The following is a 57,671-nucleotide window of genomic DNA, read 5'->3' on the forward strand; positions in this document are numbered from 1 at the left end:
ATATAGCGTAGGGCAACGCCCTACGTAAAAACGACAATCTGAATTTGCGCCCTGAAAGGGCATAATTGTATACGGTTCCGCCCTTTCAGGGCTTGTGGCTGGTGTGTTTTTTTCGTAGGGCGTTGCCCTACGCTATATAATTAAGCCCTTTCAGGGCACCCCAATAAATATATAATTGTAAGGCTTTCAGCCTAACTGCAAAATTCCCATTTAACCGCTAAATTCCCATTTAACTGCTAAATTCCCATTAATAAAACAACCAATCCATTGTCTCTTCATCCCCGGCAAGCCCGGCATTACGAACTTTCGTTTCCGCAGCCGTGAATCCTAACACTTGCAGATAACCTTTGGGTAACATCAACGTATGCTTTCCAGCCGGAAAACTATATGCATGTACATTTGCCAAAGGCATTCCGTTGATACGGACGGCATTCGTCAACACGGGTTCCGCCTGACCGTAGTCATTGGCTGACGCATCGATTTCCAGTTTCGGAGCTTTTGCATATTTTTTCTGGTCGTCTTTGAAATAAGCGACTAACAATTTCACCGGAGCATCCGTTTCGAAAGTGATGCTTGTGCCTTTCTCTCTCTGCTCATTTCCATTGAAGCGGAGCGCCTTCATTCCTTTCAATTCCGGAGCTACTGCTTCTATCTTACCTGGAACATCCACAAATAAAGAAGTCCCCTCATCCACTTTCACTGTCGGATAATTAGAGATCAGTTTCACATTTGCAGGAGTCCAGGCAGCAATCTCGACAGTTTCAGTCACTGCATTTCCATTCTGTTTTTCTTTCAACAAAGCGAGGTTGGCTTTGAAATTCTCCAATTCCTTCTCATAGTGTACCAGCAGTTCTTTCCAAGTCTTATTCTTTCCATCATCTCCACCGATAGGAATACGACGTTGGGCAGTCTGCATACTGTTGGCATATAAGTAATGTTCGTCCGTCAGTTCCACCAATTTGCGATAGTGCTCTAGGCTTTGTTCCATCAAAGGAATAGCTTCTTCAAGATTCTTAATCTCTTTTCCCCATTGATAATCCAATACCAGTTTGGCAGCTTTCACTTTCAGGTTGAACGCATACGCAAATTCACGATAACAATGCATATCATTCTGTAAACGTGCAAATTCATCCTTATTTGAAGAGACGGAACCTGCTGCTTTATCAATAGCCGCTACCGCTTTATCTCCATGTTCTATTACTTGAGCAACAATATCCAAAGGCATTTCACCTACATGAGGTTGCTTTTTCCATTCTTTCTCTACATACTCTATCAGCTTCTCTCCTTCCGGTCCGCAGCTTTCATAGAATCCCGGATAGATCGTATATTTGTATGGATTGACAAGCTGACTCATAAACATACCCAGTAATAACGTTTGGCGATTTCCCTCTGTGATACCGAAACGACGTAACAACTTCGGAGCGATCTCTCCGCTTTCTTCGTATGCTACACGGATATTACTTGCATTTTCGTCAGAGGTTCCGTAGAACTTGCCTAACTGATGGTCCCAGTAACCCATTTCATCTGTACGGTCGCGATGGCAGTTCCACGCATAGCGTCCCCAGGTCTGATACCAGATCCAATCACGATCCAATTGGAATTCACGTTCATTGTTCGGTAATTTGTCCGCCGTATAAGGCCAGTCCCAATATGAAGCCTGCGGATAAAGGTGCAAGGCATTGGCACCGTGTACATTGTGCATGGCAGTGACCGCCTTCTGAACGAAATCCGGAGAACCCCAGCGGAACGGTTCCAAATTTGCTAGGATATGTACGTTACTGATATGAATGGAACCCAACGAACTCAAATCCGTATGAATTTTCGACCAGGGACCACGAGGTTCGTAGGTAGTCAACGATTCACCATTATACTTATGCATCGTATAAAGATTCTTATAGAGCGGCAAGGCAGCGTCCATCACCAGTTTGCAGTCCGTGTCGTGCGCACGCAACAAAAGAGGCGGTTCATCCGTACGTCCCAATGCCTGTAATCCGTCTTTCACTCCCGGAATAATTGTTTTAGTAAACCATTCCACATCGTCCTCCACTGTACACATCGCTTCACCCAGACAAACAAGTAATCCTACATTGGGATATTTTTCAATGAAAGCGGCAATACTCTTGCGTGTATAATCGGCAATCAGAGGAGTAATAGGACGGTTACGATCCTGTGTTTTCAGTCCGTAATGTTCAGCAAAAGGTTTGGAAAGAATGATATTATAAAACATCTGTATGACAAAGATACCGCGTTTGTCCGCTTCTTCCGTGAGGAAAGAGAACATTTCTTCGCTCATTTTGAAGGTTTCTTCATCTACTTCCAGTGCAAACGGATAATCTTCTAGTTTCACCAATGACGCAAACGGATGGCCATTCCAAAGGTACAGCGAATTCATGCGGTTGGCAACCAGCATATCCAAGTATTTAATCCACTGTTCTTTATCATAAAACCAGGGGAAACTTTCCGGTGTATACGGATATTCGTACACACCATGCCCCGGCAGATAGGTCATCTTCTGTAATCCTACACATGCACCACGCAATACCATTTCAGGACCGTCTTTCAGTTCCTCCGGGAAGTTCAACTTACCATCCGAATCATTCACACGGTCAATCAGTTCACGGCATCCGTAAATGACACCACTCCCATCCCTGCCGGACACTTTGGTCAGATTGCCCGTCGTCGAAATATGAAAACCTTCTTTCTTGAGCGTCGTGTCATTTACTTCCGCCAAGAGAATCGTTTTGATTTCGGGATCGGAGAATGTCGTGTCTCCCTGTTGCATCATTACCTGATAACCGGCTTTATCCAAGGTAGTCTGTAACTGCTCCGCACCAAACAGAACACGATTTGACGCATCCGGCGGAGTCATAATCTTCACGGTTTGCCTGCCACACGCTGCTAAAAAAAGTGTGCATGCCGCAAACATGAATAATCTGGTATTTTTCATTCTTCTGATATATATTATAGATTATATAATTCATTTCTTCACTAAAAGAAAGACGAAATAATCCCCTGTTTGTACTCATTCGTCTCTTTTTCCACTTTTCAGCACCAAACTTCCACTTTCATCTTGCTGTAATATGCAAACGCCTCATTATTTAAAAGTTATGCTTATCTTTGCCGGCTAGTGTCTTATAATATAAAACAGAAAACAAGAGCAAACAATATGAAAGAACAAACAAATTATGACTATGAAAAATACGTTCAGATAGCACAGATGGCCAAAATGGGATGGTGGGAGTCAGATTTGAAGAATAAAGAATATATCTGCTCTGACTTTATTGTTGACTTACTCGGCCTTGAAAGTAACCGCATCAGTTTCACCAAATTCCACCAAAGAATACGTGAAGACCACCGACTGCGTCTTAAAAATGAATATATGTCTCTTTCTTATCTGGAGACATACGAACAAATGTTCCCAATCCGGGCAAAAGACGGGGAAATATGGGTGTACTCTAAGATTAATTTCCAAAAGCCCGATAAAGAGGGATATAGGAACATGACAGGCTTTCTGCAATATATTGACAGACCAATCGATACTACGAATGGAAACATTGATTTCTTTCAAGTGAGCAATTTGCTTTACCAACAAACTAATATTTCATATTCATTGCTTGCTTTTCTGCAATGTGATGATGTCGCTCAAGTGGTTAACAAGACATTAGGAGATCTTCTTCACCAATTTTTGGGCGATCGTATCTATATCTTCGAAATAAACAGAAAAGAACAACGCCAGGATTGCACTTATGAGGTTACCGCCGAAGGAATATCCAAGGAACAGGAGTTCTTGAGTAATATTCCCTGGGACCCTTCTACCTGGTGGAATCATCAGATAGCCGAAAGAAGGGCTATCATACTGAACACGCTGGACGACATGCCCGAAGAAGCTGCGGAATATCGTCAGACGTTGGAGATGCAGGATATCAAGTCGCTGATGGTAGTTCCGCTAATCTCTAAAGAAGAGGTATGGGGCTATATGGGAATTGATATGGTAAGAACGCAGCGTAGCTGGAGCAATGTGGATTATCAATGCTTTTCCTCTCTTGCTAATATTATCAGTATTTGCATCGAATTGCGAAAGTCGGAGTTACAAGCCAAAGAAGATCGTCTTGCTTTGGACAACAGCGAGAAGATATTAAGAAATATCTATAAGAATCTTCCGGCTGGTGTCGAACTTTACGACAAAGACGGTTATCTGGTAGATATTAATGATAAAGAGCTTGAAATATTCGGCTTGTCTGACAAGCATGAGGCACTGGGAGTTAATCTGTTCGACAATCCCAATATTCCTTTAGAGGTTAAAGAGAGATTGAGAGCGAAAGAAGATGTAAACTTCTCCATCAATTATGACTTCTCAAAAATAAATCAATATGTAGATAGTCGGAGAAATGGGATTATTAATCTTACCACTAAAGTTACCGCTCTCTATGATTCTCAAAACCGATTTATCAACTATCTGTTTATCAATATAGATACGACGGAAACGACCAATGCATACACCAAGATACAGGAGTTTGAGAATCTGTTTCTTCTAATCGGTGATTATGCCAAGGTAGGATTTGCTCATTTCAATGTATTGACAAGAGACGGGTATGCCCAAGATACATGGTACAGGAATTTGGGCGAAAAAGAAGGTACTCCCATGCCGCAAGTTATCGGAGTATATACACATGTGGTTCCTGAAGATCAGGCTGTTCTGAAAAACTTTGTACGTGAAGTGAAAGAAGGGAAAGCAACCAGTTTGCGTAAAGAAGTTCGTGTATGCAGGGAGAATGGTAAATATACATGGACCAGCATTAACGTTATGGTTAGAGATTATCGCCCACAGGACGGTATTATTGAGATGTTGTGTATCAATTATGACATCACGCCTTTGAAAGAGACTGAACAGAAATTGATTATTGCCCGTGATAAAGCGGAAGAACTGGATCGTCTGAAGTCGGCTTTCCTGGCTAACATGAGCCATGAGATCCGTACTCCTCTCAATGCTATTGTCGGCTTTTCCAGTCTTCTGGCAGAAACGGACAGCAGAAGCGAACGGCAGGAATATATCAAGATTGTGCAAGAGAATAATGAACTTCTCTTGCAACTGATATCGGACATTCTCGATCTTTCGAAAATTGAAGCGGGAACATTCAATTTTGTATATACCAATGTGGATGTAAATGAGACGTGTGCTGAAATCATCAAATCAATGAGTATGAAAGTGAGTAAAGGTGTTGAATTGATTTTTGAGGAACCATTGCCGGAATGTTATCTCTACACTGACAAAAACAGATTCACTCAAGTTATCAGTAACTTTATAAATAACGCATTAAAGTTCACCCAGCAAGGCTGTATCACCCTGGGATATAAACAAGTATCCCATCAGAAAATAAAATTCTATGTGCGCGACACCGGAATGGGAATACCGGAAGAAAAGCAAAAGAGTATATTCGAACGTTTTGTGAAGCTCAATACCTTTGTTCAGGGTACAGGACTCGGACTTTCTATCTGCAAAAGCATTGTTTCCCAAATGGGAGGAGAAATTGGCGTGGATTCAACCGAAGGAGTAGGTTCCTGCTTCTGGTTTACACACCCGTACCACGCTGCTGACTAGACTGACCATAAGTGAAGAGGGGATTCAATGAATAATAGTTAATACTTATAATAATGAATAACCTCCAACAAGGAAAAAAGAATTGTATCTTTGCATTCCATTATTATCATTATTATGCAAAAGTATATAGAAACACCCCGTCTGATTCTCCGCGACTGGAAAGAAGAAGACATCCCGTTTTTTGCCCGTATGAATGCCGATCCGAATGTGATGGAGTTTTTTCTTAATTCATTGTCATCGGAAGAATCATTTGCCTTTTATCAGCGTATTCAAAATGAGTTCCAAACCTGTGGCTTCGGTTTGTATGCTGTAGAACGAAAAGAAGATCATGCTTTTATGGGCTATACCGGACTACATCAGATTACATTTGATGTAGACTTTGCTCCGGGCATAGAAATAGGCTGGCGGTTAGCACACGAATATTGGGGACAGGGTTATGCTCCTGAAGCTGCAACAGCTTGTTTGGAATATACACGCAATAAAATGGATATAAAAGAACTCTTTTCTTTTACTTCCCTTCTCAACCAACGGTCAGAACGTGTAATGCAGAAAATAGGAATGGAACGAGTGAGGGAATTCGATCATCCGCTTGTCCCTGGTGAGCATCCGTTGTGCAGGCATGTGTTGTATCACATCAAATTTTAAAATGCTATTGACTTTGCCCTTTTTATTTTGTATATTTGCAGTAACCAATTAGCAGACAACAGATATGATATATACAAAAATAAAGACATAAAGAGAATTTACAGAAACATAAATATGTGTCTGAAAGAATAGAAATGGGGTGGAATCTACATAGATTTCACCCCATTTTGTTTAATATATTCGTGCCTACTTAGTGAATTATCCCGAATATCGTTTATTATAAATGTAAGACCCGTTTATAATAAACTGTTTCATTATTTATTAAAAATGCAAATTGAGTTTATTAGCATCCTGTATAATAAAAAGAAAACAGTTTAAGAGTAAGAATAGTACGAATGCAATATTCACAAATATATCTATACATTTGAGATAATAAATGAGCTTTACACTAATATTCTTTTCTTCTTATTACTCATAACAACCCAAACTATAACCATCATTGTATTACTCCATATTATCCGTTTTAGGTCTTAAAAAGTAGATTTGTAGTCCTAATGCAAGTGCAACGACAATACTAAGCATAGCAAATCCTTCGCCCAGACTTCCACCGTCCGTCCATTTTCCCAATAATTGAGTTACTGCAGCTCCTGCAAAAACTCCTGTCATGTTCATAATACCATATGCCGTCCCTCTATATTTAGCAGAAACGAACTGGCATAAAATAGGCATATTATTGGCATCGAAAATACCAAAGCCGATGCCGAATAACAATCCTGCACCTATTACGCTAATGAAACCGTGTCCGAAACCTAGCAATAACAGTGCGGGGATGGTCATCCCCAGTCCGATTGCCCCTGTGTAGACACGTCCGCGGATATTCTTCAGCACCCATCTATCCGACAAGAATCCTCCCAATATTACTCCGACAAATGAAGATAGAGCAATGGTAATCGTAGATATTGGTCCTGCCTGTGACATCGGAATATCCAGGTTCTCCGCAAATAGCGTCGGCAACCAGTTCTTTGTAGCCCACCCCGGTAAACTTGGAGCCGCAAAATAAAATAATATCACCCAAAAAGAAACATTTGAAAATAACAGTAACAGCCCTTTTCCAATTGAATTCCCCTTGCTAATGCCATTAGCAACAACCTTTTCTATTTTCATTCGGACAGGATTCTCATGTAGGAAAAAGATAAGAACCACAGAATAAGCAATACCTACAATGCCAAACCAGTGAAAAGTGCTCTGCCAGGAAAATGCAGCGGCTGCCGTAGCTCCAAACCCACCGATTGCCTGACCGACATACAGTCCGGTCATGTGAACTCCAATTGCCAATGAGCGTGATTTGTCCTGATGCCAATCCGCTATCAAGGACAGAGCGGAAGGAATATACAATGCTTCACTAATCCCCATCACTGCACGCAAACCATATAATTGCTCAAACGTCGTGGCATATCCCATCAGGAATGTTACAGCCGACCAAACAAACAAGCTTCCGACGATTAACCATTTACGACTAAGCCTGTCTGCAATAATTCCGGCAACCGGGCTCATAAAGCCGTAAATCCATAGAAAGACTGCCATCAATGCACCGAAAGCTTCTGCCTTCGTCAGCTCTACAATATCTATTTTCATTGCTTCCTGCATTGTAGAAAGCATTTGTCTATCCATGTAGTTGAGCAACGCTACTACCCAAAGCAACGCAACCACTACCCATGGATAAATATTTTTATTTTTCATGGTAGTTGTATTTAAAAGATTTTTGAGACTGTTTACTTAGACTTTTACTTTAGCTATCAGTTTGCGTATCCAGCCTTTACCGATAGCCGGAGCATGGGGGTCCTCCGGATATACAATGACGAATTGTCCGGGCAAGAGATTGATGAAAGTAGTAGGAACGTCACCATATAGGGCACAATCACTCTTTTTATCATAAGCTTGCCTTTCCACTTTTAATTCTTCCAAGGCTTTCCAGCCAATGGTTTCTTTGCCTTCAAGCAATATGTGCACATCAATATAATCGTGATGCAGTTCTAATAAACGCTTTCCTTCAGGAATACATTCGGGATAGATATTATTGACAATCAGATTATCACCATCCAGTCTGATAGTTCCCAGTTCCTCGTGCAACAGATCGTGCGATTTCACATAATCGAAAAGCTGTTTGAACAACGGGTGAAGTTTCTCCACCCGTTGGCTATTTTGTAAATTGGATACAATCATCTTATTTCTTTTTTTATTTCAGACATTATTTCCTCACAAAGCATATATCCTTTTGTCATCATGCGAGGGATATGAAAAGGTCCTTTAAATAAATTTCCTTTTGCCGGCTGGGCGACTGTTCCATCCCGATGGAGATAGCCATACCACTCTCCGTATTCTTTGTCCGGGAAATGTGTATATGTCCACTCGCTGATTTGTTGATGCATCTTCAGGTATTTCTCTTCTTTCGTCATCAGATAGGCATACAGGGTAGCGATAATTGCTTCTGTTTGCGGCCACCAGAATTTCATATCCTGCGCATAGTCCTGCGAAGGAAGATTCCTGCAATCTTTGAAATTGATAATACCGCCGAATTCTTTATCCCAGCCCCACTCCCATGACCAGTCCAGAATCTTCAGCCCCAGTTCTTTTATGTTTTGATCCCTTCCCCGGAGCTTGGATTCTTCCAGCAAAAACCAAGCTGTTTCGATACAATGCCCCGGATTGATGGTACGCCCCATATTGGAGTCTATAAATTCTCCGTTCGGTCCTACGGTTTCCAATAATGCCTTGAACTCCGGATGTAGGAAATCTTTTTCCAGACAGCTAATGGACTCGTCAATCTGCCGTGTCAGACATTCGTCTTGAATAGCTTCCCTGATTCGGGAAGCTACGTTTATCAATATCATGGTGATGGAATGTCCTTTCATGGGGAGCGTATCTGTATATTTGGGAGCAAGCAGTCCGGGAGTTTGCAGGAAATATTGCATACGTTTGAACAGTTCGAGTGCCTTCACCGCATACGTCTTATCCCCCGACGCTATCGAATATTCGGACATCGCTATGGCTGCAAATGACTCGGAGAAAATATAACGGCGCTTACGTAAAGGGCGACCGTCCGCTGTCACTTCAAAATACATACGCCCATCCGAATCAAAGCAATACTTCTCTATAAAGTCTAGTGTGCTTTTTGCGGCTTGCAACCATGCCGGATTCTTTTCTATATGATTATAGGCATAGGAACAAGTAAATGCAAAACGCCCCTGAAACCAAACGGATTTTGTACTATCCATTAATGCACCGTCGCGATCTACACAAGTATATATACCACCATTCACTCTATCCAGTCCATACTTTATCCAAAAGGGCATGATATTATTCTGCATATCATCCTTATAGGTATTAGCCCATTGTTGTATATAGTCAGTAATATTCTTCATACGTCCTCCTGTTAGAATTTATTGCAACGTTCGAAGAAACGGATTTCTTCCAGTTCCGCTTTCATTTGTTTTTCTTCGTCAGCGGTCATGTTTTGGAAAGGAGTACGGTTGCCGCCCAAATCAAGTCCGATAAGCTTCATGATACGTTTGCCACCAACAATATTCCCACGGAAATGGCAGATTACGTTAATCACTTCCTGAGAGAAGTTTTGCAATTCACGGGCTTGCTCCAATTCACCGGCTTTCCAGGCATCAATGATACCTACCAGGTTTATACCGTTATAGTTGGTCGTTCCGCCGATTCCGCCTTGCGCCCCTCCCATTGCGAGACAAGGAAGAATGGTTTCATCCTGCCCGTGAAGCATATCGAACTTGCCGTCTTTATACAAACGACATTGATTGTATTCATACAGGCTTTCGAAGGTATATTTGATTCCCGTAAAATTGGGAATACGGTTTTCAACAGCTTTCAGGAAAGCAAGCATCGATAAGAATGCTCCATTGAATGCAGGAATGTGATAATAATAGAAGGGCAGCTTCGGTGCTCCGGCAGCGATTTCTTCGCAGTACTTTACCAATTCTTCTATTCGTCCTATTTTCGGGAAAGGAGGTGCCATTGCACCAATTCCCCAAGCTCCGATTTTCTGGGCATGTTCCGCCAGCATCCGGCTTGACTTTACGCAGCAACTCCCCACGTGTACAATAACCTTAAAACCATCCGGTGCAACTTCCATCCAACGTTCTGCCAACTTCATTCGTTCTTCATCAGTCAACATATACCCTTCTCCAGAAGAACCGTTGATGAAAACACCTTTCAAGCCATTTTTTACAAGTAGCTTTGCATAGGCTTCGATTGGTTCATAATTTACTTCTCCATTTTCATAAAACGGAGTAAAAGGAGCATTGATTAATCCTATAATCTTTTCCATAATACAGTTTCTTTTTTTAAGTTTAATATATTTAGTTATTTTTCAATTTATCCATGGGGGTATCTATACCCTCGTCTGATAGTCCCGGTCCTCCACCGCCGGTATATCCACCACTTTCGCCTGTTTGCCATGCCGAAATCCAAAATGCATAGATATCCGCCTGATTCAGATAAAACTTCAACCGGACTGTTTTCCCCACCAGTGATGTTACGCCTGGATGTTTTTCCCATGAAATCATCTGTTTCGTTTTATCCGATTTTTTCATTGATATGCAGTCTTTCTTTGTAAATCCTTCCATTGGCTGACCGTTATCATCCAACACTTCTACCGCTAAAGTTCCCTTCACATCTGCATTTACAAACAAATAGTTTCCATTTGCCGGAATCTGAGTTTTTATTTCTATATATCCTTCTTTTCTTCCTGCCCGCATCGAAACAAAACCATCACGACGAAGCATCGCAAGTCCTGTGGCAAAATTGGAATCATGTTTCGGCTTGCTGTTATAGCGTCCACTGACATAAAAATAAAGAGAGTCTCCGACTATCAGAGGGCTACCCGCAGTAGACTGTACATTGCCTGCATTCCATGCATGAAAGTCCTCACTGACAGGAAGAAATGGTTTCTTGTTTTCCCGGTTCCAATGAAAACCGTCTTTGCTCCAACCTATCAGGACTTCATTCCTTTTTTGAATATTCAGACTGTCACAAACACTGTTTTCCGGCCCCTGCCAAACGGTGAAGTAGCCTAATATACAGCCCTCATACGGCATTGCTTCATGATTGTATATCTGTGGACGCAGTTCGGGAAATTGAGGATGACGCGGGTCATCGGCATCGGCATTAAACCAATAACGGATAAACTTATCACTCTTGTTGTCATATATCCTGTGTGCTAGGCTAACCAGCATTTCCGGATCTTCATGTTCCAAATAATTGCGTGAACGCCTATACACTCCATTTATGGTTTTCAATGACAGGACATATTTCTTGCGAAACGGGTCGTAATAAGCCGCACAACGGTCGTACAATTCTCCCGAAAGAGCTTTCGGCTCACTCCAATGGATTCCGTCAGAAGAATATTTGAGTTTCATGCTGACTGTGAAGCGATTATTAAATTCTACAACAAACATTTTATAACGCTTCGTCCGGTCTTTCTCAAATTTATCAAGCAACACGGAAACGCAATCATGCTCTAATGTATCTACGATATTGGTTCCCGGAACAACGTCCAGATCCGGTTTTATCCAGACTTTCCCGTCGGACGACTCTGCATAGCAAGTGACGAGTCCTAATAACTTTCCGCCACCGGCAGAATACCACATCTTGAATTTATGTTCTTCTTCATCATACCATACGCCACCGCTGAATGGAGCGGCATAAGGGTCGCCATTTATATTCAATTCCCATTTTTTATCAGCTTTCAAAACAGGATTGCCAGAATAATAGATGGGCGAATGATGTATTCGTTGCAGATTTGTTTTCTCAATGAATGTTGTATCCACAAAAAGGATACGTCCTGTTTGCCCGCATACCGAAACATTGCACATTAATAATAAGAAAACTGCCAATAAAGAATATTTCTTCATAATCGTCGACATTTTAAACTACTTACTTTTGCAAACCTGTCCGTTGCGGATTCTGGCCTTTCATCGGCCATCCAGAGTTCGCATAGGAAGTAGCTCCAGATGAGATACATACCATATCAGATGCACCTGCAACAGCTTCAATGCCGACATATAAATATCCTCTTGAATCCATTACCGGACTGGAAGTACATTTAACGCCTAACTCTGCGGATGCAAGTAAACTACCGTCTTGTTTCACTATATAATAGACGGCTTTGTTCGAGATGATATGGATATATCCTCTGTTATCGATGATTGGTACGCAGTTGTTAACGTCCTCCGTTGTAGCATAATGCCATTTTAAAGAACCGTCCGAATTCAAAGCGAAAACACCTGCCGAAGCTTCACCGGTAACAGTATTTCCACCGTTGGCATAAAGCGTTCCATCCGTACCAATCACAACACCACCGTTGACAATGGCTCCCGGAGTCTTGTACACCCATTTTTCCGTTCCGTCAGGATTCAGAGCTATGATAGCGCCACCTGATGTCAGTTCGGCTATGGTATAAATGGTTCCATCCGCTCCTATCGTATAAGAATTTCCTTTCAATGCTGTACCACCCAAATCTTTCTGATAGACAAACTTTTGAGTACCGGTAGCAAAATCATAACCGAAATATCCCGTATTCTTGGAAGAGCCGAAATAGACAGTTCCGTCTTTGGACAGAGACATACCGGACAACACTTCTACATCTAAAGCTATTTCTTTGACTATATCACCGGCAGGACTTAATACGATTATTTTCTTTCCTCTATGTCCGAAGTAAATATTACCGGATGCATCAATAGCCGGAGTGACAGCATACAAATTAGAATCGGCAGCTTTGTATGCCCATTTTCTGCTACCATTACTTCCTACAGCAAATAAAAACAAAGCACGGGGGTGTTCAGCAGTAGCTGGCTTCAAATCACGAACCACAATATACACATCTCCATTCGGTCCTACTGCCGGACTTGCATATACCATACTTGCCCCTCCGCCCGGATTCAGTTCATTCATATTGGCAGTTACGTCAAATGCCCATTTCTGTGTTCCGTTTTCTGTATCATAAGCATAAAGTTTCACGTCAAATGCTCCTGTGGAAGTCTGGTCGGTAATCATATAAACCGTTTTACCGTCAGCCGACAATGCGGGTGAGACTGTACTTTCAATAGGTCCGCCCATTTCTTTCTGCCACATTACATTGATTGCTTTAGCCGGGTCTAAGATGGTAAGGTCCTTCTTAGCTGTGGCGCTCAAGCCGTTATCATCAGTCACCGTCAGTTTAATGGTAAATGTACCGTCCGACGGATAAACGAAAGTTGGATTCTGTTCCGTCGAGACGGATTTTTTTGCATCGCCAAACTCCCATAACCATGCTACTATCCGGCTTCCTTCATCGGGTATGGAAGCATCTTTAAAAACAGCAGTCTGTCCCAGTTCGTACATATTCTCACCAATGGTGAAGTCTGCCTTTGCCGCAGTGTGATAATATACCTTATCCTCTTCGCAAGAAGAAAATGCAAGAATACAAATCAATGATAATAAATAAGCTAATCTGTTCATAGTATTCATTTTTTAATTGGTTTTATCTATTCCGGAAATATTCAACCCGGGACCTCCGCCAGCGGTGTATCCCATACTCTCTCCATTCGCAGAAGGAGAAATCCAAAAAGCAAATATTTCACCATTATCAATATAGAATTTCACTTTCAGTTGTTTGTTCTTCAAAGAGGCTAATGAAGCGTTGCCTGTCCATTCTATCTTCGCTTTTACATTATCCCCTTTAAAGGCTTTGCACTCATCTTTTGAGAATCCTTCGATTACTTTATTATTGGAATCTAAAAGTTCCACTTTCATTTCTCCCGTGACATTGGCATTGACAAAGAAGTACGAACCGTCAAATTTCAGTAAGGGCGTTTGCAGTTCGCCCGTTCCTTTCATGGAAGCAAACCCGTCGCGACGAAGTGTAGCCAGTCCGGTAGTGGTAATCTCCTGCGTACCTCTCAAACGACGACCACTCAGATAGAAATAGAGTTTGTCACCGACAATTAACGGTGCTCCGGCTACGGATTGCAGGTTACCTTGATTCCATGCGTCCGAGGTGGTCGTATTTACGGCATGGAAAGGATTCATATCCTCACGGAACCAACTGTAACCGTCACGGCTATATCCTACCATGACTTGATTTCTCTTGATTACGTTGTCCGAAGCACAAACATCATTTTCCGGCCCTTGCCAAACGGAGAAGAATCCCAGCATAATGCTTTCATAAGGCGTGGCATCCTGATTATATATCGCAGGCGCTATATTCGGATAGTCTGTATGGTGTTGCTCATTAGCCCACGGACCGAACCAGAATGCACTCAATAATGCTTCCGCTTTCTTTGTTCCAGCTTCCGGGTCGGCGTTTTCATTATAATCCCTCGCACGTACCAGCTTATTCGCATCCACCCGGATATTATGCCGCATGCTATATACCCAAACGTTTCTGAAAGGATTTTTATATACCGTTGAACGGTCGGCAATCGGTTCCGATTGAGCTGCGGCACGCCAGACTTTGCCGTCCGGGGAAGTTTTGTAACGGTATCTCCATTTCCCGGATTCACGGGTAACCAGAAACATCTTGTATCTTTTCGAAGCATTACTTTCCTGTTTATCCAGCCAAATAACAGACGCGTCACGTTCTGAGTTATAGTCAACGATATTTGTTCCGGCTACAATGGAAAGAGTGGGTTTTGTCCAGTGAATACCGTCCGTTGATTCCGCATAACAAGTCACTCCTGCTCCGCTAGTTGCATAGGAGCCACCACCTGCCATGTACCACATTTTGTATTTTCCTTCCTTTTCGTCATACCATACCCCGTCGCTGAAAGGAGCGGCAAATGCCGCACCTTTTGTCCCAGTTTTCTCCCAATCCTGTTCCGGTGTCAGTATCGGATTGCCCGAATAATATTCAGGATAATAGAACGTACGTTTCAGATTAGTGGATTCTATCAGGAAATTGTCTACAAATAACTGGCGTCCTACCGAGATATTAATAACAGAAGGTTTATCCGACAGATAAAAAGGTGACATTCCTTTTTCCAGTTCAGACGAAGATGAACGTACCGGCGGCCACTGTTCGGGCAGACGAATACCATTGTACAATAGCCGTGAATCTACCGGCTCTTCGCTAGGGGGAGCCACTACCGGGGGATTATTATCTCCATCTGGAGTATCATCACTGCCACCGCAAGCTATCAGCATACAAGGCAGGAAAAATAGTAATGTATAAAGTAAACGTTTCATAGTCATTTATCTTTTATTTGTTTACAGGAACATCTATGCCACAGCTTGACAGTCCCGGTCCGCCGCCACTTGTATATCCACGGCTTTCGCCCGTTTGCCACGGAGAAATCCAAAATGCATATATATCAGCGTTATTCAGATAGAACTTCAGTCGGACAGCCTTCCCGATGAGCGATGCTATATCCTGGTGTTTCTTCCATGTAACCAACAATTTTGTCTTATCCGTTTTCTTCACCGGCACACAGTCTTTCCGCGTGAATCCTTCTAATGGCTTTCCATTCTCATCCAGAATTTCTACGGTCAAGCTACCTTTTACATCTGCATTGATAAAAAGATGTTTGCCGTCAAAACGAATCTTCTCCGTCAGCAGATAGCCGTCCTTATCTCCATGCATGGAGACAAAACCATCTCTGCGTAAAGTAGCCAGTCCGGTAGATGTATAGCTATCCCACATAATCTTGTTTCTTTGACGTCCGCTGGAATAGAAATAAAGTGAATCTCCTACTACCAAAGGCACTCCGTTGATGGACTGCATATTTCCCCAGTTCCATGCTCCTTCCGTCTCATTCACCGCCATGAAAGGCTTGAAAGAAGGACGATAGAAATGGAAGCCATCACGGCTATACCCTAGAAAGATTTCATTCTTTTTCTGAATACCCAGTTTGGCACAAACTCCATTTTCCGGTCCCTGCCAGACACTGTACAATCCTAACATAATGCTTTCATAAGCAATGGCATCAAAATTGTAAATACCCGGTTCTACTTCCGGAAACTCCGGATGACGCGGCTCTTTATCGCTCGGAGTAAACCAGTAGACCATATTCTTATCAGGTACTCCTTTTCGGATACGATGTGCGAAACTTACTGCCATTTCCGGGTCTTTATTTTCCAAATAACTGCGTGAGCGGGAAGAAACTGTTGTCCCGTAACGCATACTCAATGCCCACACATCACGGAACGGATTGTAGAATGCTGATGAACGATCGTATAAATCACCAGACTGAGCGACTCCCTCTCCCCAATGAATCCCGTCTGATGAGTATTTTAAGATAAATTGCCATCTGCGATCCGTGGGACGGCGTTCGACATTGAACATCTTGTACCGTTTGGACGGATCTTTCTCCTGTTTGTCTAACCAAATAGTAGCTGCGTCACGATTGCAGGTATCTACAATATTGGTTTGGTTCCAAATATCCAGTACAGGTTTTGTCCAGTGCTTGCCGTCTTCCGATTCGGCATATCCGGTATAAAAGGTCTGATTGTCTCCTTTGTGAAGAACACCGGCACCTGCCAAGTACCACATTTTGAACTTCCCGTCTTTTTCGTCATACCAGATCCCATCACTGAAGGGTGCAGCGTAGAGTCCGCCTTCGGTTGTTTTTTCCCATTCCTTATCAGGTCCGAGTACCGGATTCCCTTCGTAAAACCGGGGAGTATGAATCACTCTATTCAAATTAGTTTCTGCAATCAGAAAAGAATCAACAAATAGTTGCCGTCCTACATTTACAGGAATTACTCCCGGCTTTTGTTCAAGATAGGGTATCGGCATATCTTGTGCTTTTTGTGGCTCCGTATAGCGGGGTGGCCATTGTTCAGGCAGGTGTATGCCATTGTAAAGTACTTCTGTTTGGGCAATAGCAAGCCCCGGTACTACCAAACTGAACAGTAGTACCGCCATATTTTTCAAATTTATCATGTTAATTCTTTCTTAGTTAATATCCCGGATTATTTTCTGTGATATAAGGGTTAGAATTCACTTCATTGATAGGAATCGGCAACCATTCGTGCTTATTGGTGACGAATCCTTTAAAGTCATCTGCCGATATGAACTTCTTGAAGTTAGGATCGGATTCCTGCAACTCTGTAAAACGGCTGGCTAGCTTGCCCCAACGGAGCAAATCATAGAAACGATGCCCTTCCAAAGCAAATTCCAGGATTCTTTCATTCTGAATATCAGCCATGGTTACGGAAGGGAGTTCGCTCATGTTGGCACGTCCGCGTACTTTATTTACTGCCTGCAAGGGAGTCATATTTGATGCTGGTGTGCCACCGCTGACAACAGATTCTGCATACATCATCAACACATCGGCATAGCGGATATACCGCCAGTTCACCCCATGGGCACGGGGTTGATTATATACATACTCCTTGACGCCCGCACCTACACCGACCAATTTAGGAGTCCCGTCTGCTTCCGTTTGTGTAGGCATGGAACAATCAATCCCTTTTCTGATACCTGCTTTGAATGAATGTGCCAAAGGATTGGACACGGTAGCAAATCCTTCTTTTCCATTCTTTGCAGGATAAAGTTCTTCCCATTTATAACCGCCGGGACCTTCCAGACGTACCGGATTGCCGCCTGCATCATTTCTCAAATGAATGCTCGCATCCAAATCATTGAATATCATTGTGGAGAACATTCGGATATCCGTATAGCCGTCCTTGTCTACCGAATTCACAAATGCGTTATAAAGCCAGTTATGTACTACGCCTTCATAACCTACTCCCGCTCCCGGCAACATCAGTCCACGTGAATCGAACGCCAAACCGGAAGTGGCAAGCCCCGGATTGAATCCTGCATTATCGACATCGCCTAGGAATTGAAATTCAAGAATTGATTCTTCGTTATTTTCATGAGCGACATCAAAATTATCGGCATAATTTTTAGTCAGGTCATAAGTTCCGTACTTTCCGTCTATAACATCACCAAATTCTTTGGCAGCTTCACTGTAAAATGTAGTCTTGTCTTCACCATAATATTGCTCGATTCCACTACGGTATAGGTAAGCTTTTCCCAATAAGGCGGCTGCGGAAGCTTTTGTCACACGACCGGCATTCTTGCTGTCCCAATATCCCTTCACGGGCAACAATTCTTTCGCGTGTGCCAGGTCTTCTTGAATAAAATCCCATACGGCAGCAGGTTTTTCCAAAGGACGGACATAGTCATCTCCATTGCGTGGCATCTGTCTGATGGGAGATATATTCCGGAAATTAATCAATAGGTAATAATGCGCAAATGCCCTCCAGAAATAGGCTTCACCCATGTATGCGTTCCGCAGTTCCTCATTGCCGCTGAAATCGACAGACGGGGCGGTTTCAATGATGTAGGATGCTTGGGAAGCAGTGGTGTACATCAATGTATAAGGTTGCTCAATAGTGTAATAACTGGCATTCAAGTCGGCACCAAACATGCCCGGTTTGCCATAATCCGAATTGGACGATGCCTCGTCAGAGCGGATTATCGTTGTCTTAGAGCCGGAAGCTCCTAGGCAGCGTTGCGTAGACATATATCCGTACATGGTCATCACTGCGTCATTTACAGCGGACGGACTGGTGAAATAAGCTCCCATACTCGGCTGGTTCGGATTAATTGCCAGGTCATCAAAGATACCGTTGCATCCGTGTAATATCAAGCCGCCCGCCAAGATAAATGCGGCATATACTTTCTTATAGTTTTTCATATTAATCATATTTTTAGTTATCAGAATGAAGCGTTAAAACCAAAAGTGAATGTCCGGGCATTAGGATATGAACTGATGTCAATGCCACGTGAGAACAATACATTTGAACTGACTTCCGGGTCATAACCGGAGTATTTGGTCAGCGTAAACAGATTTTGTACGCCTGCATAAACACGCAGTTTGTTAAACCGGATTGCTTCCAACCACTTTTTAGGTAACGAATAACCAAGCTGAAGATTTTTCAGACGTAAATAGGAACCGTCTTCAATATAAAATTCACTCGGCAGGGAATTTCCGCCACTTGTGTTTTGGGTTTTCATAATAGGGATTCCTGTATTTCTATTTGTTTTCGTCCATCCATTCATAGCCTCTTTGACCACATTATTGGAATAATCAAAATAATAGGTGTACTTTTTCTGATTGAATATATCATTTCCCTGCACTCCCTGGAAGAAGAGAGTCAAATCAAAGTCTTTGTATTCCATGTTGATGTTCAAACCGTATGTGAAGTCAGGGATAGGGCTGCCCAGAATAACTTTATCATTTGCATTGACTACTCCATTCTTGTCCATATCCGCAAATATGAAATTTCCTTCTGCATCAAAACCGTCAATCTTATAGCCATAGAATGAACCGATAGCTTCTCCCGGCATGGTAATAGAGGGAGCATCGTTAAAGTAGCTGGACATTGCTCCGGAAGTAATCGGCTGCACGTTTTCTCCCAATGATAATACTTTATTCTTCAACGTTGCGATATTGAATGTTGCATCTATATGGAAGTCTTTCGTCAATTGTTTCCTGTAATTCATCATAAACTCCCATCCTGTGTTTTTTACGGAAGCTGTATTAACGTAGGGTTTTTCACGTGAACTGTTAATTTCAAAGATTTGCCCGGAAGACAAGTTCAAGTCTATCTGTGCCAACAAATCTACGTTCTTTTTTACGAAATAGTCTAATGACAAGGTCAAGTCGTTGTTGAAGAAGCCCAGTTCGATACCAATATCTGTGGTTTTGGCAGTTTCCCATTTCAAGTCTTTCGATTTCAGATAGGCTGCGCGTCCTGTCACATAACGTTCACCGCCTACTGTGTAAGGAATAGGTCCATAAGCTATCGCGTCAAAATTATAAGGATTGAGGAAGTTGGCACCCAACTCACCGTAGCTAGCCCTGATCTTCAATTTGCTCATTACAGGATTTTGGAACCATTTTTCCTGGTGCACATTCCATCCGGCGGAGACAGAGGGGAAGTAACCTACTCTATTGTCTTTATGGAATTTGGAAGATTCATCCCGGCGGATACTCAAGGATAGCAGATATTTATTATCATAATCGTAGTTCACACGGGCGAAGAAAGAGAGCAATGCCGCATTACTGTCTCCTGCCGAAATCTTACCATCTTCATTTTGGAATCCGGTAATATCCGTTCCTCCCAAATCGTTAATGGTAGAGTTGGTCATGTAACGATAGTATTCTCTCATCCAGCTTGTTCCTAATAAAGCGTCTATTGAGTGACGGTTGAATGTCTTGTTGTAAGTCAGCAAGTTATCAATCGTATAAGTGAACTCTTCACCTCTTGTTTCCGATACACTGTTACGTGTGTTGCCGTAATCTTTATCAGGAGTTCCATCCGAGTTCCACTTTGTATAGTACTCGGGGGTATGGGTGTAATTATGCTTATTGCTATAATTTCCACTTAACGATAATTTGTATTTTAAGCCGCCCCAAATATCCAGTTGGGCGTTCAAAGAGCCGATTAAATCCGTCACTTTATTAAACTGATCTGTATAATGTAACGGGGCTATCTTATTCTGCGCTTTGCCATCTTCGGGGTTGATGTAATAATCAGGGCCACCAGAGGTAAACCGTCCTTGTTCATCATAAATAGGTAACGTTGGTAAAGCTATGTTGAAAGCTGTTGTAGGAGTTTTATCCTTATGCGTCAGTCCGAGGGTTTCAGAGAATGAGAAACGTCCTTTTTTATAAGAGGTATTCAGGCGGAAGTTATAACGTTTATAATCCGAATAAATCGTCATACCGGTTTGGTCAAGATAACCAAGGCTTGTGCTGAAAGTAGAGTTGTCTCCACCACCTGCGATACTGGCATTCAGATTCCATACCGGAGCAAACTGTATCCATTCTTTTGACCAATCGGTATTCAGGTTCGGATTGGTGGGATTGTCATTCTCCGGTGCATGAGGCAAGCCACTGTTATCTGCCACCATATTGGCAAATTCTCTCCATTCCGACGCATTGAGGAACTCCGGAATATTAGTCGTTTTCTGGAATGCGAACGAACCGTCTATCTGAATGACGGGCTTGCCGGACTTTCCTTTCTTGGTAGTAATCAAAACGACACCATTGGCGGCACGTGAACCATAGATAGCGGCTGCCGCACCGTCTTTCAGTACTTCGATAGATTCAATATCATTGGGATTCAATGAGCTTAATCCGGCATTACTAAATGCTCCATCAATGACATACAGAGGTTCGGTAGCGCCAAAAGAAGCGGCACCGCGAATCACGATGTTTACATCTGCCCCAGCAACACCAGCTTGCTGCACGATGTCTACACCCGGTGTACGCCCTTGTAAGCTTGAAGCAACATTAGATGATACCTGTTTGCTGATTTCTTGGGAAGAGATGGAAGCAACGGCACCTGTCAGACTTGATTTCTTCTGCACGCCGTAACCAACTACTACGACTTCATCCAGGACTTCGGTGTCGTCCTGCAATTGGATAGAATATGAGTTCTTATTCCCAACCTTTACTTCCTGTGTTTTATAACCGATATAACTGACAGCCAGAAGAGCGTCTGCCGGAGCATCCAATGTAAAGTTACCATCTACATCTGTCACAGTACCCGTCCCCGCTCCTTTCACCAATACACTGGCACCAATTATCGGTTCGCCTTTGATATCCGTCACGGTTCCCGTTATTTTCTTTGTTTTTTGGCTCCCTTGTGATGCTGCGGGAGCTTCTTTTGCTTTCAAATATATTTTCTTCTCTCCAATTTCATAAGCTACATTTGTACCCGCGAATAAATCATCCAATACTTTAGAAAGGTCTTTGTCTTTTGCCTGGACAGAAACAATCCGTTCGGGATTGACAATTGTACGGCTATACGCTACCGTAAGTCCTGTCTGTTTAGTAATGAGCGAAAAGACTTTCTCCAACTTGACTTGTTGAAGATTCATTGTTATTTTCTGAGCCGACGCCGCAAGACTTACAGCAAAGCTCAATAACAATACAAGCAATACTCTGTTCTTCATACTTAGTTTGTTTAAAGTTATAAATAGGTTCTTAATCTCTTTGTATTTAGTGGACACACGAGATTAAGAAGCGGGTGAGGGAAAAAACGTTTTTTTCTGAAGTTTTTTTATTTCCAATAAATTTTCGTATGATAATGTATTAGTTTTCAGCAAGATATGGTTTGGATTTTATTTGTAGGAAAATGGGATATAAAAAGAAAAGTCCTTCCGGATTTTATTTTCAGAAGGACTTATAACAATAGATTCATGTTCTTGGCAATTCGCTAGAAACAGTCTTTTGGGATACCGTCACTATCCGGTCCACATAGTGACGCCATACTTACCGGATACCGTCACTATCACGCAAGGATAGCGTCACTATATTTTTTGTAATTTAGTAAAGTTCCTGATTCACCAATTCGTCAAAGAGCTTTGCATATTTCTCTGCGACTGCTTCCGCAAACTTCTTTCCTTTTTCTACGGAAGCTCCACGTGGATCGCCAACACCGGTATCTTTAGATACTTTCCCCCAGTTCCTGGGAATCCATGCTACTTTTTCATTCAAAGATTGTACGGCAAAAGTTTTATATTCTCCATTCCCTGCTTCTTCAAGATTGACCAGTTCGGGGTGATAGTGCATCATTACGGATGTCTCGACTTCATCTGCATGGTCACCCGGATTTTCAAAATAGTCCTTCACCTTTAACACGGTGTACCATTCACTCGATGCTATCAGGAAGTCAGGATAGTCTACCGACAAATCACGAATCATACTTTTAAAAGTATTGCCGCCATGCCCGTTGATAATAATCAATTTTCGGAAACCTTGAACATAAAGGGAAGAAACAATATCAGTCAGTATTGCTTTCTGTGTTTCATAACGCGTATGGATACAGAAGGGAAGTTCCCGTTGTCCCGGATTTTGTGAACCCATGCCGATAGGCGGCATAACCATACAGTTTACGCCATATTTCTGTTTAGCCATCAATGCAGCATCAACTGCTACATCATGGGAAAGAATACAATCTGTCATATATGGCAAATGCAGATTATGAGGTTCGGTAGCTCCCCACGGCAATATCACAATATCATATTTCCTGTCTTTTACTTTTCCATAACAAGATACGGATAAATCTACTTCTTTATTCATATACCCCATTTATTTCTAATGATTATATTATTTCATTTTTACTATCACTTCTTTCTTATCTTCATTATATTCAAACTTCACCGGAGCGATTTTCTCTAAATCCATTAATACTTTCTCTAATAATGTATTGTCCGAAGTCAATGTATAGACATACTTCAAAACGTTTTCATCTTCAACTTTAAACTCTACATTATACCAGCGGTTCAATATTTTAATGACTTCCGGCAACGGGGTATCTTTAAATACTATCACATTCTGTTTCCACATCGACAGGCGTTGCATATCGTTCATTTTGGAAATAGTACACTGCTGGTTATCTTTGTTGTACACTAATCTTTCGCCGGGTTGCACCGGGTATTTCTTTTCCGTAGGAAGGGTAAGATTAATATTTCCTTCATCCAGACATACTACTATATCCTTATTCTCCGGGTAATCCTGTACATTGAAAGAAGTTCCCAATACATGAATTGCCGGTCCACTTAAATTGACTATAAAAGGACGGTTCTTATTTTTGGCTACTACGAAATAGGCTTCTCCTTCAAGATAAACTTCCCGGGTGTTCAAAGCAAACTTCTTCGGGTATCTTAGTTTCGAATCAGAATTGATATATACTTTTGTTCCGTCCTGAAACATGATTTGTATGCGTTCGCCTTTATCCACCACTACTTCTTCGTATTCGGAAGTGCCGAACAGGTCGACTTTTGAATTCAGTTGCATATAAAGTCCGACAATTAAGACAACAGGTATCAATACGGCTGCAACTCGGAAACAGATACGCTTCAACTTCTTGATACGAATGTTCTTCCGTATCTGTTCTAATATTTTCTTTGAAGGAATATCATGGTCTACATACAAGTCTGCAAACTCATTTTTTATCAGTTCGGAATCCTGTGTCATAGCAGCTTCAAGATAGTCGCTACCCTCTTCCGTGGCAAACCACTCTGCCACATATTTTGCATCTTCCGGGCTGGCAATTCCTGCCAGGACTTCTTCTATTTGTTTATCAGTAGGTCTATTCATTTTTATCACTTTATTAAATGGACACTCAGAAAGGTCATTAGTGTGGTGAATGCAACAATTATTAACATCTTACTTAGATGGATACGGAGAAGTTTCAACGCTTCCGAATAATGCGTCTTGATAGTATTTACGGATAGATTCATCCGTTCCGCAATTTCCTGATTTGTCAGTTCCTCTTGTACTTTCATCAAGCAAATATCCCGTTTTTGCGCAGGAAGCATATCCACTGCTTTATAAAAACTGGACATCAACTCTTTTTTCTCCAGTTTTTCTATCAGATTATCTTCGTAAGGCGAAGCGGCTTGTGCCATCTCATAGTTCTTTGCAATCGCGCTGTTTTCATTACGAATCAAGTTCAAGACATGATTTTTTGTCATCGTAAAGAGATAGTTCTTTAGGCTGATTCCCACACGTAGTTCTGAACGAAATTCCCACAAACGGCTAAAGACATGTTGCACTACATCTTCTGCCATATCAGAACTCATTAAATAACGATAGGCTAATACATATAATAGTTTATGATACCTTTCATAGGCTTGGGTGAAAGCTCCTTCATCACCTTGTTCAATCAAGGCGAAGAGTTTCTCATCATCTGTATCAGTATATTGGTCAATCTTGTTTTTCATTCTTCGGATTTTGTTTACTTGTTTCCAAAAGAACTAAATGTTTCTCTCTTTATGAAAAGCAAATGTAGCAAATTCCTTAGAAAACCTAGAGGTATTTACGAAAAAAGTCCCCGATTAACAATTCCTCTTTTGAAATGAGGAACCGTTAATCAAGGACTACTCCACTAACTAATTAACAATATATTATAAATGATAGGTAACAATTCTTTCTTCGGGTGAATCGATCCAGAGGCGCCATACTCCTTCCGACACTTTCTCCGGTGTTCCGATATTTGCTTTAGGTGGACGACGGCTTTTGATGGTCAGATAGCCTTTCCCTTCTGTTGCTTTCACTTTCATCGTTTTGCTGTTCATATAGACATGGATATTGCCATTTGGAGTGGGGACAGTGCCTTCCATCCATTTCAATCCTCCCAACACAGGAGCAATAGCAAACTCTTTATATCCTTCTTTTACAGGTTTCACTCCCAGATAATATTTGCCCAACAGGTAGATAGGACTCGCTCCCCAGGCATGGCACAAACTCTTTCCATAAGGACGGCCATACATGGCAAGATGTTGCGTTCCGGTTTCTTCCGGGTTATATTTTTCCCAGAAGGAGGTAGCACCTTCCTTTAACATTCCTCCCCAATAGGCTTTCATTTCTTTCATTACAGCATCCTGTTCGCCAAGAGCACAAAGTGCTTCCAGTTCGTAAAAACGCATATAGGGAGTTGTTATTTTCAGAATACTGTCATTTAGCAAAACAGACTGTTTGATGGCTTGTTGCTTATCTTCATTCAAATATTGAAAGAAGACAGAAAACATATTCGCATAACGGGTGACCGCATCACTTTGCTGACCGTTGACGCAGTTATGTACAAATGCCTGTTTCTCGTTATTCCAGAAGGCAGGTTCTAACTTTGCTTTCAAAGCAGCAGCCAGTTTCTCGTATTTCTGTTTGCCATTGGCATCTCCAACCAATTCTGCACACAAAGCCATCGTTTCCAGACTTCTGCAAAATAAGATTTGTTCAAAAGAGAGTTCACCTTTCTTATCCAGATAGCCGTCTGCCCAGTCCACAAATACCCAGTCACCGGTCATACCTTCTACCATGCCATTCTTATTGGTACGTCCCAACACGTAATCCATCATTGTTTGCATACGTGGATACAGTTGGTTGACAAAATGGCGGTCGCCACTATACATATAATAGTCATATACACTAAGAAACCAATAGAAAGTATAGTCCATGATTGTATTACTGTGGCTGGTTACAGGATCCTTGCCACGAAGTAACCAAATTGTACGTTTGACGGACTCGTTATCAAAGAAAAGATAATAATTCATCAAATAACTTTGGATAGCATCGCCACTCCATACCCAACGGTCACGTTTGATACCGTCAATGAAGAATTCGCGGGTAGTGAGATGCATGGTGTATGCGCCAACTTCCCAAATACGATTCAGTTCTTCATCATTGCAACGGAAATTTCCACGGTATTCTTCAGGAAGATATTCATATTGCATGGAGACTTCTCCAATCTGTACACCCGGCTCGTGAGTTACATAGACATAGCGGAAAGCTTTGCTGTTCTCCAATGTATATTCGTTTTCAGAATTACTCAAGGGAGAAGTGCTGCGGATAGCAAGGTCGGTCACTTGTCCCGGTTCGAGCAAGAGTTTGTCCAATGTTTCGCAATATGCTTTATCTTTTGCTTCTTCCGGGCTTTCACCATAATAAATTTCTATTTTTCCTTTTCCGGAAAGATTCTTCAATGTGATAAATCCGAATGTTTCTTTTCCAAAATCATAAAGGATACCTCCTTCGGGCTGTTCTGTCTTCGTAGCAGGTTGCTGCGGTTCACGCATCAGACTGAATTGGGAAGGACGTTGGGTAGCTCCGTCAAAGTTCCAGCATCCGGCATCCATATAGATAGTGGCAGATGTGTCACTCGCTTTTCCGCTCTCGTCAATCCATTCTTTATCTTCGTAAGTTACACGCCAGGAAGAGTCTGAATTCACTGTTTTTCCCTTCACATAAATAGTGGGAGGAGTTGCCTGATTCCAGACTTTAATGTTCAGATTATGTTTTCCGGCCGGAAGCAACATGGTTTCCGGCATACCGAACTGGAGCTTTCCATCCAGTTTGACGTTGTACTTTCCTTCGGCAGCAATAAAAATTTCTTCCGGCTCGGAAAGATTCAGTTGCTTGCTGAATTCTACGACAACATAATGACTGTCCGTTTTCCAAAAAGGAGGGAAAAATGCACCTCGTTCCGTACGACGGTTATTCATTTGATTTCCCAGCCAGATTTCGTAGTCTCCCGGATACCATATCCAGGTCTGGGCAAACGTGCTGCTTGCCAAAGACAAGGCACTAAGTAATATCATATATTTCTTTTTCATTTTTCTTTCTATTACTAACAAACTGAATCGTAAGAAATAATTCGTTCCACAGTGGTTGACGTTTAGTTCCACATCTGTTTCCCTTTAGTTCTACAATTGTTTTCCTTTAGTTCCATATCTGTGGAACGAATCACGTATTACAGTTAAATGACTTGTCAATACCTACTGGATATTCAGCAGATCCTTATACGCTGCTTCCACTCCCGCACGTTCACGAATAACACTATCCACCTTCGGACCATTGTTTTCCCATACATTTCCCGGACCATTGGCATTTTGCAGATACTTCTCTCCTTCTGTCCAATTATCACGTACAGTAATAAAGGAAGAACCTTCATCCGTATAAAGATAGAACCAGTGATTAGGGTCGTGTACATACCCCGGCTTATAAATACTATGCACGCAATTCTCCGTTACATAACTTTTCGGCTGCGAACCGAGTGTGTAAATACCTGCCACATCATACATGTGTTTCGCATAATGATGAATCAGATTGGCATGTACTCTGTTATTACGCATACAATTCACAGTTTGCGTCCATCCCCAACCAAGACTGATGCCACTATAAGGCACTTCACTGATTTCATTATGCTCGATATTGACGTCCCCTACATATCCCGCAGCAATGGCAAGGCATCCCCAATCTTCATTGCCTATTTCCGTGAAATAGCAATTATTGATTTGTTGCTGTGTGCATACTTCCCGACGATCAGCAGGGTCGTATGGCAAATGCGTTTCATGAGCAGCCGGAGAAAAACTGCCGACTAACAGACCATTTCCGGCAATATCGCGGAAGAGACAGCCACGAACAACACCGCCTTGCACCGCTTCTTCATAATCCAATCCGGTTGAGCCTAAATGCTCGAATCGGCAACGCTCGAAATCAATCTGCCTTGCAGCAACCACACGAACAGCAGCTGCGGGACGTCCCAACCATCCTTGGTTATCCAACGGATGATTCAAGTAATCCCGTTGCATTTTCGGATCAATCCGGTAACCATCTGTCAGATACATACCTGCCTGAAGAGGTACATGTCCTTTTTCTGACGGACGCATCCACGTAGTATAGGAAAAAGTAATTTTCTCAAAACGAATATGACACACAGGACGATCCAAAGTTCCTTCCACCCGTACTAATGTCTCAACGGCAGGCACGATCACTTCCGCCTCCTGCATCTTCTCTCCTTCCCGTGGATAATAATATACTTTACGGGCATCTATATCATGATACCATTCTCCGGGTACATCCTGCAATTCGCGGGCATTTGTCAGATAGAAAGCAGAATTATGTCCGTCCGTCGTCACCATCGGACGCGGCCAGGGATGCTCAAACTGAATCCGGCTTTCCGGTTGATGAAAACGTATTGCCGCGCTGTCTCCCTGCACTTCAACTGAACGAATCCGAAGATTGGCAACACACCACATCTGATGTAATACCATCTCGGCATATTTAGCTTTCAAATTTCCTTTATTATCAATAAGTCTGCGAATGGAAACTGCAGGTACATAAAGAATTTCATTCTTCTCATCTACACTGCAAATGCGATTCATCTTTTCGAAATCCTCCACATCACGGGCACGAACTGCCTTTTTTCCATTCACCCACAACTGGCGGAAATCCAATGGACGTCCATTAAATGCCGGGACATCTGCTACCCAAACTTTCCCTTGCTTCTTCCAACCTTTTATGCTGATTCCTCCACTCAATATCACCTTTTCATCGCCTACCGAACGAATAATTGTGGGCGATTCCTTGGTTCCGCTATCTTCCGGACGGATAAAAACCGGTTCATGGAAGGCATACGTTCCACCTTCCATATAGATTGTGATTCCACCTTGGATACGGTTATCCTCTGTCCTGCGCCATTCTCGTGCTTGTCGCAAGGCAGAAGTCAGCGTGGCTTTAGGAGATTGACGAGTTCCGTCGTTGAAGTCACTGCCCTTGGGAGAAATCCATATCTCACCGGCCAATAGCCAGTGGCTGCACAAGATACATATAGCCGTTACAAATAACTTTTTCATGATTTTTTTCATTTCTGTATACTAAACAATCCGGACTATCTGGCAAGAGGCATCCATACAGTCATTTCTCCCTTTCCTCTGTTTCCCCAGGCATAATAAGGAATCAAGCGGATATTTACTGTCTTTTCAGCCTGAACAACCGGCCGGTAAAGCACTCCTTCCCACGAAGTTGCAGATGCCAGACGTGCCATTCCTTCAAGTGCAACAATCGGACTGCCTTCAATTGTGATTTTCTTCGGAGTTAGTTTTATATCAGCGGGAATCAATACGTTATCAATCTTTTCCCCGTTTGCAATATCCATACTTTCCAGACAGTAAACCAACGGCCCGCGCTTCACGACCACCTGATTACGAATCTCCTCTGCTAACGGATGGGCTTCGAGCAAACGGACAGGCATATCCATCACCAGCTCCACTACATCCCCCTTCTTCCATGTACGATTTACTTCCGCATACGAATTTGCCTTTGCATTGGTTTGCAGCGGCTGTCCATTCACCGTGAGCGTAGCCTTTTCGCACCATTCAGGAATACGCAAGAAGAGCGAGAAAGCACCCGCCTTACGAGGAACTCTATCCAACGTTACGCGTACCTTTCCTTCCCAGGGATAATCCGTCTCTTGTGTTAATGCCAGCTCTCCTTTGTCTTTCCAAATCGTAGTCAGCGTATTTGCACCATACAAGTTACAGTAAATGCCTTCCGGACTCAATGTGTAGGCGTAATTCTGTGCCTGACACAATGTACGCAATGTATTCGGCGGGCAGCAGAAACAACTGATATATTCCGTCCGTTCCTTCGGCCAACGAAGCGTGTAAGGAAGATCCGCACTGATACGAAGCGGATTGGTATAGAAATATTTCTTTCCGTCCAGACTGATACCGCTCAATACACTATTATAAAGACAAGTCTCTACAAGGTCAGCATATTTCGCATCCCCTGTCACTTCCAGCATACGCCAGTTGAAAAGCATATTTCCGATATTGGCACATGTTTCATTGTGCGCTGTACTATTCGGCAACTGATAAGGACGTCCGTAGCTCTGATGTACCTTCTGAATACTATCCGGCTCATAGCAAGTCCCGTCCGGTGACGTTCCATCATAAAGAGCACCGCAAGCTCCGGTCACGTACATCTTCCGGGTGACAATATCATTCCAGATACTAGTCAGATTTTTCATCAATTGTTGTTCGCCTGTCTCGGCATATACATCCGCTACTCCTGCATACAGATAATTTGCACGTACGGCATGCCCCATTGCACGATATTGGTCGCGGAAAGGAATACGATCCTGATTATCATCCGTTCCGTTTTCCACCATACCGCGAATATCAATCAGGTTCTTCGAAAGTTCCAGATAACGGGGATTTCCTGTGGCACGATACATTTCGACCACTCCCATATAATGTGAAGGGCAAATGGCATTACGAGCCAGTTCGGCAGAAGCCGTTTCGTAAAAGTGGCAAAGAAAATCCGTTGCTTTTACGGCAGCATCAAAAAGAGTAGTCTTTCCGGTGGCACGACGATGCACAATACCCGCCATCATCAGGTGTCCCAAGTTATATGTCTCAAAGTTCAGCCGATTGGCAAAAGCTCCTTTTTCATTCTCGTCACCTACTTTCGTTCCAATGACCGTTTGTTTATGCTGATCCTCCAATGCATGAGAGTCAATCCCTTTATTCAGTTCTTCGATAACAACAGGCGTATGTATATAACCATCTGCACGTTGGGCTTTTACGACACAAGCAATAAAGTTATCCATCAACTTATCCAGTTCCGGATCTTTGTTGACAGCATAGACAGAAGCCACTCCTTCCATCCACTTATACATATCTCCGTCATGGAACGGAGGTCCCCAATGTTCACCCTTGCACACACCGGCAGCAATCTCAAAATTACGGAAACCGTGAGAGATCTCCGGCGTGTTCCAAGTGTTCCACATACTTTGCAGGGAAGTCCGGCTAAATACCTGAAAGCGATCTCCCCAGAATCCATCTGTCCAATGTACGGCACTGATTCCGGTATTCGCCATCTTCGCAAAACGGCTCTGACTCATATCCGTCAATCCATTGCTTTGCGCAAGTGCTCCCGTAACGGAGGCGGAAGCTAAAAGAAGTAACAGTTTTATCTGTTTCATTAATATGGATAATTTAAAATTTACACAATATCTTTATAAAAAGACGTGATTATCCGTATTTTGTACTCAATAAAACAAAAAAGCGAAGATTGCCAAGCAACCCTCGCTTTCAGTAAAAAATATCTGAACTAACCTTTTATTTCTTGTTTATCAGGCGTATAATTCAATCCTGCCTTCCTCGCCTGCGAATGTTGGAACTGCCGGGCAATCTTATATTCATGTCCCTCTTTGAGCAAATAACTCCCAGTCTGTTTAAACCAAAAGCCGACATTCGCACCTATACATTGCTGCCGAATATCCAGCACCCACTCATAGTCACATATCCGGGCTTCCTTTCCCGACTCCCCTCCGGCAACCACCTGTTCCACCCAATCCCCTAACTCGCCTCTGAAATCAATCTGACTAAGTAGCGGCTCGCAGATAATAATTTTATGTTTAATAGGTATTTCTTTATAAATAGGTAGACGATAATCCACTCTATCCTGATTCTCCATTGTGCAGCAGATTGTTACGTTCTCATATCCATCGCCCCAATCCGTAGGCAGACACTGTTGTAATCGATCGATTCGTTTGGTTATAAAAAGAAAATGCAAGTCCTGCCGTATCCGCATCATCTCCCATGCTTCGGCACGCCATTCGTCAGCATCTTCTATCAGAAAATCCGAAGTAAAACAGGTATATACCAGATTGCCCGAAGGTATCTTATACGTACCGTTCTTTTTCCGAAGCAAGGGTAAATCAAACTTCTCCGTCTTTGTCACCACCGAACTGTCTTTTCCATATTTACCATCCGTCCGATACACATAACAATGGCGGCAGCCCTCACTCAATTTGTGACAGCCATGCCAAAGATTCCACATTGAAGCTTTTTCACCCATCTTCTTTTTTTCTTCAAAGATATATTTAAACTATTACATAACCATAAAAAGAGTGCACCCTATTCTTCAACAGAATAAAGGTGCACCAAAACACAAACAAAACAAACAATAGAGCGACCTTCACAGGCAGCCGATCCACAAGGGATCTTTATCTTAGTCAGCCCATCTTGATGATGATAGCTTCACTCATAGCGATACTCCTACTGCTGATAACAATGCAGGCAAAAAGTATTCCATGTATTGCCTTACATGACGGTTTTCCATTTCCTCCCAAAATTCTAATTGCTTATAACGGGCAAAGTAGCACCCAAAAATCATAAAAGAATGTTTCTTTTTATCGAGAAGACATTTTGCTAATCAACTATTATATATAATCATTAATCCCTAATATTGTTTGTTAGTTACCTTCTGCAAAGGTCCGTATAATCACGAATATGGCAAATTGTATTCATGTTTAAGAGAACAATATCTGTTTACAAACAAGACTAATAGCTAATATTTTAAAATAGCCTGTTTCAGTATATGCAAAATTCAAACTCAAAAGCTACCACTTTTACGTTATTCGCACATTTAGGGCTATACAATTCCAATTATCACAATAGAAAAATTCGCCCTCATTCTCATTGTATATCCCGATGATGAATATGAATATTATTGAACAATCATTCCATTAAGCCCGATATACCTCTACAAAGATAGTATTATTCTATATATTTCTATGCAAATCCTCAAAAAAGAATTCTCCTCTTTTTATAAATAAAGTAAAGTAACATCAATGCCGATATACTAATTATTAGCCTCCAACTTATATTTTTCCTATAATATAAGCTATTCTCTTCCTCCTCACAAACCACTTTATGATGATTCGTGTCGATGAAAGATGATATTTGAGTATCTTCTTTCTCATCTATCCTCTCTTTTTTTTTCAAAAACCTTATTCACCGTCTTTCTGCTACCTGAAATAAAACAGGTGGAAGAGAAATCCCCTGTCGCAGTATCTTTCCCCAATACTACCAATATTTGTTCGGTAGACTCCTCCATCCGTTCCAGCATCTTCCTTTCCTGATTAACATCATACGAAGCCACATGGGAAGAATGCCCGGAAGAACTTGAATCCATCTGCACCTCACTGCTCCTACTGATAACTTCCTTCTTAGTCCTACATCCCGAAAGCACCCCCGGAAGAACGAACCCCAATAATAAAACAAACAGCAGCTCTCTCCCACTCTTCATAAACTCCCTCACATCAAAACAAGGACACGCTTTCACATATTCATAAGGTTCGATCACCCCGTCTCCATTCAAATCCGGCGAAGTATCCCGGTGTCCCAATACCTGAAGAATAGTATATTCCCGTTGCAAATCCATTATTACTTGATAAAGCACCCGTTTTTGAACATTTGTCCGAGTATCTGCCGGATGTCCGTTCTCATCCAATCCCCCGATATAACAGAGCCCGATACTTCGCTCATTCCAACCTTTGCAATGTGCTCCGGGCAAATCAATTTCCCTTCCTTTCTCCAGTCTTCCGTCCAGACGGATAACATAATGATATCCGATACCGTTGAACCCACGTTCCCGGTGCCAACGGTCAATATCTGCGGCGGTAAAGTCCTGTCCGGCTTTTGTTGCCGAGCAATGCACTATAATAGAATCTATCTTTCTCATGACATTTTATTTTTATCAACTAACCTCATTAATATTCCGAAGGAGGAATGCGCTTCACACACCCTCTGATCTCACACTTTTTCACCTCCGACTCTTTCTGTGCCAACTCCACCTCATGGCATTTATGTATCCAGTCGATCTTCTCTTCCTGCTCCTTGCGAAGCTCGATATAAAGCCCGTCTATTTTCTCGTCCCGCTTGCCAGGCGATCTTCCAACCAATCCACCTTTTTACGACGATTTTCTTCTTCCAGACTGCTCACGTCTGCCTCTTCTTTCCGTGCATCCGTTTTCCGGCAAGAGATATATCTCACCATCCATTTCACCGCTTCCAAACCACCCATAGCAGTAATAAAAGCAAGGATTGTAGTTATTTGCATATTGATCTATTTATGTAGTTATAAAGAAAGAATGAGGCCGAAGCCCCATTCCATACAAAATCGCTAATTCCCGACTTTCCGTTTATCAAGCTGCCGGATCGGGTGCTTCGCCATTACCTCCTGCACCTCCGTCAGGATCCGGTGCTTCGCCTCCTTCGCCTGAATCACCGTCGATGATACTTGAGTCGTTGATATGATCCAAATCCTTAAACTTCAATCCATCCGAACGCGTCGAGGTTCCCGTAAAGAGACGGATATCCGAATTCGCACGAAAACAAACCCGCAGACCACTGATGTCGGATACAGTAAAGTCTTCTGCCTTTTCCGTTCCTTTGCTTTGAGCTGAAAGGAAAAAGTAACCCAATCCCTTAATGTTCACTGAACGGCCCGAAAGTAATGTCTTACGTAGAAGTGTACGAAAATCTTTCAATACACTAATTGTTTCACCCTCACTTACACCGGAAGTAGAAGAGATTTCTTTTGCAAACTCATCCAGTGTAGCGCTCGTATCATATTGATAAGAAATCACCGGATACACTTTCTTTCCTGCCTCTTTGTTTGTCGGATCACACAGACGTTGAACTCTTTTAAATCTAATTGCCATAATACTTTTCTTTTTTTAAATGAATACTGTTTAATAATTACTTCGCTAACGTTAACAATGCAAAGATGCGACATATTCAACGGACATGAAACGACAAGCGATTATCGGCTATACAGCATATTAGAGGAGCCTTTTTCCTTAAAAAAGGAAGTGAAATCAAATAAAAAACGACAAAAAAGGTTAGTCAGGAAGAAACAAAAACAAATAAATATCACATTTATTCAATTCAATAGATATATTTTCATTTATAACATATAAAAAGGTGTAGGAATTATAGGGCAAATCTTATCAGACACATTGTCCTACTTGATACCGTATTTCCTACACCTAAAGAAAGAATACCCTGTTTTTATCTATTCAGAAGTCTCATCAATAATCATTTTACTATCTATTTGTGTCTTCATTTATTATAGTAATCGTTTTTGAGAATATAGAATCTCCTCCTGCGTCGTGGACTCCATAAACAGCCATAGAACCACAATTTATGCCATTCATTCTTTTTACAGTAAACTTTTGGCTGCCAGTTTCTATTCCCACAACTGATACCCTGGGTTCCAAGACAGAACATCCATCTGGCAATACAAAATTTATTATGATCTTATAATCCACATTATCTTCTGACAATTTCCATACAGGCATTTCCTTTATAGTCTGGAGTACTTCTTTATCTAAATCCATGCAAAGCCCTTTAATAATCCGGCTATTTATTATTTTCTTACTTTTGGATATAGTAAAGCCTGCTATGATCTCTCCTTGTATTCCCATCTCAACAGCTTTTGACTGATAATCTATATTTTCTTTGAGAAAAGAAAATATACTGTGTAGTCCTGTTGAGGAGCAAAAAGCATCGCAACCTATAGAATCCATTTGTATTTGAGAAATAACAATCGTATCATTTCTTGTTGCATCTAATGTTGTGACTGTTTTAAATCTAGACCTGTCATCCAAGTCCTGTGCTTTAACCGAAGCATTGACTACTATCATTAGGATAATAAACGAAAATAACCATGAGTGTAAATTTTCTACCCTACTTTTTAAAGATTGTTTTTTGTAAATCATAAGAATGTTTTTAATGTTGATACATTGAGAATATTTAAAATCTGTGCTATAGCCTATTGGATTAACCTATGTCTGCATACATAATTTATTCATTAGTGTAGGTAAATAAGAGTCGCTAATTGGTATTAAAGCCCCATCAATACGGATTCTTTTCCGTTCGATATAATTAATATGAGATAACGAAACAATATAAGAACGGTGCACACGACAAAAATTATTTCCGCTAAGACATTCTTCAAAACGTTTTAGACTTACTTGCGAAAGTATGGGCTTTCCATCTGTGCGATGCACCTTTACGTAGTCTCCTCCATATCCTTCCATATAGAGAATATCTTCCTGACGAAGTCTAACAATCCGAGGGCCCTCACGAAGAAAGATAGGCTGTCCAGCCTGTTTGTCACACAACAGTTTGTTGACTTCCATTAAGTCTTGGGTAATTTTCTCCAGATACTCCATCAAATCATTGAGCGTGGAAACATCCCCATCGAAAGTAATACATTTCAGCATAACATCTCGTTTTAATTGTAGTTATCTACCACAAATTAAAAGAAAACATCAGTAAACTAAAGTTAAACACCGGCAAACGGGGATTCTTTGCAGGTGAGACAGACAGCAAGCAAAGGTGAACAGATTCAACCCTCTTCCTGCATAAGCCACTTTTTGAATAATGGAGTCTTTACCTTACTTATAATAATACGTTCTGGAATAGGCAAAAGTAAATTCACGGAAAGTCGGTTACCTAACCAAAGATCTATATCTTTAATAGACTTACGGGATACAATAAATTGGCGGTTAGCACGAAAAAAAAGCTGTTTATCTAGTTGCTCGCCAAGTGCATCAAGCGTCCGGTCTACAGGATGCCTTTTACCATCAAAAGTATAAGCAGTAACCTTCTCCTGAACAGTATAAAAATAGTAAATATCATCTACCGAGAGTGGATAAAATTTGTCAGCAAGCATAATCAGCAACTTCTTTACTTCATTCCTGTTTTTAATAGCAGTATTAGTTTGCAGGATATGTTCCTCACGCTCCAACGGATTAAAAAGAAGGAATTTATTCAAAGCATGCTCCAACGTTTTTTGTGTAACAGGTTTTAATAGATAATCAATGCTACTCACCTGAAAAGCTTGTAAAGCATATTCATCATAAGCAGTAGTAAATACCACAGGAGCCGCTATATCTACTTTTTCAAAGATTTTGAAGGCCAATCCGTCTGCCAGATGAATATCCATAAAAATAATATCCGGTTGTGATGAACTCCGAAACCATTCGATACTATCTTCAATACTTTCCAGTTCAGCAACCACTTCAATGTCAACTACCGAATTGTGGCGTAAAATAGCCTTCAGACTGCTAACTGCTGCTGTTTCATCTTCAATAATAACCGCTTTCATATATTATCCCAATACGTTTAATAAAGGAAGAAAAACTTTAAAATATCCATTAGATTTTTCTATATAGATATTCTCCCCAGTCAACATCAGATAACGTCCCTGAAGATTCTTTAATCCTATCCCACTACAAACATAATCTTCCATTTTAGGTTGAATAGGATTTGATACTACCAATAAACTTTCTGATACTGTATATATCTTGATTCGCAAAGGGTGTTGCATACTGATAATATTATGTTTAACTGCATTCTCGATCAATGGAAGTAGACTTAGGATAGGCAGTTTTTTCGGTAGACAGGGTTCTGCGACCTGAATTGAGAAAAACAATTTATTTTCATATCGTACACTAAGTAGATAAGTATATGCATTTACAAAATTCAATTCTTCATTAAGAGTCACTAACGTTTTATGATCACTCTGCAAAATATACCGGAAAACATTAGATAGCCCTTCCAAATACTCAAGTGGTTTTTCCTGTTCTCCTGTCCGGATCAGCGAATCAAGTCCGTTTAATGAATTAAAGAAAAAATGTGGATTAATCTGCCCCATCAACGCGTTATATGAATTTTGCAATTTCTCAACTTTTATCTTCTCATACTCCAACTTCATTTCTTGTTTCTTATCAAGCAGATGGAGCAGAAATATACTTAACATAATAATCAACAAAACAAAAATATGTTCTATTAATAAAGGATATGAATCAGCAGCAGAAAAGATAGTACTTATTCCCAATCGGATCTGTTCAGGAGTAACAATGGAATCTGTGGCTATATTCAGCGTTTTAGTCGAAACTTCTGTTATTGAAATAAAACCATCTGTGCACTTGTGAGGATGGGGCACTGTTATATTGCATATCCTTTCCATAAGTAATTTATGTAAAATAGGATATATTTTATATAATCCGAAAGCAATAAATAAAACTACTCCCATCGCAAATCCTATTATTTTCACTTCCTTACCTCGAAAAAACTTATTTCCCCATTTATACATCCATCTATAAAAAATAAATAATATGAAAGAAAAAAAGAAGAACCAGAATATGGAAAACCAAAAATTACATTTTTCCGTTTCACACATAAGAACGGATACTTTCGAATCCATCATCAAATCATAGTGCCGCATCAAGAGTGTAAAATTGGCAAAAAGAGAAAGAATCACTGATATAGTGAATCCAATAAATAATTCGTTCTTTGTCAATCGCAACATAGTCCTCTTTTATTTTGTTAACCCCACAAAAATAATCAATCCAGCAACTCTATCTCAAATAAGCCGATGAAACGGACAAAACAGTCGGTGAACCGCCATCTTTTTATAGATAAATGAAAATTCAGGTGGTATATTGCATCCTCTTTTCATAAATAAACCTCATCGACTTATTTTAATTTTCCCCGATAAAAGATTTCACCCAAAGTAAGAGAAAGTGTAGCACCTATAACGTCACGGTTTAATATCTCTTTTTTCAGACGTAACCGGTCATAAAAAATACCAATATTAATTCTTCCTCTAAATACGGGCAATCCTAGTCCGGCATTAAACCGTAAAGACACTCCGGAACTTCCATTGATCCTCATATAAGAGTTAGACAAATCAATTCCGGCTTTATAAGATACTTGTTTCCAAAAGCCATCAGAAGAATAACCGTTAGGAAAATAACAAATGCCGACACGACATTCATTCACGTCTTGAAATTCAATTCGACTGTCTACAGACGTTAGAGAAGTATATTGCTGAAAAGTATAATCCAACGCATAAGTCCATTTTTTATATTGTAAAGAACCGCCTATTCCAAAATATTGAGGTAAGCTTTGCTTCTGACTTCTTTGCTTCTTCTTATTTTGTGTTTTGTCATTTACAATGTATTTCTCATTAGTGACATCCATTTTCTGGCGATGGCCGTAAACAACCCCTAGTGTATAAGACAAATCATGATTCAATGCATAGTGATATTGAACTCCCCCATTTGTATAAAGTGTCCTTGCGTGCATCTTCTTATCAACAGCCACGTCATTTTGTTGCTCTGACAATACAATGTTACCAAACAAATAACTAACATTTATTCCTATAGACCAATATTGGGATAACAGATAAGCATTTGACCAACTTATTTTTGAGATTCCTCCACTTCCAGTAAAAGCGCCAATATTACTCTCATGAGGATTTCCTTCTATAGGTTGAGAAGATTGGAAATAATAACCAACTGAACTATAAGGAGTCAGACTTACTGCTGTATACCACCGTGGAATTACCCGCCCACCCAATATCAAAGCAGAAAAACTTCCAGTAAACGCCCGATTAGAGCTGCCTTCAGAAGTGCACGATTCATTTTTGGCAAAAATTGCAAGTTCTGTTAGAAGCCGTTTACTGTCTAAGGCTGTCAATCCTGCCGGATTTTCAATGTTCATCAGTACATTATTCCTCATTCCGTAAGCAACTCCACCCATACCTGCATTCTGTCCATAAAGTCCGTTTTGCAGTTCTCCGATGCCAAACATAGAATATGGCGATGAAGTCATTACGTTTTGTGTCTGTGTCTTTAGTGTCATTAATAAAAGAAGAATCAGGCAATTAATAGCTTTCATATATTTTGTAATTTAATTGAAGAGTTATAGGATGTTGACCTTTAGTATCACTAAATGTCAGATTTCTCAATGTCTTGGTATAATCATCACTATTAAATACTAATTGAAGATTATGCTTGTATTTTCCAGAAGTTCCCAATTCATCTTTCATGAATTGCGTAACATCAAAATAATAGTATGTATTTCCAAGAAATACATCATCCTTCACTAATTTCCCTCCTTGTACTTGCTTTCCCAAATAATCTTTAACAGCATCAGTGACTACATTATTTTCGTCTGCTATATACAGGAAAATGCTATCCGGCAAGGTATTATATCCTGAATAAGTACCATATTCAGGATAGATTCTCAATCCTGCTTTTTCTATATGCACATATTCACCTTGCTCCATTATATCATTAAGATAAGGAAACTCAAGGCGGGTATACCATCCGATACCAGCAAATAGCACTCCTCTGTTTCCTAATTCTGCAGAAGGTATCTCTACCTTTTTCCATGGATATGTTTCCATGGGAGTATCATGTCGGTCATGTTGTAATTGATTGAATTGTGTTGCTGTATTCGGTGAAAAAACCAATTTCTGATGATTCTCATAACCACTTTCAATATGATAATGTAATATCAAAGCTGACAATGAATCTGCTACCTGAAAACCTAATAATGAGTAACTTTGCTGTTCATCAGGAATGATAACAATTCCTTTAAAATAGTCTTCAAAATGATTCACGGCAACCGACTCATCATGGTTATGGAATCGGGTCAGCAAATCTTTCCCTAACTTATCCGGCAAGCGTATCTCTAGTTTTTCAGAGGTTCGGGGTCTAGGTATAAAAGAATAAACAGTCAATGGTTCGGGTTCATAAGCAAATGAAGAGTTATTATACAAATAACCATTGTCATTCAATACAACTTTTTCAGATAACAAATGAATGGAATACCGTTGCTGTTGAGTAGTATCACCAACAAAATTCTTATTAGTGGAAAGCAACAATATCAATGAATCAAACTGCACTGTCACATCCGATTCCGTTGAATATTGAGGACGCAAATAAGGGATATAACTGGCAGCAGAAATGCTCCCCCATAACGGATGCATGTATTTTCCAGCCAGTACGACTTGCTTTCCTGAAGTTTCTAAAGAGTCAATTAAGACAGCAGTCACCGTGATGGAACTCGTATCCATACTTATATTACGTAAATCAGAATCGACTAATCTATTTCCGAAAGTATTATTTTCATCATAACACGATACTATGGAGCAAAATATTATAAAGTAACAGCAAACAACAACCAACAATTTATACATATTGCATTTTTGACTGCAAAAGAGAGGATAACTCTTCGTATATACAATTTTAACCCGTCAATCAATCTATATCTTCCGGTAATAAACTATTTGTAAAGGTGAAATAAGTATTAAGTGCTGTCAAATCATTCGCCTGCCATTACACTGAATTAACGGCCTAAATTTATATACTTACCGATTCTATTTGCCCAACATATGAAAGCCCTGTTCTTTTGTAGCCGTAAAATAATAATATTATATATGATGAAACATTTGAATTTATTTGTATTCCTGATAACTGTGATTTCTGTTATCATAATTTCTTGTAGTAGTGACGAGGAAGATGATTTGATGGGTAAATGGTATCGTGTATCCGATTTTGACGGATTAGCACGCGGAGAAGCAACCTCTTTTACAATTGGTAGTAAAGGATATCTGACTGGTGGTTATGATGGTAAAAAACATCTGAATGATCTTTGGGAATATGATATGGAGCTTGACTTTTGGACACAAAAGGCGTCTTTCCCAGGAACCTCTCGTAGCTCTGCTGCTGCATTTTCTGTCGAAAATAAAGGGTATTTCGGCACAGGCTACAATGGGAAAGATTACTTTAATGATTTTTGGGAATATAATCCGGATACAAATACATGGAATTCTAAAGCAGATTATCCGGGAAGTGCTCGTAATGATGCCATAGCATTTGGATTATCGGACAAAGGATACTTAGGTAGTGGTTACAATGGAAATTACTTAAAAGATTTCTATACTTACAATCCATCTACCGACTCTTGGGAACAAATAGTTAGCCTAGGTGGCAGTAAACGTCGTGGAGCAGCTTGTTTTGTTATAGACAACATTGCTTATGTCTGTGCCGGATTCAATAACGGTGAATATGTTAAAGATTTCTGGAAATACGATCCAGTCCAAAAACGTTGGATTCAACTTCGTGATATTGCAGACACATCAGACGCAACATACGATAATAAGTATAACAGTATAGTACGAATCTATGGAGTTGCTTTTGTTATTGACGGACAAGGTTATCTAACATGTGGTGGTACTCCCGATTTGCGCACTAATACATGGAAATATACTCCAGATACAGATTTATGGGAAGAGGTTGCTAATTTTAAAGGTGCTCCCCGTACTGCAACAGCTTCTTTCTCTAATGGAAACAAAGGTTTTATTGTTACAGGTAGGAGCAATAATTATCGTTTTGATGATATTTGGGAGCTTCATCCGTATGAATATGATGAATATTAAAACCGGAAACTACATACTTTGGGTTAGTCTACTATCACTATTGATTATCATTCTTCTTCATCAGTCAATTATAGTAATTGAGGATGAAGAAGAATCCAAAGCTAGATTAGAAATATTTCAATCCCCAAAGGGATGGGGATATCAAATTATTATGGGACAGAAGATTCTTATATATCAACCGACCATTCCAGCTATTGACACTGTTATGCCTTTCCCTGATGAAATTAGTACACGGAAGATAGGTATACTGGTCTTAAAACGATTTAACGAACATCGCAACTTTTCTGTTTCAAAGGAGGAAGTTTACCAACGTTTACCTTCATGTTATAATGTAATAGTAGAGTGATTTTTTAGTCACTAATAATTTCAAAGCAGAAACTCCAACTAAGATTTACGGAGATTCAGAAAATGATATGTTACAATTTTAATTAATATATTTGATAAATTCACATCAAACCTTTTTTATAAAGATAATTCACTTCCACAAAATACGCTCTAAATCAATTATAAAATAAAAGAACGATATGGGTGTGATCAAACATAAATACCATCTATGCTCCAATGGAACATAGATAATCAAGCCCCATTTACTTATTTTACTACACATGTAATTTAACAAGAAATTCTTTCATTATTACAAATTGGGGTGATGAACATAACTTCATAACCCGATTTTAGAAAGATCATTTATTCCTTTAAAACCAACGAGGTGTTTCTCGGTGTGCAACGGGTCGTTCCTTTAAAAGGAACGACCCGTTGGTTTTAAAGCAAAAATCAGTTATATAACTACCTAATAACCAACATATTGTATTTGTTTGTTTCGAGCCACTTTCCGAAAGAAAATTCACAACACAAGCAAAAAGGATGTTAGTGCCAAGCGTGGCTATTCGTTAATAAATATTTTACAAATTAAATCTTCTCATCAATGGTTACAGTTACTTTTTCGATCAAGCCCTACCTGGCGGCTTATATGTACGTGCGCTTCAAAAATCATATCGACTCGCCTCCCAACGTCCCTTTATCTTCTTCCTCACATTCACCTATTCACCTTCTCGACACCCAACCTATTTATCACTTCCTCCATCAGCTCTCCGTCCCCCACCCTCCAAATGTGTCTTGGCACGAAACCGGAAATATAACTTTCTCCCTTCCCCATCCAAGATATGGCAAAAATCCAAATATATACAATTATATAGGTCACGACAGCGTACTTGTTATAGAAAAAGAAATAGAAGTGGAAATGAAAGCCGAACTCTACGAATTCCTTCTGGAAAATAAATACTGCCACGGTATCATGTTCAAAAGATCCATGGAAACTTTCGTCGAACATTATAATATGGTAGAGCTAGTGGAAGAAGAAAGTTTGATGAGGGCGTTTCAGAGGTGGAGAAAGATGGTAAAAGAGGAGAAGTAAATGAAGTACCTTAAGCTATATTCCAACATAGCTCTTTATGAATATATTTCAATACAAAGATTTGAAAATCAGATGTATCTTCCTTTTTCAAGATTAACAGTTTGCTACTCACTTGAGAAGATAGAACGAGTAGTATAATTATCATTCATTTAAACAACATTACCTATGAAGAATAAATATCTATTTCCATAATACAGTTTCATGTTTTCTCATCAAATATAAATTCATATTACTAACAAGTAGAATATATTGTGTGTCATATTGATTTTTAAGAAATTATATTTTGTTCAGTTCATACATTGATAGCCTTATAAATTGATGTCTATTTATAAGGTCATTGATTTACAATTATATCAGCAATCAATCAAAATACAAAACATTTTAAAATGTCCGAAACATGAAACTAAATTAACTAGGAATACTTTAAAAAAATAATTATCTTTGTGCAATACTGAATAATTTATAAAATCGCAATAATGGAAAAAGATATAACTCTTGAATACGCGGCTTTTTTAAGATCTTTTAAACGAAATATTGATGTACCACATTCGTTCCTTTTAGGTGCTGGGGCTTCTATAAGTTCAGGGGTACAATCTGCTTATGATTGTATTTGGGAATGGAAAAAAGATATTTTCTTATCAAAAAATGTAAATTCATCAGAATATTACAAGAATTTCAAGGATAATGCTGTTAGGAAAAGCATTCAGAAGTGGCTAGATAATGAAGGTGGTTATCCTATATTAGATTCCCCCCAAGAGTATAGTTTTTATGCAGAAAATGCTTATCCTATTGCAGAAGATAGAAGAAAATATTTTTTTAGTCTCATAGAAAATATAGAACCTTACATTGGGTATAAGTTACTTTGCCTTTTAGCGGAACATAACATTGTTAAATCGGTGTGGACCACAAACTTTGATGGGTTAATCGTACGTGCAGCTCATCAGAATAGATTAACTCCTATCGAAATAAATTTAGATAATGTAGATAGAATTTATCGAAATCAAAGCTCTAAAGAACTCTTGACTATTGCCTTGCACGGGGATTATAAGTTTTCTACATTAAAGAATACTGACGAAGAACTAGACACCCAAAATGAAACCTTTAAAGATCACTTATCTAATTATCATATAGATAAGAACATGATAGTAATTGGATATAGTGGTAGAGATAAGTCTCTTATGGATGCTTTAAAAGAAACTTTCACAAAAAAAGGATCAGGTCGTCTATACTGGTGTGGGTATGGAGAAACCATCAATTCTGAAGTCTCAGAATTATTGTTGACTATTAGAGCGTCAGGAAGAGAAGCTTATTATGTGGCTACTGATGGTTTTGATAAGACGATGATTCATCTTTCAAAATCTGCTTTTGAAGATAATCCAATTATTTCATTACAAATAGATGAAACATTAAAAGATATATCTGAAAATGAACTCCATAATACAGATTTCACTTTAAATGTAACTAAAACAGACAAGTATATAAAAAGTAATCTTCATCCTATTATTTTTCCCAAAGAGGTTTTTCAATTTGAAATCGATTATGGAAATGAAAAACCTTGGAGTTTTTTGCGAATGCTTACAAAAGAGACAAATACTTGTGCTATTCCTTTTAAAAAGAAAGTCTTTGCATTAGGAACATTGAGTGAAATAAATGCTACATTTAAAAACTATCTTAGAAGTGATATTAAGCGTGAAGCTATTTCTAAAAAAGATATAGAAAATGTTGGAGCATTTAGGGCATTAATGCTACAGGCTGTCTTAAAGTATTTCACACATGACCCAAATATTGAGTCAGATAATAAAGATAAACTTTGGATGAAGTCGTCAGAACGCAATATTGGAAATATATCAATTCACAAAGCATTATCCCTATCGTTATTTTTTAGCAACAATAACGATTATGCTTATTTATCATTCTCTCCTACTGTCTATTTAACTTCTCCAGAGGAGATAGGTATAAAAAAGAAACAGGAAATCAGTAAGAAATTATTAGAAAAGCTCTATAATAATAAATATGATGAATATCTATCTTTATGGAATACTTTATTATTTGAAAATAAGCGATTGAAGTTTGAATATCCATTATGTTCAGGAACCGGATTTGAGTTTCAAATTTCCTGTAATTCTGCTTATGGTGAAATCAATGTCTTGGATTCTAATTTTAGAACATATAGCCTCCCATCTTTCGATAAGAGAAAAGCTCCATTTAAGGGAGTACAGTTCTTGGAACCTCAATTAGTATTCCGGAGCAAAGTAAATGATAACGAATCTCGAGACTATCATCCAATGCGAGGATTAACTAGTAATAGACCTTATGATGTAATTCTAAATGGAAGAATTTACTCTAACGAAATTAATTTATCTGTGATTTGTGGCCAAAAGTATTCTAATGCTTTTTACTCATTTCTATCACAATTACAAACAAAACATTTCACAGGAAATATCAATCCAGACTACTTGATTGATTATCCAGGGTTTACTTCTATTTTTAATATACCTATCAACGTTCCTTACTTTGAAGATAAAGACAATTGGTGTAATTTAGATTTCCAAAATGACAATAATCTAGAGGCTCATAAAAATGCTCTTCAACTAGCTAGACTTATCACTTCAAAAATTGACCAAATAGCAAATACTCATACACAGAGTACAATTGTTATATTCATCCCTGAAGAGTGGAGAACTTTTGAGAGTTATATATACAAAGGTGAAAGTTTTGATCTACATGACTATATAAAGGCGTTTGCTGCCTCAAGGGGTATTTCAACACAATTAATAAGAGAAGATACATTAAATGACAGTTTAAAATGTCAGATTTATTGGTGGCTTTCTCTCTCATTCTATGTTAAATCATTCAGAACCCCATGGATATTAAATAATCAAGAAAAAAACACAGCTTATGCAGGCATAGGATACAGTATTTCTAAAATTCTAGATAAACCGGAAATTGTTATTGGATGTAGCCATATATATGATTCTAACGGACAAGGATTAAAATATAAATTATCCAAAATTGATGACTATTATTTAGATAAACATTCAAATCCATATTTATCATATAATGATGCTTTTCAATTTGGAGTTTCAATAAGAGAATTATTTTACCAATCTCTGGACAAGCTTCCAGAGAGAGTTGTAATACATAAACGAACAAAATTTACAGAAGATGAAATAAATGGAATTAAAACCAGCTTAAATAAGGCTGGTATTCATAGAATCGATTTGATTGAGATTAACTATGAGTCAGATGCTCGTTTTTTGGCAATGCGTGTTGATAATCAAGCACAAATGCTGCAAGCAGATGGGTTTCCTATTTCGAGAGGTACCTGTATTTTGACAAATAAGAACTCTGCACTGCTTTGGACACATGGAATAGTTCCTTCTGTTAGACAGAATAATTACAAATTCTATTTAGGCGGAAGGAGTATTCCAGCTCCTCTTAAAATTACCAAACATTATGGTGATAGTAATATTAACACTATTGCTTCTGAAATCCTAGGGTTAACTAAAATGAATTGGAACTCATTTGACTTGTATTCTAAGTTACCCTCTACTATTGATTCCTCCAATCAGATCGCTAGAATAGGAAAATTGTTATCTCGATTTGAAGGAAAAACTTATGATTATAGGCTTTTTATCTAAAAAATATGATATTAGAATTACTCCAGAATGTATAATAAACAAATAATAAGAAATAACCATGGACAGAAGTTTACCAGTATTGTTAAAGCGTTTCTCGCCAGCAAATGATTTACAAACATTATCGGTGCAATTTACAGAAATAGCAAGAGCAGCTTTGTACGGAGGTTATTTTGTCGTTAATAAAGATGAATATCATATTTATCTGTTAGATATAGAATTCTATTTCCACAGCGAAGAAACAGATGGGATACATGAGCCTAAAATGTACCATAAAGGTAATCTGCCTTTCTTTCCCAAAGGTACACTTTGGCCCCATTTATCGGGAGTGGATGTAACTTTTGAGGATGATGAATACCAAAAGTATCGGGCTTCCTTCTTGATCCGTGGCTATAAATATATTGGAAAGGATGGAGAGGAATACATCAATGGTACAGATGATTTTCACCCACAACATTTATGGGAGGACCTGTTTGGTAACGCTTCTTTTCTACGCCCCAGTGGTTTAACCATAAAATGGCAATCGAATATATATTCTGAGGATGAACCACTCATTCAGTCTGCACGTATAAGAATGCCACAGTATGAAAGTGAAAACGAGCCTCACCCATGGAGGTTTTCTAAAAAATAATATATAGTTAAGAAAGTCTGAATCCGCAAAACAATTCAAAATAAAATTATGGCACTTTACAAATATAATACTTCAGGCGTCTTTTCTGAAATAAAGGAAAAGCCTTTTAAATTGGAAAGAGATATTCAACGCATGTTTGAAACCAATATGTCCGAAATCATGGGACTTGAAATGATAAAGTCCGAATTTACGATTAAAGACCGCCGTATTGATACGCTTGCCTTTGATCCTCAATCGAAGGCTTTTGTTATCATTGAATATAAGAGGGAAAGAAACTCCAGTGTCATAGATCAAGGGTTTACTTACCTAAGCCTAATGCTGCAAAATCAGGCTGATTTTATTCTGGAATATAATGAAACACAAGCTAGGAACTTGAAACGGAATGATGTGGACTGGTCGCAGACAAAAGTCGTTTTTGTTTCACAAGGATTCACGCCTAACCAACGAGAGGCCGTCAACTTCAAAGATTTATCCATTGAGTTATGGGAAGTGAAGCGCTATGAGAATGATAGTGTATTCATCACCCCTATTCGTAAAAGTCACGCATCGGCAAGTATTAAAACTGTGATGCAGAATAGTCCGGAATTTAAAGAAGTAACAGAGAAAATTAAAGAGTATTCGGAGGAAAATTTATTAAAAGGAAAATCTGATGATGTAGTAGAATTATACGAGAGTTATAAGAATGCAATTCTTAATTTGAATACAGAAATTGAAGTTAAACCACAAAAGTGGTATATTTCATTCAAAAAGGCCAACAGCCATATTTGTGCACTTGAAATCCAGAAAAATGGAATAAAGCTTACTATAAATGTAGCCAAAGGACATTTAGAAGATAGTAAGCAATTAACAAGGGATATTTCAACTGTCGGACATTTTGGTAATGGAGATTATGAACTCAAAATCTCGGATACTAAATATTTAGAATATATCATGAGCCTTGTGAAGCAAGCGATTAAATAAATATGGCTAATTATTGTAACACAAAAGATTGTATTGATAAATTCAATCTTCACAAAAAGAATGAGATTTCCAGCCCATATACACGGGAATTAGAGTTTAAAGAACTTACCAATTCTCAAGAAAAGGTCGTTTTGGAAACCAAAAATTTGCAAGATTTATTTTCTTCCAATTTGGTTATTCCCGATTATCAGCGAACCTATTGCTGGGAAGATAAAAATGTTACAGACCTTTGGGACAATTTGCTTGAAATGCCCCACAACAGTGACTATCATTTAGGATCTATCATCTTACAAAGAAGAACTGTGAATGATTGCACTCTTTACAACATAATTGATGGACAACAACGCCTTGTCACTTTAACGCTTATTATGCGCGAGTTAGGATATACGGGGCAGATGCCTTTGCTTAAACAAAAATTCATATCAAAAGACGCACGTCTCCATGTGGCCAATAACAAAGTACTGATTAGAACTCTCAATCAGAGAAATACAGACACAACTATGTTGGAACGTCTGTCCCATCACCTGATTTTCTCTGTACTAATTCTTAATGATAGCAATCTCGATCTGGCATATACATTCTTCTCAAATCAAAATTCAAAGGGTGTATCACTTTCAGACTATGATTTGCTAAAAGCGCACCATCTACGCTATCTAAACATTGAGGATCAAGCAGAGCATCTTGCTATGAGATGGAACGATCTTTCATTAGAATGTGACAACAATGGAGATTCTTATCTTACCCATACTTTGGGAGTACATCTCTTCAGATTAAGAAAATGGATGCGGAAGCATAATGTGGAGGAATTTCAGCCACGCAAGGTAAAGGAAGAGTTTTCGGCTGCCCGTATTATGTCCAGTATTCCTGCTTTTGGAGAAAAATTCTATTTCTATGAGAAAATCCAAGGTGGTTCGCATTTCTTTGCATACACTTCTATTTTTGTAGATAAATACAAGGAGTTTATCCGTACCAGGCAAATACAGCTACTAAGGAATCATCTTCAATGGGAGTCTCATTGGAAATATGCCGATATCATAGAAAGCCTCATGTTCGGTTATTTTATAAAATTCGGACATCAATATTTATCTGAAGCGTTGTTCTGTATTGCCGGAATCATGGCGCAGCATAGATATAGTGCCACGCGCGCTATCTTTTATAAGATTCGTGAATTCGCAAAAGATTCAGAAATTATAATGATGATAGATCAGGCATCTTCACCCACATTCTTTCTTGCCGAGGCCATTCCTTATATCAGGATTAGTGGATTGGAGCAAGAAGGTGACATCAAAGAGCGATTCTATAGATGTTTAAGACGTATCTTCTGTGAGCTAAATGATTTTTCGGATAAAACAATAATCGAAAAGAAAAACAATGAATATGGAGAATAAATATACGCCGGAACTTATTGCTACAAGTCAGTTTAAGTTTTCTATTCCGCTTTACCAACGTTTATTTGCATGGAAAAAGAAAGAGGTTACCAAACTTCTTTTTGATCTTAAGGAGCATTTTGCAAAGATGCCTGCCGATGAGCCATATTATCTCGGTATGCTTACTTGTATTGATATGAAAAATCATTATGACTTAATTGACGGTCAGCAACGATTTACAGTCATAACTCTTTTTGCCATCATTTTTAAGGAATATGATGATAAATGGTCCGGTTTCTTAATGGATGGTAATCGCCTTAATTTCATAGCGAGAAGCGATGATAAGGCATATATAAAGAGCAAGATCAAAGGTTATCCGACTAAAGCGTATGTCAATAAGAATATGGAAGAGGGACTCGCCGCTATAAAAGGTTTCTTAGAATCCAATTTTAATACTCAGGAGGAACGGATTGAGTTTGTGCAACAGGTTTTCACACGATTGACATTTTTCTTTTCTTACTTACCATCAAGCTATCTTGCAGATACCACTTCGCTGAATAAATATTTTGAAGCGATGAATGCACAAGGAAAAGGACTAGAACAGCATGAGATTCTCAAAGTGCAACTGATGCGGGGAGAAAAGGAACAGGATTACTTGACGCATATTTGGAATCTGGCCTCCATGATGGATCATCCTATCATTGCGAAGGAAGAAAACCAAGACGAGGCTTGTTACCGTCAATTTTATGAAGAAGCTATAAGTCTTTGTCGTCAGAAACGATTTCATGAAGCTTTAGAAAAGTGCAGATATACGTCTCTCGATGACGAGGAGGAGTATTCTATAGATGTAATCCAACCTGAAAAAATAGAGTTTAAACAGAATAGCTATGAAGATGGCGAAAACAGTATTATATCATTTCCGGAGTTTCTTCTTTTGGTGCTTGATGTATGTACTGGTGGCGAGCAACCAGCCAGTCATTATCAACCGGATAAACTGATAGAGAAGTTTGATGCTCTGAAAACGCATTTCACTGCAGGGGAATTTTACGAAAAAATGCTTTATTATCGGCTACTGCTTGATTATTATACGATTAGAAGAGATATCAAGGATGGGCAGGGTAATTACAGTTTAATTCTGAAAGGTCCAAAGGATGATAATGATAAATTAAAGCAATACCAATCGATGCTTTACGTTTCAACGGAGGCTTTCTACAATTGGCTTAAACCTTATTTGAGAAAATTAGAGCAAGACGAACTCCAGTCCTGTGCAGAGATGCTCGCATTCCTTAAAAAAGAAGATAATGAACGTCACAGCATATTACCTGCCAGAAAAGATCTTTCATATAAAGCATCCGGTAACATTAGGTACTGGTTTTGGCGTTTAGACTATTACCTTTGGGAACAACGCAGCACTTTCTTCAATGAAGAAGAACAGAAGATTGTAGAGCACTATGTGTTTCGGAGAAATCGTTCTATTGAACATCTGCATCCTCAAGACGAATCACACAATGAAGAATGGGAGGAAGAAGCTGTACATTCATTTGGCAATCTTGCCATGATTTCTCAAAGTTTCAATTCACAACAAAGTAATGACCATATACAAATAAAGTTTGCCCGAATCCATGAGCAAATCAGCAACAAATCACTGCAAAGCATTAAGATGTTTTTAATGTGTAAACTCGCTGACTTTAACTATCAAAATTGGACAATGAAATTGGCTAAAGAACACGAAAATGAAATGATTGAATTTTTAGAACGGTCTTTCTATATATCAGATTGAATCGTATATTGTTATATAACACATTATTTTAGTCTAAGTTCAAATACTTGATAGGTTTCCTTTAATTAGCAAAGCTATATGTTCTTCTCTATCTAATATTTACAATGAATATAGTACATATTTTAGTTTATATCATTTAAACTGAAAATATGTACTATATATTCTTTTACCCTATAATACTTTTAATGTAATCCGTAGGACATACATGATAAAAGTCTTTGAACTTCTTTCCAAAATATTTAGCATCACAATATCCCAGCATTCCTGCAATTTCCGAAACAGTGTATTGTTGGGAGGCCAGCAGTTTAAGTGCCCTGCCCATTTTGAACGAATAGATATAATTTTCCGGAGGATTCCCGGTTATCTCTCGTATCCTGCTATAAAAAGCAGTACGGCTCATTCCTATATCGATGCTTAATTTATCTATTGTATATTTATCAGTAGAAAGGTTCGTTTCCAGGATTTTATTGACTTTATCCATAAATATCTGATCCGTATTTTCTGTTTCCATTTCTTCTTTGGTGGGTACCATTGGGAAAACAGCATCCGACAAAAACAATTTGACCCGTTCACGCAAGACCATGCGGTTTTCTACAAGCATACGTATGTTTGCCCTTAGCCTGCAAATGCTTTCTGTTCGTAATTCCAGACGATCCGCCCCACTTCCTAAATGAGACAAATAACTTTCGTTATCAAAGGCCCTTATCAAAAGAACAACCGGTATATACCCTATCATTTTATCTGTTTTGATCCGGAAACTAAGTGTATCTCCATTTGTTCCGTTTACATTATCGTCAATAATTATAGCATCAGGATTTTGGCGGACTACTGTATCCTTCAGCAAATCAGGATCCTCCAAAGCTGAAATCTGAAAATACCGCGATAAGGCTTTTTTTAAATAATTCCTGAATGCCCCGTCCGCCATTACCAATAAGATATGGGATGTATCTTTTGTTTTAGTATTCGGGGTATCATCTTTATCACTTTCTGAAGATTCTTTAGTTTTTTTCTTCGTGTTTGTTGAAGAATGTTTGATAGCCGAACATTCCTGATTCCGGCAATGACAATCTGTTGGAATGACAATTTGGAAAGCAAATGATTTGCCATGTCTATATCCGTTTATTTTTCCACCATGCAGGCGAATGATTTTTCTTACAGTCCACAAATCACTATACCCATATATGGGAAATATGACCGGAATAAAAGGAAACATTTTCCCTACTCTTTTGTCTGCTATCTCACAATTAGTAATCTGCAACTGCCAGGAATCTATTGTATGTGTTATATTGATTGATATGCAACAGCCTAAATCGGAAGCCAAAATTAGTTTGCTTATAAGATGTTGAAGCGCTGCCGTCATTATGTTCTCATTGATCCTGCAACTGACGCAATCCGAACATTCGCTGACAGTCAGTTGTATACGGCGCGAATCAGCATAAGGTCGACATTGATTGACAATAGAAGTAATATAAGAAGAGAGTTCCAAATTTGCCGTTGATGTCTTAGGAAGTATTTTTTTGTTTACCTTATTAAGGGTTACAATATTCTGATTGCAATATATGATGCATTCGGTATACCCCAATGCCTCTTCTACTTGTTGGGAAAGCGATTCGGGAAGATTACCGGTTTTAAGTTCTTCCAATTGATTTCGTAACAGTATCAACGGGGTATGCGTAGTATGGAGCATGTTCATAGCTATCTTAAGTTTTTCATGTGACAACAACTGGACATTATACTCTACCGTAAGATACGCAAACAAAACAATAAATAGCCCAATGCCGAAACTCTCTACGGGAACTGCATAACCAAGCAATGATAAATCAGGCAAAATTACGCCAATAGCTTGTTTACTGTTTACTAAATTGGCTCCACTATCTATAGAAAGTAAAGCGCGAAAGTTTAATAATAAACTCAGGTAACAATCATTCATACTTATATAGGATTTGATTAATACTTACATTTTCAGCAAAACACGTTTGATGACCTTTTAACGTGTCTAAATCCGGCACAAGTATAAACTTTTCAACGTCCACATATGAGGTAGATTCTAACAAAAGCAATGGGTGTTTTCTATCAAAAGTGGTAACAATATCGTTTGTTACCGAAATATCAAGGGATAGATTCTAAAATCATCATTTTATTTGGTAAAACATAGTAATTGTAAAATATTTTATCACAAAACAATACAACCACACGAGCATATAGTTCCACTTAATCATTAGAATAATGAAATAAGTAGAATTATCAAGCCGCGTATATAATTTGAAAATAATAGACTTCTGATAAGTACTGTCAGATCATAGTTTACAGGAATACCTCATCATAAGACGGAATAATCTTTGCATCGTAAACGTGAGTGGCCGCAAATACATCATCTTTCTTTATCAACAGCCAGTCTTTATCCTGATCATCCATATTGGTATGTATAAGGACAAATAGCCCTTTGAGTTTATGCCCGTGTAACTTGAATTCAAGTATTCCATTTTTAATAGCAGCGGAAATGTTACGATTATTACCAACGTAAGCATAGGTTCCACTATCCCATATTTCCACCGTACCTGCTCCATAGTTACCTTCCGGTATAACTCCTTCAAAGTGCGCATAACTCAAGGGGTGGTCTTCTACTTCTATGGCCAACCTCTTATCTTTTGGATTCATGGAAGGTCCTTTAGGCACCACCCAACTTTTTAATACTCCATCCACTTCCAAACGAAAATCGAAATGAAAATGACTGGCATCATGCTTCTGAACAACAAAAACAGGCATTCGATTGGGAGTTTCCACCGTATCCGCCATCGGTTCCGGTGTTTTACCGAATTGCCTTTTTGCCCGGTACTCTTTGAGGTTGATCATAGAGGCTTCAACCGCCTGCTTTTCTACCATTTTGATGTTTTTTCCTTCATCGGGAGAATTCTTTGCCATAATCTGTATTTTTTAGGTGAATAAAAAAACGAATGATTCAATGTGACAACAATCAGTATATCTGTTTGTTTGTCGAAATTCATCTATTTTAATGGCTTTAGAACTGTGTTTAAGTTTGCTAACTTATTTTTAGTCTTCTCCCTTTCTTACTGCCTGCATAGTGGGTACAAAAATCCCTTTCAATCGTCCTTTTATAAAAGTATAAAAGCAATTGGAAGGAAATGAATAAAAAGAGATTAATCGGATATCTGTTCGTCACGATGTCTGTTGGTTGTATTCAGGCGCAGGAACAGAAGTCTTCTGTACCCGAATACAAGCTATGGTACGACTGTCCCGCACAGGTATGGACCGAGGCATTACCCCTTGGGAATGGTCGTTTGGGGGCCATGGTATATGGAACACCAGGCACAGAACAAATACAACTAAACGAAGAAAGCATTTGGGCGGGACGTCCCAATAATAACGCCAATCCAGATGCACTGGAATATATTCCGAAAGTGCGTGAACTGGTCTTTGCCGGAAAATACCTTGAAGCTCAGACACTGGCCACAGAAAAGGTAATGGCAAAGACTAATTCAGGAATGCCATACCAAAGTTTTGGTGACCTGCGAATCGCTTTTCCAGGTCATACACGTTATTCCAATTATTACAGGGAATTAAGTCTGGATTCCGCACGTGCAATCGTACGTTATGAAGTAGACGGAGTGCAGTATCAACGCGAAACGATCACCTCATTCACCGATCAGGTAGTAATGGTACGACTGACCGCCAATCGTCCTGGACAAATTACTTTCAATGCACAACTCACTTCCCCTCACCAGGATGTTATGATCGCTTCTGAAGAGGGAAACTGTGTGACACTCTCGGGAGTCTCTTCCTTGCATGAAGGATTGAAAGGGAAAGTAGAATTTCAAGGCAGATTGACTGCTAAAAATAAAGGTGGGAAAATAGCTTGTGCCGATGGAATACTTTCTGTTGAGAAAGCCGACGAAGCGGTTATCTATGTATCCATTGCAACTAATTTCAACAACTATCAAGATATCACCGGTAATCAGACAGAGCGGGCAAAGAACTATTTGGCGAAAGCAATGGTTCATCCGTTCATTGAATCGAAGAAGAATCATGTTGATTTTTACCGACAATATCTGACACGCGTTTCTCTTGATTTGGGACGAGACCAATATGCGAATGTAACCACCGATAAGCGTGTGGAGAATTTCAAAAACACCAATGACACACATCTGGTTGCCACCTATTTTCAATTCGGACGTTATTTGTTGATCTGTTCTTCCCAACCGGGAGGACAACCCGCCAATTTACAAGGAATTTGGAATGACAAATTATTCCCTTCCTGGGATAGCAAATATACTTGTAACATCAATTTGGAAATGAATTACTGGCCTTCGGAAGTAACGAATCTAAGTGAACTGAATGAACCGTTATTCCGTCTGATAAAAGAAGTGAGTAACACAGGAAAAGAGACGGCTAAGATTATGTATGGAGCCAACGGATGGGTGTTGCATCATAACACGGATATATGGCGCATCACAGGAGCAGTTGACAAAGCTCCTTCGGGTATGTGGCCCAGTGGTGGCGCATGGCTTTGCCGACATCTTTGGGAGCGTTATCTATACACCGGAGATGTGGAATTCCTGCGTTCTGTCTATCCGATACTGAAAGAGTCCGGACGTTTCTTTGATGAAATTATGGTGAAAGAACCCGTACACAACTGGCTGGTAGTCTGCCCCAGTAATTCACCGGAGAATGTACATTCGGGAAGTAACGGGAAAGCTACTACAGCTGCCGGATGCACCATGGACAACCAATTGATTTTCGATCTTTGGACAGCAATTATATCTGCTTCTCAAATACTGGATACAGATCAGGAGTTTGCCTCTCATCTGACACAACGTCTCAAAGAAATGGCTCCCATGCAGGTGGGACATTGGGGGCAATTACAAGAGTGGATGTTCGACTGGGATGATCCGAAGGACGTACATCGTCACATTTCTCATTTGTACGGACTCTTCCCCAGCAATCAGATTTCCCCTTACCGTACTCCTGAACTATTTGATGCAGCACGTACTTCTCTGATTCATCGTGGCGACCCGTCGACCGGGTGGAGCATGGGATGGAAAGTTTGCCTTTGGGCACGCCTGCTTGATGGCGACCACGCCTACAAGCTGATAACTGACCAGCTGACTCTCGTACGCAATGAAAAGAAAAAAGGAGGCACCTACCCTAACCTGTTCGATGCGCATCCGCCATTTCAGATTGATGGAAACTTTGGTTGTGCCGCAGGCATTGCAGAGATGTTGATGCAAAGCTACGACGGTTTTATATATTTGCTTCCCGCACTGCCTACCGTTTGGAA

General features: G+C 39.7%; 38 protein-coding genes and 2 pseudogenes (1 of these 40 only partly in view). 11 read left to right on the plus strand and 29 right to left on the minus strand.

The genetic code is table 11. From position 1 onward, the window contains the following. Positions 1–247: 247 nt before the first annotated feature. Positions 248–2,947: a hypothetical protein gene (locus HMPREF0106_RS15835; RefSeq protein WP_032851222.1), complete on the minus strand. Its 2,700-nt coding sequence runs from the start codon at positions 2,945–2,947 to the stop codon at positions 248–250. A 219-nt stretch (positions 2,948–3,166) separates the two neighbouring features. Here HMPREF0106_RS15835 and HMPREF0106_RS15830 point away from each other — a divergent pair, with 219 nt between their 5' ends. Together HMPREF0106_RS15830 and HMPREF0106_RS15825 are read left to right on the plus strand one after the other, a co-directional pair. Continuing rightward, entirely contained in the window at positions 3,167–5,599 is a 2,433-nt protein-coding gene (locus HMPREF0106_RS15830) for an ATP-binding protein (protein ID WP_009039607.1), read from the plus strand. Between the two features lie 114 nt (positions 5,600–5,713). Beyond that, a complete protein-coding gene (locus HMPREF0106_RS15825; protein ID WP_009039608.1) occupies positions 5,714–6,244 on the plus strand; it encodes a GNAT family N-acetyltransferase in 531 nt (176 codons plus the stop codon). Positions 6,245–6,688: 444 nt separating this feature from the next. Here the strand turns inward: HMPREF0106_RS15825 and HMPREF0106_RS15820 are convergent, their stop codons facing one another. From HMPREF0106_RS15820 to HMPREF0106_RS15700, 26 genes and pseudogenes are all read right to left on the minus strand, one after another. Further along, positions 6,689–7,924 (minus strand): MFS transporter, encoded by a 1,236-nt coding sequence (locus tag HMPREF0106_RS15820; protein ID WP_009039609.1) that lies wholly within the window; start codon positions 7,922–7,924, stop codon positions 6,689–6,691. A 36-nt stretch (positions 7,925–7,960) separates the two neighbouring features. Beyond that, positions 7,961–8,407: a YhcH/YjgK/YiaL family protein gene (locus HMPREF0106_RS15815; RefSeq protein ID WP_004296059.1), complete on the minus strand. Its 447-nt coding sequence runs from the start codon at positions 8,405–8,407 to the stop codon at positions 7,961–7,963. Beyond that, entirely contained in the window at positions 8,404–9,606 is a 1,203-nt protein-coding gene (locus HMPREF0106_RS15810; RefSeq protein ID WP_009039610.1) for an AGE family epimerase/isomerase, read from the minus strand. The genes HMPREF0106_RS15815 and HMPREF0106_RS15810 overlap by 4 nt, the downstream gene beginning before the upstream one ends. Positions 9,607–9,617: 11 nt before the next feature. Next, on the minus strand, positions 9,618–10,535 hold the full coding sequence (locus tag HMPREF0106_RS15805) for a dihydrodipicolinate synthase family protein (RefSeq protein ID WP_009039611.1): 918 nt from the start codon (positions 10,533–10,535) through the stop codon (positions 9,618–9,620). A 31-nt stretch (positions 10,536–10,566) separates the two neighbouring features. Then, positions 10,567–12,120, minus strand: a complete 1,554-nt coding sequence (locus HMPREF0106_RS15800; RefSeq protein ID WP_032851223.1) for a hypothetical protein — start codon at positions 12,118–12,120, stop codon at positions 10,567–10,569. 22 nt (positions 12,121–12,142) lie between these two features. Then, positions 12,143–13,714, minus strand: coding sequence for a PQQ-binding-like beta-propeller repeat protein (locus HMPREF0106_RS15795; protein WP_410491994.1), 1,572 nt, complete (start codon positions 13,712–13,714; stop codon positions 12,143–12,145). A 3-nt stretch (positions 13,715–13,717) separates the two neighbouring features. Further along, positions 13,718–15,430: a hypothetical protein gene (locus tag HMPREF0106_RS15790; RefSeq protein WP_009039614.1), complete on the minus strand. Its 1,713-nt coding sequence runs from the start codon at positions 15,428–15,430 to the stop codon at positions 13,718–13,720. A 13-nt stretch (positions 15,431–15,443) separates the two neighbouring features. Continuing rightward, complete coding sequence (locus HMPREF0106_RS15785; protein ID WP_009039615.1) at positions 15,444–17,126, minus strand: hypothetical protein; 1,683 nt, start codon at positions 17,124–17,126, stop codon at positions 15,444–15,446. A 16-nt stretch (positions 17,127–17,142) separates the two neighbouring features. After that, entirely contained in the window at positions 17,143–18,891 is a 1,749-nt protein-coding gene (locus HMPREF0106_RS15780) for a RagB/SusD family nutrient uptake outer membrane protein (protein ID WP_008640433.1), read from the minus strand. 20 nt (positions 18,892–18,911) lie between these two features. Further along, positions 18,912–22,160, minus strand: coding sequence for a TonB-dependent receptor (locus tag HMPREF0106_RS15775; protein ID WP_009039616.1), 3,249 nt, complete (start codon positions 22,158–22,160; stop codon positions 18,912–18,914). Between the two features lie 373 nt (positions 22,161–22,533). Further along, positions 22,534–23,289: a creatininase family protein gene (locus HMPREF0106_RS15770; protein WP_008640435.1), complete on the minus strand. Its 756-nt coding sequence runs from the start codon at positions 23,287–23,289 to the stop codon at positions 22,534–22,536. A 27-nt stretch (positions 23,290–23,316) separates the two neighbouring features. Beyond that, positions 23,317–24,309, minus strand: a complete 993-nt coding sequence (locus HMPREF0106_RS15765) for a FecR family protein (protein ID WP_008640446.1) — start codon at positions 24,307–24,309, stop codon at positions 23,317–23,319. Between the two features lie 5 nt (positions 24,310–24,314). Further along, the gene (locus HMPREF0106_RS15760) at positions 24,315–24,935 is read right to left on the minus strand and encodes an RNA polymerase sigma factor (protein ID WP_004296070.1); all 621 of its coding nucleotides are present in this window, start codon (positions 24,933–24,935) and stop codon (positions 24,315–24,317) included. A 183-nt stretch (positions 24,936–25,118) separates the two neighbouring features. Beyond that, complete coding sequence (locus tag HMPREF0106_RS15755; protein ID WP_009039617.1) at positions 25,119–27,323, minus strand: alpha-L-rhamnosidase C-terminal domain-containing protein; 2,205 nt, start codon at positions 27,321–27,323, stop codon at positions 25,119–25,121. Positions 27,324–27,485: 162 nt separating this feature from the next. Next, a complete protein-coding gene (locus HMPREF0106_RS15750; RefSeq protein WP_008640450.1) occupies positions 27,486–29,345 on the minus strand; it encodes a right-handed parallel beta-helix repeat-containing protein in 1,860 nt (619 codons plus the stop codon). Between the two features lie 35 nt (positions 29,346–29,380). Beyond that, entirely contained in the window at positions 29,381–31,477 is a 2,097-nt protein-coding gene (locus HMPREF0106_RS15745) for a glycoside hydrolase family 127 protein (RefSeq protein WP_009039619.1), read from the minus strand. Between the two features lie 128 nt (positions 31,478–31,605). Then, positions 31,606–32,355: a DUF5131 family protein gene (locus tag HMPREF0106_RS15740; protein ID WP_004306183.1), complete on the minus strand. Its 750-nt coding sequence runs from the start codon at positions 32,353–32,355 to the stop codon at positions 31,606–31,608. A gap of 728 nt (positions 32,356–33,083) precedes the next feature. Further along, positions 33,084–34,023: pseudogene (locus HMPREF0106_RS25415) on the minus strand (N-acetylmuramoyl-L-alanine amidase). 28 nt (positions 34,024–34,051) lie between these two features. After that, a pseudogene (locus tag HMPREF0106_RS15735) lies at positions 34,052–34,401 on the minus strand (hypothetical protein). Positions 34,402–34,486: 85 nt separating this feature from the next. After that, a complete protein-coding gene (locus HMPREF0106_RS15730; RefSeq protein WP_004296078.1) occupies positions 34,487–35,005 on the minus strand; it encodes an HU family DNA-binding protein in 519 nt (172 codons plus the stop codon). A 384-nt stretch (positions 35,006–35,389) separates the two neighbouring features. Continuing rightward, positions 35,390–36,064, minus strand: coding sequence for an energy transducer TonB (locus HMPREF0106_RS15725; RefSeq protein WP_004310312.1), 675 nt, complete (start codon positions 36,062–36,064; stop codon positions 35,390–35,392). Positions 36,065–36,130: 66 nt separating this feature from the next. Then, the gene (locus HMPREF0106_RS15720; protein ID WP_004310311.1) at positions 36,131–36,571 is read right to left on the minus strand and encodes a LytR/AlgR family response regulator transcription factor; all 441 of its coding nucleotides are present in this window, start codon (positions 36,569–36,571) and stop codon (positions 36,131–36,133) included. Positions 36,572–36,696: 125 nt separating this feature from the next. Continuing rightward, positions 36,697–37,458 carry a LytR/AlgR family response regulator transcription factor gene (locus HMPREF0106_RS15715; RefSeq protein ID WP_004310310.1) on the minus strand — a complete coding sequence of 254 codons (762 nt, stop codon included), beginning with the start codon at positions 37,456–37,458 and terminating at the stop codon, positions 36,697–36,699. A gap of 3 nt (positions 37,459–37,461) precedes the next feature. Next, positions 37,462–38,664, minus strand: coding sequence for a sensor histidine kinase (locus tag HMPREF0106_RS15710; RefSeq protein ID WP_004310309.1), 1,203 nt, complete (start codon positions 38,662–38,664; stop codon positions 37,462–37,464). Between the two features lie 167 nt (positions 38,665–38,831). Next, on the minus strand, positions 38,832–40,037 hold the full coding sequence (locus HMPREF0106_RS15705; RefSeq protein WP_009039620.1) for a hypothetical protein: 1,206 nt from the start codon (positions 40,035–40,037) through the stop codon (positions 38,832–38,834). Then, a complete protein-coding gene (locus HMPREF0106_RS15700) occupies positions 40,024–41,343 on the minus strand; it encodes a DUF4270 family protein (protein WP_009039621.1) in 1,320 nt (439 codons plus the stop codon). The genes HMPREF0106_RS15705 and HMPREF0106_RS15700 overlap by 14 nt, the downstream gene beginning before the upstream one ends. Positions 41,344–41,583: 240 nt before the next feature. On the opposite strand from HMPREF0106_RS15700, the gene HMPREF0106_RS15695 reads away from it, so the two are divergent. The 8 genes from HMPREF0106_RS15695 to HMPREF0106_RS15660 all read left to right on the plus strand — a co-directional run bounded on the left by HMPREF0106_RS15695 (position 41,584) and on the right by HMPREF0106_RS15660 (position 52,375). Next, positions 41,584–42,585, plus strand: coding sequence for a Kelch repeat-containing protein (locus HMPREF0106_RS15695; protein WP_004318400.1), 1,002 nt, complete (start codon positions 41,584–41,586; stop codon positions 42,583–42,585). Next, entirely contained in the window at positions 42,572–42,931 is a 360-nt protein-coding gene (locus tag HMPREF0106_RS15690) for a DUF4907 domain-containing protein (RefSeq protein ID WP_044918102.1), read from the plus strand. The genes HMPREF0106_RS15695 and HMPREF0106_RS15690 overlap by 14 nt, the downstream gene beginning before the upstream one ends. A 579-nt stretch (positions 42,932–43,510) precedes the next feature. Beyond that, positions 43,511–43,999 (plus strand): hypothetical protein, encoded by a 489-nt coding sequence (locus HMPREF0106_RS15685; protein ID WP_004318403.1) that lies wholly within the window; start codon positions 43,511–43,513, stop codon positions 43,997–43,999. A 476-nt stretch (positions 44,000–44,475) separates the two neighbouring features. Then, on the plus strand, positions 44,476–47,640 hold the full coding sequence (locus HMPREF0106_RS15680; RefSeq protein WP_004308218.1) for an SIR2 family protein: 3,165 nt from the start codon (positions 44,476–44,478) through the stop codon (positions 47,638–47,640). Between the two features lie 58 nt (positions 47,641–47,698). Further along, a complete protein-coding gene (locus HMPREF0106_RS15675) occupies positions 47,699–48,268 on the plus strand; it encodes a hypothetical protein (RefSeq protein ID WP_004318408.1) in 570 nt (189 codons plus the stop codon). 48 nt (positions 48,269–48,316) lie between these two features. Continuing rightward, on the plus strand, positions 48,317–49,228 hold the full coding sequence (locus HMPREF0106_RS15670) for a DUF5655 domain-containing protein (protein ID WP_009039624.1): 912 nt from the start codon (positions 48,317–48,319) through the stop codon (positions 49,226–49,228). A 2-nt stretch (positions 49,229–49,230) separates the two neighbouring features. Beyond that, the gene (locus HMPREF0106_RS15665) at positions 49,231–50,616 is read left to right on the plus strand and encodes a DUF262 domain-containing protein (RefSeq protein WP_009039625.1); all 1,386 of its coding nucleotides are present in this window, start codon (positions 49,231–49,233) and stop codon (positions 50,614–50,616) included. Beyond that, positions 50,600–52,375, plus strand: a complete 1,776-nt coding sequence (locus HMPREF0106_RS15660) for a DUF262 domain-containing protein (RefSeq protein WP_009039626.1) — start codon at positions 50,600–50,602, stop codon at positions 52,373–52,375. Before HMPREF0106_RS15665 ends, HMPREF0106_RS15660 begins: the two co-directional genes overlap by 17 nt. Positions 52,376–52,541: 166 nt before the next feature. On the opposite strand, the gene HMPREF0106_RS15655 is transcribed toward HMPREF0106_RS15660, so the two are convergent. Then, positions 52,542–54,305 (minus strand): helix-turn-helix domain-containing protein, encoded by a 1,764-nt coding sequence (locus tag HMPREF0106_RS15655; RefSeq protein ID WP_004317577.1) that lies wholly within the window; start codon positions 54,303–54,305, stop codon positions 52,542–52,544. Between the two features lie 374 nt (positions 54,306–54,679). After that, positions 54,680–55,297, minus strand: coding sequence for a DNA polymerase ligase N-terminal domain-containing protein (locus HMPREF0106_RS15650; RefSeq protein WP_004308227.1), 618 nt, complete (start codon positions 55,295–55,297; stop codon positions 54,680–54,682). A gap of 221 nt (positions 55,298–55,518) precedes the next feature. On the opposite strand from HMPREF0106_RS15650, the gene HMPREF0106_RS15645 reads away from it, so the two are divergent. Continuing rightward, positions 55,519–57,671, plus strand: the 5' portion of a protein-coding gene (locus HMPREF0106_RS15645; protein ID WP_009039627.1) for a glycosyl hydrolase family 95 catalytic domain-containing protein. The gene runs 316 nt beyond the window's last position; only the first 2,153 of its 2,469 coding nucleotides appear in the window; it begins with the start codon at positions 55,519–55,521; its stop codon lies off the right edge, out of view.

It is taken from the genome of Bacteroides sp. D22 (assembly GCF_000163675.1).
In the GTDB taxonomy this organism is placed as follows: Bacteria; Bacteroidota; Bacteroidia; order Bacteroidales; family Bacteroidaceae; genus Bacteroides; species Bacteroides xylanisolvens.

Bases quoted from the DNA above. Each gene is read 5' to 3' on its own strand.
- HMPREF0106_RS15780 (WP_008640433.1), bottom strand. From the start codon at position 18,891: ATGAAAAACTATAAGAAAGTATATGCCGCATTTATCTTGGCGGGCGGC.
- HMPREF0106_RS15680 (WP_004308218.1), top strand. From the start codon at position 44,476: ATGGAAAAAGATATAACTCTTGAATACGCGGCTTTTTTAAGATCTTTT.
- HMPREF0106_RS15675 (WP_004318408.1), top strand. From the start codon at position 47,699: ATGGACAGAAGTTTACCAGTATTGTTAAAGCGTTTCTCGCCAGCAAAT.
- HMPREF0106_RS15695 (WP_004318400.1), top strand. From the start codon at position 41,584: ATGATGAAACATTTGAATTTATTTGTATTCCTGATAACTGTGATTTCT.
- HMPREF0106_RS15655 (WP_004317577.1), bottom strand. From the start codon at position 54,305: ATGAATGATTGTTACCTGAGTTTATTATTAAACTTTCGCGCTTTACTT.
- HMPREF0106_RS15760 (WP_004296070.1), bottom strand. From the start codon at position 24,935: ATGAAAAACAAGATTGACCAATATACTGATACAGATGATGAGAAACTC.
- HMPREF0106_RS15720 (WP_004310311.1), bottom strand. From the start codon at position 36,571: ATGCTGAAATGTATTACTTTCGATGGGGATGTTTCCACGCTCAATGAT.
- HMPREF0106_RS15650 (WP_004308227.1), bottom strand. From the start codon at position 55,297: ATGGCAAAGAATTCTCCCGATGAAGGAAAAAACATCAAAATGGTAGAA.
- HMPREF0106_RS15825 (WP_009039608.1), top strand. From the start codon at position 5,714: ATGCAAAAGTATATAGAAACACCCCGTCTGATTCTCCGCGACTGGAAA.
- HMPREF0106_RS15785 (WP_009039615.1), bottom strand. From the start codon at position 17,126: ATGATAAATTTGAAAAATATGGCGGTACTACTGTTCAGTTTGGTAGTA.
- HMPREF0106_RS15805 (WP_009039611.1), bottom strand. From the start codon at position 10,535: ATGGAAAAGATTATAGGATTAATCAATGCTCCTTTTACTCCGTTTTAT.
- HMPREF0106_RS15715 (WP_004310310.1), bottom strand. From the start codon at position 37,458: ATGAAAGCGGTTATTATTGAAGATGAAACAGCAGCAGTTAGCAGTCTG.
- HMPREF0106_RS15705 (WP_009039620.1), bottom strand. From the start codon at position 40,037: ATGAAAGCTATTAATTGCCTGATTCTTCTTTTATTAATGACACTAAAG.
- HMPREF0106_RS15800 (WP_032851223.1), bottom strand. From the start codon at position 12,120: ATGAAGAAATATTCTTTATTGGCAGTTTTCTTATTATTAATGTGCAAT.
- HMPREF0106_RS15690 (WP_044918102.1), top strand. From the start codon at position 42,572: ATGATGAATATTAAAACCGGAAACTACATACTTTGGGTTAGTCTACTA.
- HMPREF0106_RS15730 (WP_004296078.1), bottom strand. From the start codon at position 35,005: ATGGCAATTAGATTTAAAAGAGTTCAACGTCTGTGTGATCCGACAAAC.
- HMPREF0106_RS15775 (WP_009039616.1), bottom strand. From the start codon at position 22,160: ATGAAGAACAGAGTATTGCTTGTATTGTTATTGAGCTTTGCTGTAAGT.
- HMPREF0106_RS15795 (WP_410491994.1), bottom strand. From the start codon at position 13,714: ATGAATACTATGAACAGATTAGCTTATTTATTATCATTGATTTGTATT.
- HMPREF0106_RS15685 (WP_004318403.1), top strand. From the start codon at position 43,511: ATGGTTACAGTTACTTTTTCGATCAAGCCCTACCTGGCGGCTTATATG.
- HMPREF0106_RS15725 (WP_004310312.1), bottom strand. From the start codon at position 36,064: ATGATTTACAAAAAACAATCTTTAAAAAGTAGGGTAGAAAATTTACAC.
- HMPREF0106_RS15835 (WP_032851222.1), bottom strand. From the start codon at position 2,947: ATGAAAAATACCAGATTATTCATGTTTGCGGCATGCACACTTTTTTTA.
- HMPREF0106_RS15810 (WP_009039610.1), bottom strand. From the start codon at position 9,606: ATGAAGAATATTACTGACTATATACAACAATGGGCTAATACCTATAAG.
- HMPREF0106_RS15765 (WP_008640446.1), bottom strand. From the start codon at position 24,309: ATGAATAGACCTACTGATAAACAAATAGAAGAAGTCCTGGCAGGAATT.
- HMPREF0106_RS15755 (WP_009039617.1), bottom strand. From the start codon at position 27,323: ATGAAAAAGAAATATATGATATTACTTAGTGCCTTGTCTTTGGCAAGC.
- HMPREF0106_RS15660 (WP_009039626.1), top strand. From the start codon at position 50,600: ATGAATATGGAGAATAAATATACGCCGGAACTTATTGCTACAAGTCAG.
- HMPREF0106_RS15750 (WP_008640450.1), bottom strand. From the start codon at position 29,345: ATGAAAAAGTTATTTGTAACGGCTATATGTATCTTGTGCAGCCACTGG.
- HMPREF0106_RS15665 (WP_009039625.1), top strand. From the start codon at position 49,231: ATGGCTAATTATTGTAACACAAAAGATTGTATTGATAAATTCAATCTT.
- HMPREF0106_RS15710 (WP_004310309.1), bottom strand. From the start codon at position 38,664: ATGTTGCGATTGACAAAGAACGAATTATTTATTGGATTCACTATATCA.
- HMPREF0106_RS15740 (WP_004306183.1), bottom strand. From the start codon at position 32,355: ATGGGTGAAAAAGCTTCAATGTGGAATCTTTGGCATGGCTGTCACAAA.
- HMPREF0106_RS15790 (WP_009039614.1), bottom strand. From the start codon at position 15,430: ATGAAACGTTTACTTTATACATTACTATTTTTCCTGCCTTGTATGCTG.
- HMPREF0106_RS15815 (WP_004296059.1), bottom strand. From the start codon at position 8,407: ATGATTGTATCCAATTTACAAAATAGCCAACGGGTGGAGAAACTTCAC.
- HMPREF0106_RS15820 (WP_009039609.1), bottom strand. From the start codon at position 7,924: ATGAAAAATAAAAATATTTATCCATGGGTAGTGGTTGCGTTGCTTTGG.
- HMPREF0106_RS15745 (WP_009039619.1), bottom strand. From the start codon at position 31,477: ATGAAACAGATAAAACTGTTACTTCTTTTAGCTTCCGCCTCCGTTACG.
- HMPREF0106_RS15830 (WP_009039607.1), top strand. From the start codon at position 3,167: ATGAAAGAACAAACAAATTATGACTATGAAAAATACGTTCAGATAGCA.
- HMPREF0106_RS15770 (WP_008640435.1), bottom strand. From the start codon at position 23,289: ATGAATAAAGAAGTAGATTTATCCGTATCTTGTTATGGAAAAGTAAAA.
- HMPREF0106_RS15670 (WP_009039624.1), top strand. From the start codon at position 48,317: ATGGCACTTTACAAATATAATACTTCAGGCGTCTTTTCTGAAATAAAG.
- HMPREF0106_RS15700 (WP_009039621.1), bottom strand. From the start codon at position 41,343: ATGTATAAATTGTTGGTTGTTGTTTGCTGTTACTTTATAATATTTTGC.